Consider the following 57,671-nt stretch of genomic DNA (forward strand, 5'->3'; position numbering starts at 1 on the left):
TGCAGGAAGACGCCCTGAAGGACTTTATCGGCGGCGACAACAAGATGGCCGAGTGGGTGGTGCGCCAGCATGGCATTCCCCAGGCGATCTTCATCGACGACGGTTATATAAACCTCAAGGATCTGAGCAAAAAACTGCCCAAACAGTACATCAGCGAAACCTCGCCGGGGGTATTCCTGGCCAGGATACCGATCGTGGTCGGGCGCAAGGGCATCCTCGAAGTCGACAAACAGACCCAGGAACTGCGGCTGTCCCAGGAAGGCGGTTCGTTCCTGGTCAACGACGGCCAACTGTTTATCCGTGACACCAAGGTCACCGGTTGGCGCGAAGCCGAGAATGGCCCGGCGACCTTCCGCGCAGCCAAGGATTTCCGGCCGTTCCTGCTGGCCTGGGGCGGTACCGAAACCTATATCGTCAACAGCCGGATGGCCAGTTTCGGCTATGCCAACAGCAAGTCCTACGGTGTGAGTATTTCCCAGTACACGCCGAAGATGGCCCAGGTGCTCAAGCGCCCCGAGCCGACCGGCTGGATCATCGGCTCCGAGTTCTCGGACATGTGGTACGGCTTCTACTGCTACGAGACCCGCGACTTCGTGCTCAAGGGCAACACCTACCGCGACAACATCGTCTACGGCATCGACCCCCACGACCGTTCCCATGGGCTGATCATCGCCGACAACACCGTGCACGGGACCAAAAAGAAGCACGGCATCATCATTTCCCGGGAAGTGAACGACAGCTTCATCTTCAACAACCGCAGCTATGACAACCAGCTCTCGGGCCTGGTGATCGACCGTAACAGCGTCAACAACCTGGTCGCCTACAACCAGATCTACCAGAACCACTCCGACGGCATCACCCTCTACGAGAGCGCCGACAACCTGATCTACGCCAACAGAGTCATCGGCAACAAGCGCCACGGCATCCGGATCCGAAACAGCGTGAATATCCGCCTGTACGAGAACGTCGCCATGGCCAACGGCCTGACCGGGGTCTACGGCCACATCAAGGACCTGAGCGACACCGACCGCGACATCAAGCTCGATCCGTTCGACGCCGAGGTCTCGCTGATCGTGGTCGGTGGCGAACTGGCCGGCAACGGCAGCGGCCCGCTGTCCATCGACTCGCCCTTGAGTGTCGAGCTGTACCGGGTGTCGATGCTCGCCCCGACGAAAACCAGCGGCATCAGCTTCAGCGGGATTCTCGGCGATCGCCAGGATGAAATTCTCGACCTGCTGGTGCGCCAGCAGAAAGCCGTGCTGATCGACCCCGTCGAACGCCAGACACCCCTGCGGGATTGAGGACGACCTTTATGAACCCACATCTGATCAAACTGCTCGGCCTGTCCGGCCTTGCCGCGGCAATTTTCGCCGCCAGCGGCCCCCTCAAGGCCGAGGAAGCACAGGCGCCGAGCTTCAGCGCCGAGCCCTGCTGCAGCCTGTGCCCGGCAGCCCATGACGCGAAGAACTACACCACCCGCTACCAGCAGAACTTCACCACCCTGGTCCAGGCCCAGGGCGACTGGCTGTTCCGCACCCAGGAAGACCTGCGTACCGAGTTCGACACCAGCCCCGCCGGCTACCGGCGCCTGCAACAGCTGCACGATGCCTTCAAAAGCAAGGGCGTGGAGTTGGTGGTGGTCTACCAGCCGACCCGTGGCCTGGTGGATCGCAACAAACTGTTCCCGGCCGAGCGCGCCAAGTTCGACTACGAAAAAGCCCTGGGCAACTACCAGGCAATGCTCGGGCGCTTCGCCAGGATGGGCTACTTTGTCCCGGACCTGTCACCGCTGACCAACGAGCAGCAGGCCCACGACTTCTACTTCCGTGGCGACCAGCACTGGACCCCGTACGGCGCCGAGCGCACCGCGAAAATCGTCGCCGAGACGGTGAAGAAGATCCCGGGCTTCGCCGACATTCCCCATCGCGAATTCGAGACCAAGGTCTCCGGGCGCATGGGCAAGACCGGCACCCTGCACAACATGGCCGGCCAGCTCTGCGGCACCAGCTATGCGATCCAGTACATGGAACAGTTCAGCACCGAGCCCAAGGGCGAAGCGGCGGACGGCGACCTGTTCGGCGATGCCGGCAACCCGCAGATCACCCTGGTGGGCACCAGCCACAGCGGCAAGAACTACAACTTCGCCGGCTTCCTGCAACAGTACATCGGCGCCGACATCCTCAACGTCGCCTTCCCCGGTGGCGGCCTGGAGGGCTCGATGCTGCAGTACCTGGGCAGCGAGGCGTTCCAGAAGACCCCGCCGAAAGTGCTGATCTGGGAGTTCTCACCGCTGTATCGCCTGGACCAGGAAACCATCTACCGGCAAATGATGGCCCTGCTCGATAACGGCTGCGAAGGCAAGAACGCCGAGATGAGCGCCAGCACCACGGTCAAGACGGGCAAGAACGAACTGCTGGTCAACCGCAACAACCGCGACCTGCGCAACAGCGCGCACCAGGTCGATATCCGTTTCGCCGACACCTCGGTGAAAACCCTGCACGCGACCCTCTGGTACATGAACGGCCGCCACGAGGACATCAAGATCGACAAACCGCAAACTTCCGACACCGACGGACGTTTCGCCTTTGAACTGCGCACCGACGAAGACTGGGCCAATCAGAACCTGCTGGCTCTCGAAGTCCAGGGCCCGGAAGCCGGCGGCGCGCCACAGCAAGTCGAGGCGAAGATCTGCAAACGCAACGTATTCCCCAGCGCCGAGCCCCATGTGGCACAGGCCGGGCTATGAGGTGCCTACCGATGAAACTCCGCACACTGCTTGCTCCTTCGCTACTGGGCCTGGCGATCATCGCCGGCTCGGTCCAGGCTGCCGCGCCACTGCGTCCGCCCCAGGGTTACCTGGCCGCCATCGACAAGGTCAAGAGCGGCGCCAACAGCGACGGCTGTGACGCCATGCCGCCGCCCTACACCGGCTCGTTGCAGTTCCGCAGCAAATACGAGGGCTCCGACAAGGCTCGCTCGACCCTCAACGTGCAGTCGGAAAAAGCCTTCCGCGACACCACGTCCGACATCACCAGGATGGAACGCGGCACCAGCAAGCGGGTGATGCAGTTCATGCGTGACGGGCGCCCGGAGCAGTTGAGCTGCACCCTGAACTGGCTGACCGCCTGGGCCCAGGCCGACGCGTTGATGTCCAAGGATTTCAACCACACCGGCAAGTCCATGCGCAAATGGGCGCTGGGCAGCATGGCCTCGGCCTATATCCGCCTGAAGTTCTCCGACTCCCATCCGCTGGCGCCCCACCAGAAGGAAGCGCAACTGATCGAGGCCTGGTTCAGCAAGATGGCCGACCAGGTGGTCAGCGACTGGGACAACCTGCCGCTGGAAAAAACCAACAACCACTCCTACTGGGCGGCCTGGTCGGTGATGGCGACCGCGATCGCCACCGACCGTCGCGACCTGTTCGATTGGGCGGTGAAGGAATACAAGGTCGGGGCCAACCAGGTCGACCCGCAGGGTTTCCTGCCCAACGAACTCAAGCGCCAGCAACGGGCCTTGGCTTATCACAACTACGCGTTGCCGCCGCTGGCGATGATTGCCAGTTTTGCCCTGGCCAATGGCGTGGACCTGCGCCAGGAAAACAATGGTGCGCTCAAACGCCTGGGTGACCGGGTGCTGGCCGGGGTCAAGGACCCTGGGGAATTCCAGGCCAGGAACGGCAAGGAACAGGACATGACCGACCTCAAGGTCGATTCGAAATTCGCCTGGCTCGAACCGTACTGCACGCTCTACACCTGCGCGCCGGATGTGCTTGAACACAAACATGCGATGCAACCGTTCAAGACCTTCCGCCTGGGCGGCGACCTGACCAAGGTCTATGACCCGACGCACGAAAAGGGCAACAAAAACCCGTAACACCAGTCCTCCCACTCTCCTGTGGGAACGCAGCTTATGTGGGAGCGCAGCTTGCCCGCGAAGCTTTTGGCGTTCTTGAGGGCCCCTTCGCGGGCAAGCTCCGCTCCCACAGGGGCATGGGTTTCCACAGTGAGATGGGGGGAGGTTGGGATTGATTCAAATGTTGTAGAGCGCCCCCGATTACCACGGGGGGTTTGGGGGGGCTTTGGCCCTTGACCGTTGATCAAACAAGGAGAGCCCGGGATGGTCTTTTCATCCAATGTGTTCCTGTTCCTGTTCCTGCCGATCTTTCTCGGCCTGTACTACCTGAGCGGGCAACGCTATCGCAACCTGCTGTTGCTGATCGCCAGCTACGTGTTCTACGCCTGGTGGCGGGTCGACTTCCTGGCGCTGTTCGCCGGCGTCACCCTGTGGAACTACTGGATCGGCCTCAAGGTCGGCGCCGCCGGCGTGCGCAGCAAACCGGCACAACGCTGGCTGCTGCTCGGCGTGGCCGTCGACCTGGGCATCCTCGGCTACTTCAAGTACGCCAACTTCGGTGTCGACAACCTCAACGCGATCATGACCTCGTTCGGTCTCGAACCGTTCATCCTGACCCACGTGCTGCTGCCGATCGGGATCTCGTTCTACATCTTCGAGTCCATCAGCTACATCATCGACGTCTACCGTGGCGACACCCCGGCAACGCGCAATCTGATCGACTTCGCGGCCTTCGTGGCGATCTTCCCGCACCTGATCGCCGGCCCGGTGCTGCGCTTTCGCGACCTCGCCGAACAGTTCAACAACCGCACCCACACCCTCGACAAATTCTCCGAGGGCGCCACGCGGTTCATGCAGGGCTTTATCAAGAAGGTCTTTATCGCCGACACCCTGGCGGTGGTCGCCGACCATTGCTTCGCCCTGCAACACCCGAGCACCGGCGACGCCTGGCTCGGCGCCCTGGCCTACACCGCGCAGCTGTACTTCGACTTCTCCGGCTACAGCGACATGGCCATCGGCCTGGGCCTGATGATGGGCTTCCGCTTCATGGAGAACTTCAAACAGCCGTACATCAGCCAGTCGATCACCGAGTTCTGGCGGCGCTGGCATATCAGCCTGTCGACCTGGCTGCGCGACTACCTCTACATCACCCTGGGCGGCAACCGCAAAGGCACGCTGATCACCTACCGCAACCTGTTCCTGACCATGCTGCTCGGCGGCCTGTGGCACGGTGCCAACCTCACCTACATCGTCTGGGGCGCCTGGCACGGCCTGTGGCTGGCGATCGAAAAAGCCCTGGGCATCGACACCAACCCGCGCCGCTTCAACCCGATCCGCTGGGCCCTGACCTTCCTGCTGGTGATCATGGGCTGGGTGATTTTCCGCTCCGAAAACCTGCACGTCGCCGCGCGCATGTACGGCGCCATGTTCAGCTTCAGCGAGTGGTCACTGTCGGAACTCAACCGCGCCAGCCTCACCGGCCTGCAAGTGGCGACCCTGGTGCTGGCCTACGCAACCCTGGCGTTCTTCGGCCTGCGCGACTTTTACCGCAACCCGCCCGCCGCCAAAGCCAAGGCCAAACCCGCCGACGGCCCGGCCACCGCGCAACCCGGTCTGATCAAGGCCGTACCCGGTGAAGCAGCCGGCAGCATTCACCAACCCGGCTATAGCGTCGGGGTCGAGGCCGAGGTTCAACCGGCTTACTGGGTCGCCGACTGGCCGCGTTATGTGATGCGCAGCCTGGTGCTGCTGCTGTTCATCGCCTCGATTCTCAAACTCTCGGCGCAAAGCTTCTCGCCATTCCTTTATTTCCAGTTCTGAGGGAGCCGACCATGACCCGCTCATTCCGCATCCTCTACATCGCCCTGTTCCTCGCCACCTTGCTGGGGTTGGGGTTGTGGTCGCTACGCAGCTTTATCGGCTTCAGCACCAATGCCGACACCACACTACTTGACGGGCGCTGGACCAAGGCCGTCGAGACCCGCTACGACGGTGAATTCCCGATCAAGCGCCTGGGCACCAACCTCTGGGCCGCGCTGGACTTCAAGCTGTTCAACGAAGGCCGCCCCGGCGTGGTACTGGGCCGCGACCAGTGGCTCTACAGCGATGAGGAGTTCAACCCGGTTGCCGGCGAGCAGCAGAACCTGCAAGGCAACTACGCGCTGGTCGAAGGCGTGCGCCAGACCCTCAAGGCCAAGGGCGTGAAGCTGGTGCTGGCGATCGTTCCGGCCAAGGTCCGCCTGTACCCGGAACACCTGGGCGACGTGCGCCCGGCGAGCATCCACGCCAACCTCTACCAGAACTTCCATGCCCGGGCCGCCGCTGAGCGGATCCTTGCTCCCGACCTGCTGGGCCCGCTGCAACAGGCCAAGCAACAAGGCCAGCAAGTGTTCCTGCGCACCGACACCCACTGGACCCCGGACGGCGCGCAAATCGCCGCGACCCAACTGGCCGCCGCCATCGGCAAGCACGCCCCGCTCAGCGGCGAGCCGCAACGCTTTGTCACCGAAGCCGAAAAGACCGAGCAGCACAAGGGCGACCTGACCCTGTTCCTGCCGCTGGACCCGCTGTTCAGCAACCTGATGCCGCCCCAGGAGCCCCTGGAAAAACGCGCCACCCGCGTCGCTGACAATCAGCCAGCCGGCGGTGATGCGCTGTTCGCCGATAACGAAGTCCCGGTGGCGCTGATCGGCACCAGCTACAGCGCCAACCCGAACTGGAACTTCGTCGGCGCATTGAAACAGGCCCTGCACCGCGACGTGGTGAATTACGCCGAAGACGGCCACGGCCCGATCCTGCCGATGCTCGCCTACCTGGAAAGCGACGCCTTCAAAAACAGTCCGCCGCAGCTGCTGATCTGGGAATTCCCGGAGCGCTACCTGCCGGTCAACAACGAAATCGGCGATGCCGACCCCAAGTGGGTCGCGCAATTGAAAGCCACGGGGCTGCACCAACAGAACCTGGTCCGGAACACACCTAAATCCGAGTCGCCTGCACAGGCGCAAAACTGAAAGAGGTACTTACCATGACCTTCAACGCCACTCGTAAAAACACTCAACAGCGCGCGGTCAGAACCCTGGCCCTGGCCGCCGGCCTGAGCCTGTTGTCTTTGTCCGCCTGGGCCGGCGATGCCGCCCTGTATGGCCCGATTGCGCCGAAAGGCTCGAGCTTCGTACGCATCTACAACGCCAGCAACCAGGAGGTCAGCGCCAGCGTCGGCGCCACCGCGATCAATGACGTCGCGCCGCTGGCCAGCAGTGATTTCAGCTTTATGCCCGGTGGTGACTACAGCGCCAAGGTCGGCAGCCAGGCGCTGCCGCTGAAACTGGCCTCCGACCACTATTACACCCTGGTCAACAACGCCGGCGGCCAGCCGCAACTGATCGAAGAGCCGCCGTTCAAGAACAAGCAGAAGTCCCTGGTGCGGGTACAGAACCTGAGTGACAAGGCCCTGACCCTGAAGACCGCCGACGGCAAGACCGACGTGGTCCAGGCGGTGGCGGCCAAGGGCCGTGGCGAGCGCGAGATCAACCCGGTGAAAGTCAGCTTCGCCCTGTACGACGGCACGACCAAAGTCAGCGACCTCAAGCCGGTGGCCCTGGAGCGCGGTGAAGCGGCGGTGCTCTACGTCACCGGCAACGGCAGCAACCTGTCGCCGGTCTGGGTCAAGCGCCCGGTTTCGACGCGCTGACCGATTTACCAGGGATTCAGGTCACTCATACACCTATCAAGCCGGTTGAATTACCTGTGGCGAGGGGGCTTGCCCCCGCTGGAGCGCGAAGCGGTCCCAAAACCTGTGACCACGCACTATCAGGTAAATCGAGGCACCTGGTTTTACGACTGCTGCGCAGTCGAACGGGGGCAAGCCCCCTCGCCACAGTAGCTCTAACCCATAGACTGTTTAAAGGAGTAACACCATGATTCCAGTAATCCTCTCAGGTGGTAGCGGCTCACGTCTTTGGCCACTCTCGCGCAAGCAGTTTCCCAAGCAATTCCTCGCCCTCACCGGCAAGGAAACGCTGTTCCAGCAAACCCTGGAACGCCTGGTATTCGACGGCATGGAAAGCCCGATCGTGGTCTGCAACCTGGACCACCGTTTTATCGTCAACGAACAACTGAGCAACCGCCAGCTCAGCACCCAGCGCATCCTGATGGAGCCCTTCGGCCGCAACACCGCACCGGCCGTGGCCCTGACCGCGATGCTGCTGGTCAACGAAGGCCGCGACGAACTGATGCTGGTGCTCCCGGCCGACCACGTGCTCGACGACCAGAAAGCCCTGCAACGCGCCCTGGCCCAGGCCACCGTGGCCGCCGAGCGCGGTGAAATGGTGTTGTTCGGCGTGCCGGCGACCAAACCGGAAACCGGCTACGGCTACATCAAGTCGAGCAACGATGCGCTGCTGCCGGAAGGCGTCAGCCGGGTCTCGCAATTCGTCGAGAAACCCGATGAAAAACGCGCCACCGAGTTCGTCGAAGCCGGCGGTTACTTCTGGAACAGCGGCATGTTCCTGTTCCGTGCCAGCCGCTTCCTCGAAGAACTGAAAAAGCACGACCCGGACATCTACGACACCTGCCTGCTGACCCTGGAGCGCAGTACCCAGGACGGCGACAGCGTGACCCTCGACGAAGCCACCTTCGCCCAATGCCCGGACAACTCCATCGACTACGCGGTGATGGAAAAGACCCAGCGCGCCTGCGTGGTCCCGCTGAGCGCCGGCTGGAGCGACGTCGGCTGCTGGTCATCGTTGTGGGACGTACATGAGAAGGACGAAAACGGCAACGTCAGCAAAGGCGACGTGGTCATGCAGGACAGCCGCAACTGCATGATCCACGGCAACGGCAAGCTGGTCTCGGTGATCGGCCTGGATGACATCGTCGTGGTCGAAACCAAGGACGCGATGATGATCGCCCACAAGGACAAGGTCCAGGGCGTGAAACAGATGGTCAACACCCTCAACGCCCAGGGTCGCAGCGAAACCCAGAACCACTGCGAGGTCTACCGGCCCTGGGGTTCCTATGACTCGGTGGACATGGGCGGGCGCTTCCAGGTCAAGCATATCTCGGTCAAGCCGGGGGCCTGCCTGTCGTTGCAGATGCACCACCACCGCGCCGAACACTGGATCGTGGTCAGCGGCACCGCCGAAGTGACCTGCGACGACAACGTGTTCCTGCTCTGCGAGAACCAGTCCACCTACATCCCGATTGCCTCGGTGCACCGCCTGCGCAACCCGGGCAAGATCCCGCTGGAAATCATCGAAGTGCAGTCCGGCAGCTACCTGGGCGAAGACGATATCGAGCGCTTTGAAGATGTCTATGGGCGTTCGACGGCGGTTGAGCATGAGGTGAAAACCATCGTCCAGTAAACTACAGTGTTCCACTCACCCCCGCCCCGCTGGCTGCGTCCCCCCCTATCCGCAGCCAGGGAGGCGGGGGTGTTTTTTTTGCCTGCGCAATCGCAGGTTCGACGAAAGACAGAGATGGCTGATTCTTCATGCGGGCGTGCCGATAATTTGATGTTCAGCCTACGGCGGTTTATCCACAGGGCAGGGAGGCCTCATGACGTTGACGGTCGGCAACGGGCAACGGGCAACGGGCAACGGGCAACGCGCGCCTATCGAACGGGCGAACAGATGTACATCCCCCAGACCTTGTCGTACTTTCCCTATCAGCCCAGCTCCGAGGTTTTCCATGATTGGGTGTGGGAGACCAAGGTCAGCCATGAATGAGATGCTGAGCAAGATCCAAGCCGGCGGCACGCTGCTCACCCCCCTTTCGTCACGACGGCGAGCGGTTCGAAATGGGTGGTCACTCATCCCAACGTGGTGCTGAACATCATCCCGGATGCCGCCAAGACGGTGCTGATCACCTTTTACAAGACGTGATTGTGTCGGCTATCAGCCGGGATAGGACATCTTCAGAATCGAGACCACCTACTGTCAGAAATGACAGGGCCGATAAATGGTCATGACAAGCCTGCAGCCCTATATCGCAACCAGCCAAAGGGGTGCCTGGATCAACTGCCAGCTGCACCAGATGTAGTGTCGCGGCGTTTTCCTATGGTTTGCCTATCAGGGCTATAGCGCGAAGTCGTACAGCGCTCAACTCTGCCGCGGATACCTTGCCCTTGAGCTCTGCCTTTCGGAAGCTGAACAGAGCATATCCCGACAGTCCCAGACGATAGCCTGAATCCGTGGCGAACTGTTACCGACAAGGGTCAAGAAAAAAACGACCCGCCCATTGCCCCGTCACGCCCCTCCAAACCATCCATAACCCATTGAATCCATGAAAGAACCACCATTAAAACGATGATCATGCAGATCCCGACTACAATAATGGCACTTTGACACCCGTTATTATTGACAGGTTACATTGGATCACATTTGAAGTTGAATACCTCCCAACACTGAAACAGGGCGGCAGGGTATCAAGCATGAAAAGGACGAGCTCGGTCATCGAGATAAAAACTCGACAAGCGTTCAGGGCGGAGCTGGGCAGCCTGGAGGTACCACTCATCCGTCCGCGACCGGCCGTGGTGCTGGTCTACAGCCGCCACTGTCCATCGTGCGAGCGGCTCAAACCCCTGCTTGAAGCCCTGGCTACGGGCCCCTACCAGGAACGGGTGGCGTTTTATCAGATCAGTTACCCGATCTTCAAACTGTTCCAGCCGCAGATCACGATCGAGTACGTCCCGGCCTTGTTCTTCCTCGATGCCCATGGCACCCAGAGCCATATGTACGGCACGCAAAAAGACGAGGTGAAGAAGGGCCTCGACACGCTCATTTTTGTCTCGAGCGGGGTATTCTCGGAGATCTTCGACTCCCAAGCCCACTGAGGACGTGCCATGCCCGTTGCCCTGATCACCGGATGTTCCAGCGGCATCGGCCGTGCCTTGGCGGATGTGTTCAAACAGGCGGGGTATGAGGTCTGGGCCTCGGCCCGCCGGGCCGAGGATGTGGCGGTGCTGGCCGGCGCCGGCTTCACCGCGGTAAAGCTCGACGTGAATGATGGCGAGGCCCTGCGATTGTTGGGCGAACGCATCAACCAGCAGAGCGGCGGCCTCGACGTGCTGATCAACAATGCCGGCTACGGCGCCATGGGACCGCTGCTCGATGGCGGCGTCGAGGCCATGCGCCGGCAGTTCGAAACCAATGTCTTTTCCATCGTCGGGGTGACCCGGGCGATGCTCCCGGTGCTGCGCCGCAGCCGAGGATTGGTGGTGAATATCGGCAGCGTGTCCGGGGTGCTGGTGACGCCGTTCGCCGGGGCCTATTGCGCCTCCAAGGCGGCGGTGCATGCCTTGAGCGATGCCTTGCGCATGGAGCTGGCGCCGTTCGGGATCCGAGTGATGGAAGTGCAGCCCGGAGCCATCGATACCGCCTTTGCCAAGAACGCCGGGCATGAAGCCGAACAGCTGCTTGCCGAACACTCGCCCTGGTGGCCGTTGCGTGAAGGGATTCGTGCGCGGGCCAATGCCTCGCAGAACAATCCGACGCCCGCCGCCAGCGTGGCCGCCGACTTGCTCAAGGCTGCGCAACAAGCCCGGCCGCCACGCCTGTTGCGCCTGGGCAATGGCTCTCGGGCACTGCCATTGATCGCCTGGTTGTTGCCCAAGGGTATGCTGGAAAAAGTGCTGATGAAGCGGTTTGGCTTGAACGCACATCTGTAACAAGCGGCCGGCAAGCAATGCCATTGACTTAAGCCTGAACACCTACTTTGTGAGAGCCGTGCCTGTGTGGGAGCGGTGCTTGCCCGCGAAGAACGATGACGCGGTGTACCTGAAAAACCGCAGCGCTCCCTTCGCGGGCAAGCACCGCTCCCACACATGATCTTGCGCTGTTGAACTTGTACATTTTCAAGGGAACACGATTGCGCTCAGGCGTGGTCCTTCATGAAGTCGATAAACACCCGGACCTTCAACGGCAGGTGCCGGGTGTCCGGGTACAGCGCGTAGATCCCCTGTTCGACAAAGCGGTAGTCGTTCAACAGACGGCACAGGCGCCCCGTCTCCAGGTCTTCGCGCACCAGCCAATCCGGCAGGATCGCCACGCCCTGCCCCGCCAGGGCAAAGCCACGCAGCACCGAGGAATTGTCGGCGACGATGCGTGACTGCTCGGCGCCGGGCCGAAAGAAAAACTGTTCGCCACTCGTCACATGGGTCAGGCCAAGATCACCCAAGCGTCGATGCACCAGGCTCTGCACCTGCTGCAAGTCCTCGAACGTGCGCGGCTCGCCGCCGGGCAGCCCGGCGACAAACGCCGGTGAAGCCACGGCAAAGATCTTGAAGGTGCTGAGCTGCGTTGCCCGGTGGCTGGAGTCGGAGACCTGGCCGAGACGGATCGCCACGTCGAACCCCTCCGAGATCAGGTCGGCGTGGGTCGAGGAGGTCAGCAGATGCACCTTCAACTCCGGGTGGATCTGCCGGAACAGCTCCAGCGCCGGCACCACCTTGGCCAGCGCATATTCCACCGTGGTGGTGATTCGTAGCGTGCCGCGCAGTTGCGTATGCTCCGAGCGCGCTTCATCAATGGCCAGCCGGGCCTGTTCCAGCATGCTCAGGCAACGCCCATAAAAACGCTCGCCGGCTTCGGTCAGGGCCAGGCGCCGAGTGTTGCGGGTCAACAGGGTTACGCCGAGTTCGGCTTCCAGGCGCTTGAGGGTGAAGCTGACCACGGCGCGGGTCTGCCCTAGCAATTCGGCGGCGGCGGTCAACGAACCCGCCTCGACCACGGTCTTGAAAGTCTCGAAACGATCCAGGCTGACCATGAGCCCTCGCCTCCATTGTCAAAATAATTTTGACAAACTAGCAGCCAAATCGCGGTTTCCCAAACAACGGCGGCGACCTAACCTGTCGCTACAAGGAGAATCCGCATGAACGATAAAGCGCTGTACCTCAATGAAGTGATCGAAACCCTTACAGCCATCGAACAGTGGTTTTCCGGAGGCATGGCGGACAACGCGCTGGAGTCGTTGCTGGCGCGGTTCTCGGAGACCTTTTCCATGGTCACGCCCACTGGCAGACAACTGGACAAAGCGGGGTTGGGCGAATTGTTCAGCAGTGCGGGCGGACACCGACCGGGTTGTGTCATTACCCTCGGAGAGCTTGAAGTGATTGCATTGCATGAAGCCGGTGCCGTAGTTCGTTATCGCGAATGGCAGGCTGATGACACCGGTACGCCTACCGATCGGCTGGCCACGGCGGTGTTTGAAAAACAGCCGGGTGGACAGGTGCTATGGCGGCATTTGCACGAGACCTTCACTCAGGCCTGAAAGACGAACCTTGCATCTGTCTTGCGGACGCCATCGCCGGCAAGCCGGCTCCCACGCAGGTTGGTGTTTCAGGCCTGACTGAGCATTGTCAGTTCGTGACGACGCCAGGTCGCTCATCCAACACCGAATCCACCCAGCGCTGAGCCAGCTCGATCAGGTGCACAACCCCCATCGCCACCTGACGGTTGGAACCGGTCTGGTTGTCGGCGTGTTCATAGGCCGTGGCCGCTGCCGATTGCAGGACGGAGTAGGCATTGACGAGGGCGTCTTCTCGGCTTTTGGGGTCGGGGAGACGGTAAAGCGATGAGTTGACGGCAGAAGATTTCGGACGCTGATGTGGCCCCAGGTCGTAATGCGCGAAAGCACGGTCGGCGGCTTGGGGGTCGATGGTTTCGGTGCTGGTTGAAAGCGGCGGGTTGGGGGTGATCTTGAACATGGAATCGGTACTCCTGATCTGCTTGAAGGAGCCGTCACCATTGCTGCTAAACAAGAGGGTGGCAGCCGTACGCAGGTTAGCAGACCGGTGATCAGGAAAACCGGCGCACCGAAGTGCCCTGCGCACGACCACCATAAAACGGAGGCTGAAAAAAAGCGCCTCGTAGAAGGTGGCGCTGTGCGCCTGATCACATTGGGCTGCTAAACCCGATCACTGATGTGCAGTGACAGACCAAAGCCTAGTCGCGCAATCAGGCACAAACAAGCGCCCGGGATTTTCTAGGAAATTTCACTCAAGGGAAAGCGAGTTGTCTTGCTGGCCGAGCTTGCCTCGAAGCTTTTGGCGCTCTTGAGGGCGCTTTCGCGGGCGAGCCCGGCTCCTACAGGGTTGTGTCGTACACAAAGTGGGTGAACGACTGAAAACTGTAGGAGCAGGGCATGGTCCGGGCGGCGTTCCGACGAAGCTTTAAGCGATTTTCAGGCCCCCGCCGGCTTGACAATCACCGTGCACGTAATCCCCGCCGCCAACAGCACCCCGTCCGGCACCTGATCGATATGAATCCGCACCGGCACCCGCTGGGCCAGGCGCACCCAGTTGAAGGTCGGATTCACATCGGCGATCAGCTCGCGGCTCTCCGGGTTATCACGGTCATAGATCCCCCGCGAGATACTCTCCACATGCCCCTTGAGCACTTCCCCGCTCATCAATTGCATCTCGGCCGGATCCCCCACCTTCAAATGCGGCAACTTGGTCTCTTCAAAGAACCCATAAACCCAGAACGAGTTCATATCCACCACCGCCATCTTCGCCTCGCCGATCCGCGCATAGTCGCCGCGATGCACATTGAGGTTGGTGACATAACCATCCACCGCCGCCCGCACTTCGGTGCGCGCCAGGTTCAACTGCGCCGCCTCCAACTGCGCCTGGGCCTGCTGGTAATCAGCCAGGGCCGCGTCGGCGGTGTTGCTGGCGTCATCGCGGCTTTCCTTGGAGATCACCAGGTTATCCAGGTCCGCGCGGCGGTGGGCGTTGAGCTTGCGCATCTCCCAGGTGGCCTTGCGCGAGTCCACCAGCGACTGCGCCTGCTTGACCGCGATGCGGTAGTGCTCGGGATCGATACGCATCAGCAGGTCGCCCCGCTTCACCACCTGGTTGTCACGCACCGGCACCTCCACCACTTCGCCGGTGACATCCGCCGCGACGTTGATGATGTCGGCGCGCACCCGGCCGTCACGGGTCCAGGGGGTTTCCATGTATTGCACCCAGAGGAACCGGCCGATGCCGATCGCAAGGGCCAGGACCAGCAAGGTGGCGATCAGGCTGAAAAGCTTTTTCATCAGGTCGTTCTCAACGGTAGACAGTGAGCGCCAAGGCGCCGAACAAGCAGCAGAACAGGCTCAGGCGCAGCAACGCCGGGTGCCAGAAGAAGCGGTACAGGTCATGGCTGGCGATAAAGCGGTCCAGCGCCCAGCCCAGCCCCGCCGCGATCAAAAACATCAGGGTCATGGTCGGCATGTACACGCCATGGAAGGCCACTTCACGGGGCATGGGGATTTCCTTGTGGACGGCCCAGGTCGGCCAGCGGTGATTGCGGGTCCAGCAACGAGGTGCGGATAAAGTGCAGGTAGCTTTGCACCCGGCGCAGGGCCGAGGTGTCGAAGTGCCGGGCAAAGGGTTCGTCGGTGGCCTGGACCCGGCTGATGGCATGGTCCACCGCCACCAGCCCACGCTCCAGGTTGCTCGCGTTGGGCTGGATGAACAGGCGCACCAGCGCCCGGCCCATGACCCGGATCGACTGGCGCCACGGCTGCGACTCGGCATACGCCGGGTGCACCGGCAAGATCGCCTGCTCCTTGCGCAGTTCGATAATCGCGTGGCCGACTTCCAGCACCACGAACATCCAGCGCAACAGCTGGCTCTGCACTTTCGGCTGCCCGGCGGCCAGGCCGTAGGCCTGGTGCAGCAGGTCGCGGGTGCCGCTTTCGAAGGTCGAACCAAGGCCCTTGAGTTTGCCGCTGATGGCGAACACCACCTGTTCGCGCAGGTCCTGCTCCAAGCGCCGCCACAGCCAGCGGCTGTTGGGTGGCAGGATGATCGCCCCGGCCGCCGCGCAGACCAGCATGCCTAGGACCATGCCGATGTAGTCGTTGATAAAGCTGTAGGGGTTGTAGATGGTCAGGTTGTCCGGCACCGAACCGATACTGAAGAAGATCAACAGGCCCAGGCCGATACCGGCATACCGCGGCCGCGAAGCGAGAAAGGCACCGAGCACGATCACCGGCGCGAGCATCAGGCAGAGCAGCGGGAAGCCGTCGATCCGGGGAAACACGAAGAACATCTCGACAAAGCCGATCACCGCGCCGAGCAGGGTGCCGCAGGCCATCTGGAAGGCCATGCGCTTGGGGTTCGGCGTGGCGGCGGAAAGCCCCACGGTGGCGGCCGAGACCAGGGTCATGGTCACCCCGCTCGGCCAGGCGGTCGCCACCCAATAGCTGCCGAGCACGATCAGGATGAACGCGGCGCGAATCCCCGAGGCCGAGGCGGCGAGCCAGTTGGTTTTCGGCACATAGGGTTCGTCCCACTGTTCGCGCTCGTGGTGGTGATCGGCCAGGGACGCGTGGGTCAGCGCGTAGCTGTGCAGTTCCTCGACAAAGCGATAGAGCAGCTCGTAAGCGGTGTGAAAATCCAGCAGGTCGGCTTCGCTCGGCTCACTTTGCTGGAAACTCGCCCGCAGGCTACGCACCCGCTCCGGCAAGCCCTGCTTGTAATCAGCCAGGCGGATCGCCAGACGCTGGGCGTCGGCGTCGGTCAGGGCCCGCCCGGCAAAGTCGTCGAGCAGTTCGCCTAGGCTCGGAAAGCCCGGTTCGATGGCCGCCAGCACTTCGACCCGGCCCCGGCTGCGCAGGCGCTCAAGTAACTGGTGCAAGGCGTTGAAGCGGGTGGTCAGGGTCATGAATTCGCTGTTCAGGCGGTTCAGCCGACCATTGCGCCGACGCATGTGCGGGTCTTCGAACACGGTGACGCTGCGCAACCCCTCAAGGCCTACCGCCTGGGCGATAAAGCCGACGTTGGCGGCTTCGAAGGCGGTCTGCGGATGGCTGCCGCGCAAACCGGCGCTGACAAACCCGGCGAACACCCCGAAGCGCTGGTAGAGCGCATTACGCATGGCGGCACTGGAGGTTTGCGGCAGGATCGCGGCGCTGACCAGGGTCGAGCAGAGAATCCCCAGGGAAATTTCCAGCACCCGCCACACCGCCGCCATAAAGGCCCCTTCCGGATGGGCCAGGGCCGGCAGGCCGACCATCGCGGCGGTGTAGCCGGCGAGGACAAAACCGTAGGCGCGAAAGTTGCGGTTGCGTTGCGCGCCGGCCGAGCAGAGGCCAACCCAGATCGCCAGCGCGCCGAGGAACAGTTCGGTGTACTGGGCGAACAGGGCGATCAGCGCCACCATCACCGTGGAACCGGCCAGGGTGCCGAGGAAGCGATAGAAGCTCTTGGCGAACACGTGGCCGCTCTGCGGCTGCATGACGATAAACACGGTGATCATCGCGGTGCGCGGCTGCGGCAATTCCAGGCGCATGGCCAGCCACAGGGTGAGGAACGCGGCGGCCAGGACCTTGAAGATATAGATCCAGGTCACGCCGTCGCTACGGGCCCAGTCGAAGAAACCACGACGCCATTCCAGGGAGTACAGCCAGCGCACCGGGGCGGGCAAGGGAGTCATGACGCGGTTCTCAGTGATCGAAGGCGGCCAGCACGGCCGGAGGTTTGTTCGCGACGGTGCGGCTCTCGGCCGGTACGTCGTTGCCCGCGCCCAGCCCGCCACCCAGTTCGGTGATGAGTTCGGCATGGGCACTCAGGCGCGCAGCCTGGACCTGCTGCTCGATCTGCTGCTGGTGAAACAGCAGGGTCTGGGCATTGAGCACATTGAGGTAGTCGGTCAGGCCACGCTGGTAGGCGATCATCGCGATGTCGTAGGTTTTCTGCGCCGAGGCCACGGACTCGGCGGCGAACACCTGCTGTTTGTCCAGGGACTCGCGGCGGATCAACTGGTCGGAAATACCCTTGAGGGCATTGACCAGGGTCTGGTTGTATTTCGCCACGGCGAGGTCATAACCCGCCGCCGCTTCGCCCAGTTCGGCGCGCAGGCGGCCGCCATCGAAGATCGGCAGGGACAGCGCCGGGCCGACGCCGTAGTTGAATTTCTTGCCGGTGAGAAACGCCAGCAGGCCGCCGCCAGTGGCCATGTAGCCGAGGTTGCCGACCAGGTCGACGTTGGGATAGAAGCCGGCGTGGGCGACATCGATGCCACGGGCCTGGGCCGCCACTTGCCAGCGGCTGGCGACCACGTCCGGGCGCTGGCCGAGCAGTTGCGCGGGCAGTGCCGAGGGCAGTTTCAAGGCCGTGTGCAGGGACAGCGCCGGCCGTTGCAGGCGCGCGCCCTCGCCCGGGCCGACGCCGGCCAGGGCCGCCAGCTGGTTGCGGCTCAGGGCGATCTCCTCGTCCAGCGCGTCGATCTGGCGATGGGTTTCCGGCAGCGGCGTCTCGGCCTGGCTGACTTCGAAATGGGTGCCGAGGCCGCCGTTCAGGCGTTTTTGCGCCAGGTCGAGAATCTGCATCTGCTGTTTGAGAGTGGCTTCGACGATATCGCGCTCGGCGTAGTGCAAGGACAGCTGGATGTAGGCGCGCACGATGCTGTTCTGCAATTCTAGGCGGGCCTGGCGGGCTTCGGCGACGCTCATATGGGCCAGGTCGACGGCCCGTTCGCTGGCGTTGCTTTCGCGGCCCCAGAGGTCCAGGGAATAGCTCAGGCCCAGGGCGGCGTTGTTGTCCCAGGTGGTGGTGCTCGCCAACTCGCCGGGGCCGTAGAATTGGTCGTTGGCCCAGTTATGCCGTTTGAGCGCGGCGTCGCCCTTGATCTGCACGGACTCGGCGGACTCGGCCAGGCCGGCCAGGGCCCGGGCCTGGCGCACGCGGGCGGCGGCCATGGCCAGGCTCGGGCTGCCTTGCACGGCGCGTTCGATCCATTGGTCCAGTTGACGGTCACCGTAGGCCCGCCACCACTGCGCAACCGGCCAGTGCGCGTCGCGCTCGGCGCTCTGGATCGCCTGGTCGGTAAGCAAGGTGTTCGCCGCAAGGGTCTGGCCCTGTGGGGCAATACCTCCGGTTCCGATGCAGCCGCTGATAGCCAAGGATAAAGCCCAAACACTGAGAGTCTTCAGCTCTCTGCTGATGCGACGCGGCACTGCTGCAAATTCCTGGGGTAGGGAGAAAAGCGGTTTCCTGTGGGCACGGCGTCGGGCACAACACTGTCCTGTAGGAGCAGGGCTTGTCCGCGAAGGCGTCCATGAGAACGCTAAAAGCTTCGCGGGCAAGTCCTGCTCCTACAGTTATGAGGTGTTATTGGGAGCAGAGGTGCACACAGGTCGGGGCAATTCTAGAGGGCAGCCTGTCAGGCGATAAGATGGCCTTTCTGTGAAGCTTTGTTACCGTTAACGCGATAATCCCTTGGTCGTATGCCCAACACCCCGTTACTTCGTGTCACAATTTACCGTCACCCCAGAGAGCACTCCATGGACACCTTGCAAAATATGCGCGCTTTCAGTTGCGTGGCCGAAGCCGGCAGCTTCACCGCCGCCGCCGTGCAACTGGACACCACGACGGCCAACGTCTCGCGCGCGGTCTCGGCTCTTGAGGCCCACTTGCAAACCCGCCTGCTCAACCGTACCACCCGGCGCATCGCCCTGACCGAAGCCGGCAAGCGTTACCTGCTGCGTTGCGGGCAGATCCTGGCCTATGTCGAGGAAGCCGAAGCCGAGGCCAGCGACGCCCATGCGCGGCCGGCCGGGCAGTTGAAAGTGCACTCGATGACCGGGGTCGGCCAGCATTTCGTGATCGATGCGATTGCCCGTTATCGCAAGACCCATCCCGATGTGACCTTCGACCTGACCCTGGCCAACCGGGTGCCGGACCTGCTCGACGAGGGCTATGACGTGTCCATCGTGTTGGCCAGCGAGTTACCGGACTCGGGGTTTGTTTCGCAGCGCCTGGGGATTACTTACAGCATCGTCTGTGCCTCGCCGGCCTATGTGAAGGCCAACGGCTGCGCGCAGCGCCCCAGTGACCTGCTCAACCATGCCTGCCTGCGCCTGGTGAGCCCGGTGATCGCCCTGGACCGCTGGGCCTTCGACGGGCCGGATGGGCAGGAGGCGGTGAACATTGCGACGTCGCCGTTCCTGGTCAACTCCGCCGATGCGATGAAAGCGGCGATCATCAGCGGCATGGGCGTCGGCGTGTTGCCGGTGTATGCGGCGATCGAGGGCCTGCGCAATGGCAGCCTGGTGCGGATGATGCCCAGCTACCGCTCGCAGGAGTTGAATGTGTATGCGATCTATCCGTCGCGCCAGTATCTGGATGCGAAGATCAAGACCTGGGTCGAGTACCTGCGCGGCTCCTTGCCGGAAATCCTGGCCGCCCATCAGGCCGAGTTGGCGGCGTATGAGCTGAAAAGCGTGCGTATCGCCAACTGAGATCATCAGCGCCTGCCAGGCCGCCGTCGCCGGCAAGCCAGCTCCCACAGGGATTGGTGCGCGACGATAGTATTGTGTTGAAACACCGGCTCAATGTGGGAGCGGAGCTTGCCCGCGAAGCTTTTGGCGTCCTTGAAGGCCTCTTCGCGGGCAAGCTCCGCTCCCACAAGGTTTTGTGACGCCACGGAAATACAATCCAGCGCACAACTCCGGCGAAAAATGATAGCGTGCTTTGCATTCCCGCCGTTCGATGAGCCCTGCGATGAAAAAAACCGTACTCGCCTTCAGCCGCGTCACCCCCGCCATGGTCGAACAGCTGCGCCAGGATTTCGAGGTGATTGTCCCGGATCCCAAGCTCGGTGATCTCAACGCCCAGTTCGACGCCGCCCTGCCCCATGCCCACGGCCTGATCGGCGTCGGCCGCAAGCTCGGACGCGCCCAGCTGGAAAACGCCGCCAAGCTCGAAGTGGTCTCCAGCGTCTCGGTCGGCTACGACAACTATGACGTGGCCTACTTCAATGAACGCGGGATCATGCTCACCAACACCCCCGATGTGCTCACCGAAAGCACCGCCGACCTCGGCTTCGCCCTGCTGATGAGCAGCGCCCGCCGGGTCGCCGAGCTGGATGCCTGGACCAAGGCCGGGGAGTGGAAGGCCAGCGTCGGCCCGGCCCTGTTCGGTGGTGACGTACACGGCAAGACCCTGGGCATCGTCGGCATGGGCAATATCGGCGCGGCCGTGGCCCGTCGTGGCCATCTCGGCTTCAACATGCCGATTCTCTACAGCGGCAACAGCCGCAAGCCGGAACTCGAACAACAACTTGGCGCGCAGTTGCGCAGTCTCGACGCCCTGCTCGCCGAAGCCGACTTCGTGGTGCTGGTGGTGCCGTTGAGCGACAAGACCCGCCACCTGATCAGCCAGCGCGAACTGGGCTTGATGAAGCCGGACGCAATCCTGATCAATATCTCCCGCGGCCCGGTGGTGGACGAACCGGCACTGATCCAGGCCCTGCAAAACGGCACCATCCGTGGCGCCGGGCTGGACGTCTACGAGAAGGAACCCCTGGCCGAGTCGCCGTTGTTCCAACTGAAGAACGCCGTGACCCTGCCGCATATCGGCTCGGCCACCCACGAAACCCGTGAAGCCATGGCCAACCGCGCGCTGGCCAACCTGCGCAGCGCCCTGCTCGGCGAGCGGCCGCGCGACCTGGTCAACCCCCAGGTCTGGAAGGGCTAGGCGAGCACGGGGCCGGGCTAATCCCGCTCGGCCCCGATATTGGCCTGCGCGCGCCGGACCAGGACCTGCCGCGTAGCCATTCGTCACGCCTCGCTCAAGTGCCGCCGGCGCCACGTCACCCTGGCACAGCAGCAGCGGCTCAAGAGCAGCGTAGGCACGAATAGCGCCTTCAGGATCCGGTACGTTCTGCCGGAGCATCCATCGGCCAAGGGCTGTTCAGGCACTCCCGAGCGCTGACACGCCCTCTTTGCCCAGGGCTTTGACGGTCCAGTGGGTAAGCCAGACGGAACGCCGGCGGTTGTACTGGAACTGGTTCAAACGGGACCGCCAGAGGTGGCGATACTCACTGTCTTCAGGGCGTTTGTCGAATGCCCAGAGATGCCCGAAGACCCGTTGAAAATCACCCTCATGAGCACGGATGAGAAAGTCGCTCCAGCTGTCATTGGCCACCAGATAACCTATCAATGGCGGAGTCGCGGCATTGGCCCGCTCCTCGGCGGGCTCCGGCGGCAATTCATCCGGCAACACCTCGGGTGGCTCTTGCGGTATTTCCTCGGGCAGTTCCTCGATCATGCCCTCCAGCAACACCTCCAGCAGGTTCTCGGGTGATTGACCGGGTGATCCATCAGGCAATGCCTGGGGGAGTTCCTCGCGCAGAACCTGAGCCTTGATGTTGGCCGCCTGCTGCTTGCTGACATGAACCGGACTGGCGGTAAACAGCCCGTTGAACTGGTCAGGCAATGCCAGTTCTTCGGCCAGGGCATCGTAATAGCCGCGATACCAGAAGAGCGATCGTACCGGGTGCTTCGCGCCGACCGCCACCGTCAGGGCGCTCAGGCGGAACTGCCCCCTGAGCAGCTTCAGCAAACGGTACTGCACCGCCTCCTGGTCCGTCAGCCGCAACGCCTCCTGGCAATCCACGCTCAGCTCCAGCCGATTGAAAATCTGGTAGCTGCTCAGGCCCACGGCACGCCCGCGCCCTTCCAGGCGGAACAACTCCTCGCACAGCAGCAAATCCTCGGACGCGGCCTTGAGCAGCCGCCATACCCGTGCACTCAGATCGCTGCGCACGCCCTGATATTCGGCATCGAAAAACGTCGGCGGGGCACTCATGCGATCCAGCAGAAGGAAAAACACATCCGCATTGGGCCGGTCCCTGACACGCTGCCACTGGGCGCTCCTTTCCGCGGTTTTTTCGGCGCCGCCGGCCCAGCGGTCGATCCCGAACAACGACGACAGGCGCAGGTTGCCAAGGCCGAACACCACATCATGGTGCTCCGCGCTCTGGCGATAATGCAGGACCGCCGTCAGCGCCTGCGGCGACAACGGATTGCCCGACAGGTCCATGCCGCGACAGAGTTGATCGTGCCCCGCAAACAGTTCCGCCGGCAGCCCACGGATCGCATTCTCGCGCAGTTCCACCCGCACCAGGTCTCTCAGGGCCAGCAGTCCCGGCGGCCAATGATCGATGCCGGTACGGCAGAGGCGCAGTACCTGCAACGAGAGCATCGCGCCAAAGTCAGGCAGTACCCCCAGCGGGTTGCCATTGAGATTCAGCCGCTGCAACCTGGTCAGCCCAGCCAGTTCCCGCGCGGTGCCTTCGATCAGTTTCAAGCGATTGTTTTCCAGTGACAGTTCCTCCAGGGCCTGCAACGCTCCTACCGCGTTCGGCAGGCTGCCCAGCCCGTTACCGTCCATGCGCAAGGTGCTCAGGCCGGTGAAATTTCTCAGGAAGCTGCTCAGATAGCGGGCATTGCCCAGGCCCATGTCGTTCATCGACAGCAGGGTGACGTGGCTGAAATCGGCGCTCAGGTCCGGCAGGTCCTCGACTTCCAGGCCATCCAGGACCAGCACATAGCGCAGCGGCCCCAGCTCCTGGGCAATGCTCTGGCGGCGCCAACAGCGCCTGAGGCGCCGCGCGACTTTGCGCCGGCGTTCAACCCGGGTATCGCCGAATGGCAAATCCTCCACGTCTTCGAGCTGCGGCGCCAACTGCCAACGGGCCAGGTCATCCTTCAACTGGCGGTATTCACCGTGCAACCGTTCGACCGCCCTGGCGCGCGCTGCCGAAGTCCCGCCGAGGCTTGCCAGGATCTCGGCGACTTGCGCATCGGAACAACCTCGATAGAGTTTTTTCAACTGTCTGAACTGCCCCGGCGGGTACAACCCCGGCCTTGCCCGCCCGCTCATCGGGTACCCCAGCGCACCACTTTGCAGGCGCATCAGGCGTTGTGGTTGCCGGCTCCAGGGCAGCACCGGGGGCTGTCCGAGCAGTTGCCGGATGCGGTTGCGATCACCCGACACGCTCTGGAACATCACCCGTTTCAAATCCATCTCGACATCATTGCTGCTATGGAGCAGGTTCAGGGTCGTGCGTTTCAACTGCGGCAAGGCCTTGAGCACTGTCGAAAACGGATCTTCATCCGCCGCTGCCAGGCTGCGCAGCCCGGCGCTATCCGCCTCGAACGGCTCATAGCCCCGGTCCGTCTTGACCAGGACCCGACGCACGCCGGCCGAAAAATCACCCACGCTGGCAATCAAGGGACCGCCCGCGGTCTCGCGACGCAACTCGATCCAGAGGCCTTTCGACCAACCGGGCAAGCGCTCGAGCAATTGCAATAACAGAATGTCACTCGCATCGCTGCGTAGCGTGGACAGAAACAGGCTCTCGTACACCCGGCAGACCTCGACTTCCGCGCTCAGGTAGCGCGCTTCCTGGGCCAGGGCCAGAGGTACGCGTTTGTAGTCACGCATCAGCTGGCGCTGGGACGAGTCCGCCTGTTCGATCAAGTCCTGCGCCATGTCGACGCTCAGTAGCGGGAACTGCTGGCGGATAAACGTCGCCTGGAGATCGGTGCCGGGGTCGCAGTCGCCGACCTCCGACCACGGACTGTCCATCTGCGCCTGCCTGAAGCGGCGGGTCACTTCGCTCAACAGCGGCGCGCAGCGCCGGTTTTCGAACAACAGCCGGCCCGGCAGCGTGTCGTCGAGACCGCTGATCGCCAGGACCTGGCGGGCCACGGTATCGGACAAAGCATTGGCGCCGGGTTCGAGCCGACGAAATGCCCGGAGCCCGTCCCAAGCCAGTGGTTCCTCGAATTCATGCCACCAGCCACCCTGGCCGTTGTGCTCCAGCAGAGGCGCATAGGCGCCCTTGAGCGTCGGGTGGCAAATCCGCCACTCGGCGAATCGCAGGTCCTGTTCGACCTGATAGAAGCGCTGGTCCAACTGCACGAAGATCCGTCGGTCCTGCACATACAACCCCGGTGGATCGAGCTCCCGGTAGCCCTCGGAGACCGGCGGGCAGCGATACAGCTCAAGCGCCAGGCCGACACTGCCGTCGGAGCGCCGCTGTGCCCCCATATATGCGCCGATGGCATTGCGCAACGCCTGCCCGTCAGACACCGAGGCCATGCCCAACAAGCCCTGCTCTTGAGTGGAAAGAGAGGCGGCGAAAGCCCGATAAAAACTCTCGGTGGACGACAGATCGAGGCTTGGCTGCCGCCGGCTATCGAGTGCCGTATAGATCCCTTTGCCGTAGCGACGCAACGGCAGGTCCCGCGGGTCGGCGAGAAAGGTCTGGTCACCTTCGATCCACTTCAGGGCCCGACCCAGGCGTTCACGCACAAAACCCACGGCGATGGCCTGCAACCAGACGTCCGTGTCCTCCTGAAACCAGCGGCTCTGATAGATCCCATCCAGGGCCCGTCCCAAGCTGCTGAGCTGCTGCGTGCGGCCCAGGGCATAACGCAGGCGCTGCGGCAGCCGATGAGTGTCCAGCAGGGCCTGGCACTGGCTCGACGGCAAGGGATTGTCGCGCAGGAACTGCGCCAGCCTGGTCAGCGACAGCTGCGGATAGAGCAGGCGAATCCTCACCAGTACCGCCGGCACGCCGGACCTGAACACGGGCAGGTAGGCCCCCACCTCGGGCCCGAAGGCGTTGTTGCTGACATCGATCTTGATCCGCCCCGCATGGGTACCGAGGGCTTCGAACAACGGCCCCGAGCGCTCCCTGGCCAAGGCATTGAGCAGGTGCCGCAGCGTCTTGCCCCTGACCCGCCGCACCTGCGGATCGGTACCGCTGCACAGCACCGAGTCGCTGGGCAGCAGCCCAAGAATCAACGCCAGTACCCCAGGGTCATAACCGCTCGCCAGCGCTGTCGACGGTTCATCCGTGGCCGGTGACTGCTCGACAAAACCGCCATCCGCCAGGCGCCGGATACTCACCGAACGGGCGTACAAGCCCAGGCGCTGGCGCCGGCCATAGGCCTCCTGCAGTTCACCGTCCGCGCCGTGGACCTTCAGGCAGAGGTCCGTCGGCCAGTCGTGCAACTCCGGTAACAGGGCAAACAATGCCCGCTGGGCACACGGCGAGAGCAGCGCCTGCTCCTGGTCGGTGGCCCTGAGTTCGGCAATCCCCTGATCGACCTCGAAGCGTTCCAGTGCCTCGACCAACGAGGCATGCGGCGTGCCCCCCGACCAGACCTGCTCCAGATGCTCGCGGGACACGCCGCTGATATCGAGGATCCGCTGGGCCTGCTCCGCACTGGCGCCCTTGAGCGCGATCATCCGCGCCAGCAAGCGGGCATCCGAGAGTTGCCGGCTGTCATCCAGGGCCACCGACCAACGCCGGGAAGACCGGTCATAGGTCATCGGCGGGTGGAATTGCCCCGTGTCGGGATGGGTCGCCCGATAGCCCTTGAGGTCCTTGTCATACTCAAGCTCGACGGTCAGGTCCTGTCCTCGCTCCTTGACCTGACCATACAACTTAGCGCCCAGGGGGCTCAGCCCCTTTTCGTCGAATACCGAGCCCAGCTCGACGCTCTTGCGCGCGTAGGGCAGCAGCGTCGGCTGCCACAGCTTGCTGGCGCCATCCGCCAGTTGCACCCGGCGGTATTTGTCCAGGCGCTTGAACTCACTGCCGATGCGGCGGTAGGCCAGGCGCCCGGCGTACCCATGCAGGCCGGCCAGCAGCAACATATTGGCGATTTCCAGACCCGCCTGCAGCAGCGGCTCGGGACGCCCCTCGCCGGCGCCCTCCGCGCCCTCGACCAGCTCCAGCGCCAGGTGCCCGGCCATCGCCGCCATCACCATCCGCCCGATACTGCCCAGACCGCCCGGCACCGGCGTCAGCAACAGATCGAGCAGTTGGTGCATGAGGCTGACGATGCCTTCCTTGACCGCGCGCAGGTCCTGCTGGCTCTTGGGCACGGCAATCGCTTCGGTGTTGAGGCGAAAACGCCAGGTGTAAAAGCGGCTCAGCACGTCTTCCGGACGCCCTCCGGCGGGGTGGTAGGCGAAACTCAGGTCGTCCAGGGTCTGGTTCGGAAACACCCAATGGAACACTTCGTAGAGCTTGTCGGCCAACCCATTGAGGTCGGTGGGTTTGTGCTCGGGTTCAATCAGTTGCCAGAGTCTGCTCTGCTGCTCGAAGGCCAGTGAGGAGATCAGCCAACCGAGGGCCTCGCGCGCGTTGTCGGTCTTGAGCTGGGCCTTGAGCTCCTGCTCGAAGGCCGCCAGCGAGGGGTGATGACGCAACACCCCGCCAGGGCGTTCGGCACAGTAGCTGTACAGGCCGGACTCACCGGAAACCCGCAGGATCAACGCCGGCAGATAAATGCCGCTGAGGTCGAACGACTTCAGCGAGAACAGGCGCAGGACCGCCTCCTCGAGGGTGAACTCCACGCGGGCCATGAGCCGACCGAGACTTTGCGGCAGCTTGATCGCCACCTGTTCGACCTTCAACAGGGACGGCCCGCGCTCCAGCGCATCGCGCAACGAGTCGAACAGACTTCGGCTCAGCCGGGTGTTGGCCGCGGTTCTCGCGGCGTCGTAGAGGTTGAAGCGAAACATCTCGCGCACATAGGCCGCGATCAGCCGGGGCAGTAACGCCGTGGGTCGCAGGGCGATCTCGACCCGCTGCCGCAAGTCCGCCCCCAGGTTCAGGTCGCGGACGATCTGGATGAAGTTGTCCACATCGATCAGACTGCCCTGGTTGATATCCTCCTCGCCGGTGCCGTGGCTGATCCAGCGCCGCTTCATTTCGGGCAAGTCGAAAAAGGCGAAGTTCAGGCAGGCGGCCTGCCACAGGGACAAGGTCGCCACATCCACCGCTATCCCCGCCCCGGCATCCAGTGAGCGTTTGTGCGGCGCCGCCCGGCGTTTTTTGCCGGACTCCACGGCGTAGGCGGTATGCAGGTAGGTGGTACGCGGGTCCAGGTCCCGGCCACAGTCCTGCTTGATACGCGTGCGCAGCGCCAACAGGCCGGCCTGTTCGAATGCTTCGACAAACCCCTTGCTCTCGGCATCCAGCGCGCCTTTGGCGGCGACCAGCGCACGAAACAGGCTCAGGTAGCTGCGCTGCTCCATTTCCTGCAACGGGTGCATGGCATCCTTGAACAGGTCGGTGAGATGGTCGAGGACCTGTTGTCGGGCCCAACTCTCGCGGGAATGCAGGAGAGCGGATTGCTGCGCGATGAACGCGCTGATCTGTGGGTCGAGGTCCGGAACGGACGCCACAGGAGTCGATGGGACGGGCTGCGATGGTGCTTCGGCTGGGTTCATGCTGGCTCCTTGGCAAGCGTTGAAAGCATCAGCCTAAGCCGCCGGGGCGGAGCCTCGGCGCTAGTTAAGTATCGCCAACCCGCTACGGACCATGGCGGCACGCGACCGGCCGATCAGGTGACGCCACTCAAGGCATTCAGGGTGAGCGTGTCGATCCGGGAGTCGCGCTCCTGGACGGACAATGACTGGGTCTCTTGCTCGTAGGCCAGATACAGGAACCGGCACCAGAACGGCTGGGATTTCAGATAGCGGTGCAGGCCGTTCGCCTCCGGCGGCAGCGCTTCCATCTCTCGAACATAGTTGACCATCGCTTCAAGCTGGCTCTGGTCGAGTTGCACCCGCTCCGGGTAGAACCGCTCGTTGCACAGGTCGGGCAGTTCCAGGCGCTCGCCCAGCTGTTCCCAATAGGCCCGGTAGATCGCCGGATCGATGGTCTTGTCCCAGAACATCAGCAGGCGAAACTTGCCCTTCAACAAGCGCAGTATTCGGGCCCTGGCGGCAGATTTTTCGACCAGCGCAAGTGCCTGGTGGCAGAGTACCGCGAACTCGATTTCATTGAAGATCCGCAACCTCTCCATCCCCTGCGCCGCTGCCGTGCGTTGCAGGAGGAACAGTTGCCGGCACAAGTCCGCACTGTCGGCCGCCGCCTCCATGATCCGCCAGACACGTTGCGTCAGGTTCCTGCGCGCACTGGAGAACTGCGGCTCATAGAACGTCGCCAGGGCACTCAGGCTTTCCAGGTACGCGAAGAATCCGCCAGCGTGCGGCTCGTCCCTGACGCATTGCCAGCATTCATTCTGACGCGTGCTCCGGTCCGCGGCCGCGCCCCAGGCCTCGATGCCGACGGGTGCGGAAAGCTCGGCCGAGGTGAGCCCGAAGGTAATACCCGCTGCCTTTTTTTCCCGCGTATACACCGACAGTTTGGTCACGGTGTCCGGCAGCAGCGGATTGCCTTCCAGGTTGACACCGCGGTTGAGCTGCAGCGGGGCCAACTGCACGGAATCGGGTACCTGCTGGATGCGGTTATGCGACAGGTCCAGGACCACCAGGTGCTTGAGGAAGAGCACACCCGAAGGCCAGGCATCGATCGCGGTCCGGCTCAGGTCCAGCGACTGCAAGTCCGTCAGGGCGGCAAAGTCGGGGAGCAGCTTCAGCGGGTTACCGCGCAAGTTCAGGTATTTCAATTGCCGCAGTCCCGCCAGCTGCAAGGCCCCCGCCGCCGTCAGGGTAATATGATTGCCCTCCAGGTCGAGCTCTTGCAGGCCGTGCATCTCACCGATTTGATGGGGCAGGCGCTTCAGACCGGCGCCATACAGGCGCAGATGCTGCAAAGCCGGAAAGGCCCGCAGGAAAGCGCTCAGATAACTGATATCGAGGTTCATGTCACGAATCAACAACTGGGTCACGTGTGTGAACGGCACGCTGAGGATCGGCATCTGCTCGACGGAAAAGCCTTCGAGCAACAACACACCGCCCAGCACATTACGACTTTCCCAGCGCCAGCAACGGCGGATCCTGGAGGCCATTGCCTTGCGCATCCTGAGCGCCAGGTTGCGATCCTTGCCCTCGATTTGCGGGACATCGAGCCAGACTTCCAGGTCGCTGCGCAACCTGAGGTAGTCGTGCTCCAGAGCCTCGACCGCAACCCGTTGCTCCGCGCTCGTGCGCCCCAACGACTGGAGCATGTCGAACAGCTCCTGGTTGGTCGCGCCGCGAAAGAGTCTTTTCAGCGTGCCGAACAACTCCACCGTCGGCAGACCCGGGCCGCGACCGCTCAGCTCGATCCCGAGCTGACCGCTGCGCTGGCGCACCAGGCGCCGTGGCAAGGCGGCCCAGGCATGGGCCGGGCGCAGGCCGAGGCGACGGCGCAGTTCCCCACGCTGGCGAATCGCCTGTTCGAAGAGCAGGCTTTTCAACTGGGCTCTTGAATCCTGGACGGCCCCCCTGGGCAGGCGCGCGGGCAAATCCTGGATCACCCGTGACAGGGCCAGGAGCAGGTCGCTTTGCAGCGTCCCCCGGCGGGAGATCTGCTCGCCCTCGACCATGAACGCCTCATAACCGTCCACGGTCTTCACCACCACCCGCCGTTTGCCGAGCTCGGCGCTGCCACTGCTGTCCAACAGGGGGCCGTCGATTGCCGCTTCGCGCAGTTCAACGCGCGCCTGGCTTGGCCAGCCCGGCAATTGCTTGAGCAACGGCAACAGGAACCGGTCGCTCTGGGCATTGCCCAGCGCGTCGGGACTCAGGCCGATAAGGACCCGGCTCAGGATCGCTTCCTCACGCCACCAGCGGGCTTCTTCGGCCAGCGCCAGCGGGATACGCCCGGTCTGGCGGATCAGCCTGCGTTGCCAGGCTTCGCTGTGTGCCAGGATCTCGTCGGCCACACCGCCCGGCAGGTCGGGGAAAGCCCGTTCGAGCGAACTCGTCAAAGGCTCCCCGACCCTGGCCCGCTGCCTGGACAGACCGTCGGCCAATATCCGCCTGACTCGCCGGGCGTCACTCTCCAGGCCTCGTAGCAACGCACCGACCCACTGATCTTCGGACAACTCGGGGGTGACGGCCAGCCACAGGCGATCGGCCTCGCCGAGCGCCGTGAGTGCTGTTTTAAATAGCGCGGGCAACGCCTTCGCACGCCAGCTCAGCGCGTCGAGGTGCTGTTCGATATCCAGGCAGTCCCTGAAGTGCTGCATGACGGCGGTCAGCAAAGCCGGAGGCCGCCGATTGCAAAAAATCGTCTGCCGCAGCAGGTTGTCGGGCGTCGCGCTGATGCTCAGTATCTGCCGGACCACGGGCTCGGCAAATGACTCGGCTTGCCCGCCCAGGCGACGAAACGCGGTCAGGCCATCCCAGCTCAGCGGATTTTCGAACTCATGCCACCAGGCACTCGCGCCGTTATGCTCCAGGCTCGGCGTGTAGGCCCCCGGCAGATCGCCGGGGTTGATCCGCCAGTCCTCCGGCAATCCGCTGCTTTCAATCCGATACAGGCCCCCCTCGAGCATCAAGTAAGTGTTGCTGTCCTGCCGATAGCGGCCGGCCTCATCGGGCACCAGGGTCGCAGCCAGGGTGAGCGTCTCCTGGCAACGCTTGATCGGCAGGCGGATACGGCCGTCCCGGGTCCGTCGCTGTTCCAGCACGGCGGCGACCCGCTTGCGCAAGGCCTTGACGTCAGTAGCATCGGCCACGCCCAGCCGGCTCAGTTCGGGGGGCTTGAACAGCCCCGCCAACGCCCGATAGAAGTCGTCATGGGTCGCACTCGTGCGTACCTGCGGACACAGGCTCAGACCCAATTGCTCTTGCACCAGCAACTCGCCGGCCAGTTGTAGCCAGGTATCCGTATCGCGATTGGCGGCCCGGCGGTGATAGATCCCGTCCAGCACCCGGCCCAGGCGGGTCAAGCCTTGCGCATCGGCCAGGGCGCGAGCCTGTTCGCCAGGCAGTTCGGCACTCGCCAGGAAGCGCTCGCGTTGTCGCGAATCCAGCGGCATACGCCGCAGATGCTCGGCGATCCGCGCCAGCGACACTGCCGGGTACAGCCCCTGGAGCTTGAGCACCAGCGGCGGCAGGGACGGCGCGATCAGTGACAAGTAATGCCGGGCCGGCGCCCGCGAGGTCGAGCGGGCCAGGCCATCATGGACGCTGAGCATCTCGAACAACGCGGGCCGCTCGAGCCGGGCCAGGGCCTTGATCTGCTGCCTTATGCTCTTGTTCCACTGACGCCGGACAAAGGGCTCGAAGCGGCCCTTGAGTGGACAGTCGTCGGGCAACAGGCTGAGGATCAGTGCCTGCACCCCCTCTTCATGGGCGAGCACATCAGCAATCGGCTGCGGGTCGGCGAGGTGCTCGACATAACCGCCCTCCTCCAGCCGTCGAATCGCCACCTTGTACTCGAAGTCCGCCGGTTGCGCCTTTCGACCATGAACCTCCAGCAACTCGCCCTCGGGCCCGTGGATAAACAGCCCGACCGTTTCCGGCCAATCGGGCAGCCGTGGTAGCAGACAGAACAGCACACGCTCGGCCTCCACCGGCAAACTCAGTCGCGCATCGCTGCTGGCGATCAGCGCGTCGAGGCCGGCGTCGATCTGCCGGCGCCGCACGGCCTCGACCAGGGACGCCGGTGGCAAGCCACCCGCCCAGAGCGTCTGGAGCGCCTGGCGGTCGATGCCGCTGATGTGCAACAGCACCTCGGCCTCTTCGCCAGTTCCCTGGCCGATCATCCGCGCCAACCAGCCGGCATCGCTCAGGCCAGCACTGTCATCCAGGTCCGCCAGCCAGTGCCGCGCCTGCGGGTCATAGAGCATCGGTGGACGAAATCCCGCCGCGTCGGGCCTGACCGCCACATAACGCTTGAGCGCGGCATCGTATTCCAAGCGGATCTGCAGCGAACAGTCGCGCTCGCGCACCTCGCCGAACAGCAGACCGCCCTCTTCGAAAAGCCCCCGCTCATCCGCGACAAAGCGCTCCGCCAGTCCCGTGACGGAGACGGCATAGCCGCTCAGGTCGATCTTCCAGAGCGGCTCCGTCCCTGGGCCCTGGGTCACCTTGCGCCAACGCCCGATTTCCAGAGACAACGCCTGGAAACGCCGCTCCACGGCGCGCCCCGCAGCCCCCAGCAGGCTCCCGCTCAGGATCATCGTGCCGAGACTGGCCAGGGCCTGGCCCAGCGCCTTCGGCCGGCCCTGGAAAGTCGCCAGGATACCGTCGGCCAACTCCAGCCCCATTTGCGCGAACATCAGCGTCGCCACCACCCGCCCCAGGACCCCGAAGCCACCCGGAACCGGCAACATCAGGACATTGAGCAACAGGTGCATGACGGCGAGAACGCCCCCCTTGACGGCTTGCAGATCGTGCTCGGTCTTGGACGCCGCGATCGCCTGGGTATTCAAGCGAAACCGCCAGGCGTAGAACTCCGCCAAGGCCTGGCCGGGGCTGAAATCGGTACTCGTCTTGCCATACTCGAAGATCAGCTCGTCGATGCCCTCCCCCGACCAGAACCACTCGTAGACGTCGGCAAAAGTCGAGGTCCAGGTGACCGTCCTGGGCTTGCGGTGCGCCTGGATCCAGTGCCAGAACTGATGCTGCTGCTTGAACGCCAATGACGAGATCAACCAGTGGAGTCGCTTGTGCGCGCTGTCTTTTTGCAATTGCGCCTTGAAATCCTCTTCGAACGCCGCTCTTGAGCGGTGATAGCGCAAGGCTCCCTCCGGACGGTCGACACAGTAGCTGTAGAGCCCCTGGTGCCCGACGACCTCGAAGATCAGCAGCGGCAGGTAAATGACTTGCAGGGGCTCATGCTCGATATCGAAGAGGTGCAGCAGTTCGCTCTCGATGGATTCCAGTACCCGGTCCAGGCGGACCTTCAGACCACCGGGCAAACGCAACGCGACATAACTGCCCTTGAGCCGGGGACGGACCGTCGACAGCTCGTCCCTGAGGGTGACAAAGGCGCTGTAGCTCAGGCCCGTGGTGGCCGACTGGCGGACCGAGTCATACACGCCGAAGCCGATCTCGGCCCCGGTGAAGGCCTGCATGGACCGATCCAGCGGCCCGTCGGCGCGCATCGCCCGCTCGACATGGGGCTTGAGCGCGGCCCCCAGATTGAGCTCGCGGACGATCTCGACAAATTGCTCGGTCGAGAGCAGCCAGCGTCGATCGTTGATATCGACCTTCTTGTCGAAGGAAATCCAGCGCCGCTTGAGGTTGGCGTAGTGGGTGTCGGAAAAGGCGAAGTTCAGGCACGCGGCCTGCCACAGAGTCATGGTCGAGACGGTCAGCGTGCCGATCCGCCGCTCGAAGCTCTCCACCTCGCCCTTGGGTGGGGGAACCTGCGCCTGCGCGTCGATCACGGTATGCAGATAGGTAGTGTGCGGGTCGAGGTCCAGGCCCGAGACCTGTTTCAGACGTTCGCGCAGCGCTGCCAGGCCGGCGGCCTCGAAGGCAGAGACAACCTTTTCGCTCTCCTCGTCGAGTGCCGACCTGGCCGTCATCAGTAGGCGGTAGCGCCCCAGCCAACTGCGCTGTTCGGCTTCATGCAACGGTCCCATGGCCGCCTTGAACGAGATTGCCAGTTGCTCGACGACCTGCTGCCGCGCCCAGCTCTGCTCGCTGTGCAGCAGCTCCGCGTCGCGCCGCAGAAAAGCCGACAACAAGGGGTCGTCGACCTCGGCGGGGTCTGGCGACGGGGCTTCGTCAGCGCTGTCGATATCCGTACTCTGTTCAACCGATCGGTTCATGGCATGGCCTTCCTGATACGCCGTGGAAAGCGTCAGGTTATCCAGCCATTGATCCGCGACTGATCTATATAGATGTGGCGTGCCTTTTGCCTGACGCCGCTCAGGCCACCCTGGCGGGTATCGGCCGCGCTGCTGTCCCCGGTTTGCGGAACACCAGGACGTTGCCCGCCATCACCGCCACCAGCCCGAGCAGGGCCGGCGCACTCCAGTGATAACCCTCGGCATAGGCCGAGACATTCAACGCCACCAGCGGAAACAGCACCGTGCAGTAGGCGGCGCGTTCCGGGCCCATGCGCCCGACCAGGGTCAGGTAAGCGGTGAAGCCGATCACCGAGCCCGGAATCACCAGGTACAGCAGCGAGCCGATATACCGCGTGTTCCATTCCATGGCGAAGGGGATGCCCTGGACCAGGCAGTAGGCGGCGAGCATCGTCGCACCGTAGAGCATGCCCCAGGCGTTGGTGGTCAGGGGCTTGAGCCCGGCCTTCTGTTGCAGGCTGGAGAGCAGGTTGCCGGCCGAAAAGCACATCGTGCCGAGCAAGGCCAGCCCCAGGCCCAGCAGCGTGTGCGGGCCGGCGGTGTGCCCGGAGAGTTCCGGCCAGAACAACAGGCCCAGGCCGAGCAGACCGAGGGCCCCACCCATCAGCACATTACGGGCAATTTTCTGCTTGAAGAACACCCGGGCGTTCAGGGCATTCCACAAGGTCGCGGTGGAAAACACCACCGCCACCAAACCGCTGGGCACCCACTGGCTGGCCGTGAGGAAACACATGAAATTCAGGCAGAACAGGCACAGGCCCTGGGCCAGGCAGATCAGGTGACCGCGGCGGTTCATCGGTTGCAGGCGGCGGCTGAGCAGCAGCAGGACGAACAGCACCAGCGCCGCCAGGCCGAAGCGATAGACGATGGAGACCGGAATCGCCACCACCCCCAGCTGCAGTTTCAGGGCGATCCAGGTGGTGCCCCAGATCAATACGGTCAGCAGGTACAGAAACAGGTTCATGAGGCGGACTCCGGAAGACAGGCCCCAGTGTCGACGGGTTGGCGGGGCTCGCGCTTGCAAAAACTTGCGCTTTTGTCGGCGCCGGGCTGTCAGGGCCCGGTCTAGGGAGTAGGATGCAAAGCGTTGGAGAACTGACCATGCCCGCACTGGATACCCTGCAAGTCTTTCAAGCGCTGAGCCGCTCACCCAATTCGCGCCTGGAACACAGCGCGCAGCTCGGTGACGGCCTGGCCGCGGCCTTGTGGAGCAACCACCACGACGCCCAGGACTATGAGGCGCCCGGTCACCACACCCTGTCCTGCTATATCGCCGGCGGCACCGGGACCTTTCGCCGTGATCGCCCGGACACCAAGGGCGGCCCGGACAAGCTCTGCATCCTGCCCGCCGAGCACCAGTCCGGTTGGGTGATCAATGGCAGTATCCGCCTGGCTCACTTGTACTTCAGTGCGCAACAGTTCGCGGTCGGTTGCGTGACGCTGCTGGACCGCGAGCCGCGTGAGTTGCAATTGCAGGAACATACCTTTCTCGACGATCCGCAACAGGCCCGGCGTTTTCGCCAACTGATCGGCCTGAACTGGGACGAACCGGGGGAGCGCCTGCTCAGTAGCAGCCTGGCCCACGAGTTGCTCGGCCATACCTTGCTCAATCAGGTGGGCATGCGCCAGGGCTTGCGCTTGAAAGGCGGCTTGGCGGCGCATCAGCGGCGCTTGCTGGTGGAGTACATCGACAGCCGCCTGGACCAACCGTTGAGCCTGGGCGAGTTGGCCGGGTTGTGCGCGCTATCGGAATATCACTTTGCGCGGATGTTTCGTACCAGCTTCGGCCTGCCACCCCATCAGTATGTGCTGGCACGGCGCCTGGAGCGGGCGCGGGTGCTGCTGCGAGGCACTGTGCAGCCCCTTGGCGAGGTTGCCCTGGCGTGCGGATTTGCCAGTGCCAGTCATTTCGCCAACCGCTTCCGCCAGGTCCTGGGCGCCACGCCCGGCGAATACCGGCAAGCCTTCACCCACTAAAGCCAGGCCCCCCCCCTGTGGCTACCCCACTCCTATGGCTACCCCACTCCTCTGGCTACCCCACTCCTCTGGCTACCCCACTCCCGTGGCTACACCACTCCTGTGGGAGCGGAGCTTGCCCGCGAAGAGGCCCTTGAGACCGCCAAAAACTTCGCGGGCAAGCTCCGCTCCCACAAGTTATGCGGTGCTTTCAATAGCCTGTTTTCTCAGTCGGACTTGTTGGCCAAGGCCATCACCACCTGGTCCTCCACCGCTTTGACTTGCCGCCCCCCGACCAGGTAATTGTTGCTCAGCATGGCGAATACCAACGGCCGCCCATCACGGCTGGTGACATAACCGGCCAACGACGACACACCGCCCATGCTGCCGGTCTTGGCATGCAGGTTGTTCGCCGCCGCCGTGCCGCGCAGGCGTTTGCGCAAGGTGCCACCGATCATCCGCTCGGGATTGCCGGCAACCGGCAGCGCCGCATACCAGGCCTGGAACCAGGGCCGACCCCGCGCCGCCAGCAGCAAATCGCTGAGGGTCCGCGCCGACACCTGGTTACGCCGTGACAAACCGGAACCATCGAACTGCAGCAACTCCGTCGACGCCACCCCGTGCCCCTGCAGGAACCCGTTGACCGCCGCCACACCCGCCGCCGCAGTGCCCGCATGCGCGGTCTTGCGCCCCATGGACTTGAGCAGGATCTCCGCCATATTGTTGTTCGACAACTTGAGCAGCGGCGGCATCAACTCCGCGAGGACCGGCGACTGGTGCTCGACCAGCGGCTGGGCCGCAGCCGGCGTAGCGACGCCGAGCACACTGCCGCCTTCCACCGCGATCCCCTGCTGGAGCAAGGCGGTACGGAACAGATCAGCCACCAATCCAGTCGGTTCCCAGACACTGACCTGGGCAATGCGCTCCGCGCCCTTGGGCAACGCGCCGTCGATGCGCAGCAGGTTGCCGCCATGGACCCGACTGACCACCAGCGGACCACCGCGGCCCGTCCTGGCCCGGTTGAGCACGTTCATATAACGGTTGGCCGGCGTGAAGCTGACCCGCACCGGCTGATGGGCCGAGCTACCGGCATGCACATTCACCAGGATCGAACCGACATCCAGGTCGGCGTTCGGCGACACGCTCAGCGCGGAAATCTGCGCCGCGAAGTACTGCTGCTCGTCATCGCTGGACCAATCGACCCCCAGCCGTTCATGGTCGAAGGCGGTGTCATCGAGGATCAGGCGTCCGCGCACCCGCGTGATGCCTTTGCGCGCCAGCCCGGCCGCCAGGGCCTGGTAGTCTTCCTGGCGCATCGTCGGGTCACCTGTGCCGCGCAGGTACAGATCGCCGTTCAGCACCGTGCCCTGTTGCCCCCCCGTGCTCAGCAGGGTCGTGGAAAAACGATAATCGGCGCCCAGCACTTCCATGGCCGCCGCCGTGGTCACCAGTTTGAGGCTGGAAGCCGGAATCAGGCGGAATTGCGGGTTGTATTCGCACACCAGTTTGCCGGTGTTCGCCTCGCGCACCACCAGCGAGGTCATCGCACCCTGCAACGCCGGAGCGCGCAGGACGCTGTCGAGCCCGGCGCAAAAGGCCGAGCGTGGCAACGGCAATGGCAACTGCGCCGCTTGCAGAACCACCGCCCGGACCGGCTCGGGAGCCTTCGGTGCCTTGCTGGAGCAGGCCGCCAACAGTGCGCATAACGCCAATGCGACGCCCTTGCCCATGAAACCCTGTACCGAATTCATCTTGCGCCTCGAACTCAACCAATAAATACACAATAGCCTCTGCCTGCGGCAGCGGCTGATCCACTCAGGAGGCACGTAAGAACAAGGTACTTATCGAGTCAACGGGGAAGGGAATTATGCGGCAAGCCCGGCCCCGGAATCCATGTGCAAGCGACAGGTTTCCAGGGACAGGCTGTGTAGCTCAGGGCGCCAGGGTGGTGACGGAAAAGCTGTTGGCGTGAAACAGCGGATCGGCCTTGGCTTCGCCCTTGGCGGTCGCCGGCAGGGTGAAGTCCATGGCCGGCAGGTAGACCTTGCGGCTCAGCGGGTCGAACGCCATGTTGTAGGCCATCGGCAAGGTGCTGACGCTGCCCAGTACACGGTAGTGATCGACATCCGTCTGTTCGACCAGCGTCAGGTTGGCGTCCAAGCCGCTGGGGATGATCAACCGATGTTGCCCGGCATCCCAGGCCAGCGCATTGACGTCCCGGGTGATCGGCAGGCTGGCCTTGACCGCGCCGCTCTCCAGGTCGGCGACGATCAGCCGTGGCTGCTTGCCGCGACAGGCGACGAACAGCCGCTGTCCCGGCTGGTCCAGGGCCAGGGCGCTGGGTTTCGGGCAGCCCTCGAAGGTCCAGCGATCGAGCACTTCGAAAGTGCTGGCGGAAAACCGCGCCACCTTGCCCTCGTCACGCATCGGCAGGAAGAAACTGCCATCGCCCTTGACCAGCAGCGGGTCGATTTTCTTCACGTCCAGTTCGTGGGCGGCGGTGATCTTTTCCTGTTTCGGATCGAAGACAAACAGCGTCGAACGATCCGCCCGCCGGCCGCTGACGACAATCACCTGGCCGCTGCGCGGCTCGTACACCGCGCTGTTGAGATTGCTCTGGGCCACCGCAATACGTTTGAGCCACTTGAGGCTCGACAGCTCGACCACACCGAGGCTGCCATCGGTGTTGAGCACGAACAGGCGATTGCGTTCGGGCACGAACACCACGGCATTGGCACCCTGCGAATGCTCGGTGGTTTTCACCAGGCGTTGTTTCGCCACGTCGAACACGCTCAGGCCGTTTTCCCGCCGGGCCAGAAACAGGTAGGGCCGGGTCGGGTCGAGGGCGGCGAAGCCCCAACTGTCGCCGGAGCCGGGCAAGCGGACCTGATGCTCACGCTGGTACAGGCGCCCGTCATCGGCTGCCGCCGCCAGGCCGGCCGCGCCCAGGGTCAGGACCAACAAAACCGCACTGAGTCTTTTCATCAGAACTCCAGGGTGCTGGAAACCGACACCTGCCGCGCATCGCCCATGGACACGAAGAGCTGGCTGACCGCCGAGGTGTAGTAGACCTTGTTGAACAGGTTCTTCACGTTGAGCTGGAACTTGACCTTCTGTCCCTCGACCCGGGTATCGTAGGTGGCGAAGGCATCGGCCACGGTGTAGCCCGGCAGATCGAAGGTGTTGGCCGCATCGCCGCTGCGATGACCGACATAGCGCGCCCCGGCACCGGCACGCAGCTTGTCGCCACCGCCCATGATCGAACCGAAGTCGTAGACCGCCGACAGGGAACCGGCGTTCTTCGCCACGTTCTGCAGGCGGTTGCCCTGGTAGTTGGCGTCCTGGGTGACCTGGGCATCGGTGTAGGCGTAACTGCCGATCAGGCTCCAGCGCTCGCTCAGTTGACCGCTGGCATCCAGTTCCAGGCCGCGCGAGCGGACCTGGCCGGCAATACTGTACTGGGTAGTCAGGCCGTCGGCGATGGACACCAGCACATTGCGCTTATGGATATCGAAGATCGCCGCCGTAGCGGTGATGCGCCCGGGAATATCCAGCTTGGTGCCGATTTCCCAGGCCTTGGACTGTTCCGGTTCAAGCGAGCCGTCGAGCACCAGGCGGGTAGTGCTGGTCAGCGCCAATGGGGCGATGGTGGAGTTGGGCTTGAAGGATTCGGTGTAGCTGCCATAGAACGACAGCTCGTCGCTGTAGCGATATACCAGGCCGGCGCGTGGCACGAACTTCTCGCCGTTGCCGTTGGTGTTGACCTGGAACGGCCGGCCCTTGCCCGCGTATTGGTCGTACATCTGGAAGCGGCCGCCGGCCACCAGGATCCACTGGTCGTTGAGGTGGATCGAGTCCTGGGCAAACAACGAGTCGCTGCGCAGCAGGTCGGTCTGGTCGCTGTCCTTGGCGCTGACGGTGGAGCCCGGGACTTCGCGGCCATAGACCGGGTCCAGGTAGTTGAAGGTGGTCAACGGACTCTGGCGGATCAGGTTGGAGCGGTAGATCTTGCGGTACTCGTCGTCGACACCGAACACCAGGTCATGCTGCATGCCGGCCACATCGACCTTGCCGTCGAGGCTGGCGGTGGTGAAGCGATCAGTGGTCAGCGCGCCCTGGGTGCCATCCATGCTGCGCACTAGGGTGCCGTTGGCCGGGTTGACCGAGACCACCCGGACCTGGCTGGCATCGTAGGTTTCGCGGTTCCAGCTATAGCCGAAGTGGGCCTTCCAGTTGTCGTTCAGATCGTGGTCGGCTTCGAAATGGACCAGGTCCGAACGTCCTTCCATATTGTTGAACGGCTCATCCAGCCGGCGATCCTTGGGAATCGCCAACGGATGGTTGGTCCGCGGATCGATGGCCGTGCCACGGTCGAACGGAGTCAGGAACTCGCGGTGCTCATAGGACAGCAGCAGCTTGGTGGTCTCGCCGAACCAGGCCAGGGAGGGAGCGATCAGGGTCTCGCGATGGGCACCGAAGTTGCGCCAGTAATCTTCGTCTTCACGATCCAGGACCATGCGGTAGGCCAACCCGGAATCACCGAGGGCACCGGTGCTGTCGAGGCTGGCGCCGCTGCCATTCTTGCCGGAGCCGTAGGTCGAGCCGCGCAGGGTCACGGCGTTGTACTGCTCCAGCTGCGGTTTCTTGCTGACCAGGTTGACCACGCCGCCCGGGTCCTGGATACCGTAGAGCAAGGAGGCCGGGCCCTTGAGCACTTCGACCCGCTCGGTGCTGGCGTTCAGCGCACGGCCCTGCACCAGCGGCATGCCGTCCTGCATGATCGAACCATTGCGGTTGTCGCCGAAGCCGCGAATCATCACCGCGTCCTGGGTGCCGCCGAGGGTGTTGGCCTGGGTGATGCCGCTGATGTTGTTCAGCGCATCATCAAGGTTGCGCGGGGTCTGGTCACGCAGGACCTGGGACGAGACCACATTGATGCTCTGCGGGATTTCCTGCAGCGAGGCGCTGGAACGGGACACCGAGGTGACCTGTGGCGGCTGGTAGCTGGTGGCGGAGGCCTGCGGGTTGCCGTTGATGGTGGTGGCGCCGAGGTTCAGGGCGCCCTGGGTCGGCACGGGTTCGAGAGCCAGGGTGTGGTCGTCGGTGCGGCGGAAGGTGAGGCCGGAATTGCTCAGCAGCCGCTGCATCGCCTGCTCGGCGCTCATCTGCCCGTTGAGCGCCGGGGCTTGTTGGTCATAGGCGGCCTCATCGGTGTAGACCACGCTCAGGCCGGTGACCCGGCTGAAGTCGCTCAGGGCCCGGGGCAGCGGCTTGGCGGCGATGGCGAAGTTGAACTGCGCGCTGTGCTGCGCCGCGGACTCGGCCGCCAGGGCCACGCCCAGGGGCAGCAACGCCAGCCCCGAGACCGCCAGCGCCGATGCGCCGAACCACCGCTTGAGCGAACTGCCTGTCACTGCTTTTGCCCTGGACTTCATATGTGCCTGACCCGTACGTAGAGAACCCATTAATGCGAATGAATCGCACTTTCAAGCACTACACGGATGGGCTGCCGGGTTACCTCACTTTTATTTTGAAAATATTTTGCCGGGATCAACGCAATACGATGACCCGGCCCAACAGGTTGTGCTGTTCGAACCCCAGAACGCCTTGCAGCGAATCGAGCACCGCCCGCGGATCCTTGTTCGCAAAGCTGCCGCTGATCCGTCGTGCCGCCAGGCTGTCGTTGAACACCAGGATTCGTCCCGGGTAGTAGCGACCCAGGTCCTCGACCACCTCGGCCAGGGTGGCTTTCGAATAGTTCAGCCAGCCCTGGCGCCAGGCCAACAGTTGGGCGCTGTCCACCGGATGCAGCGGCTGCGCCGCACCGTCGGCATAGGCCAGTTGCTGGTTGGTGCCGAGAATCTGTTGTGGCGCCCGCGCGCTCGCCCGCACCCCGACCCGCCCGGACAACACCGTCACCCGCGCACCACCCGGTTGCAAACGCACCTCGAACTGCGTGCCGAGCACCCGCGCCTCGCCGCCCTGGGCATCCACCACAAAGGGCTCACCGGTATGACTCACCTGGAAAAACGCCGCGCCGCGACGCAACCGGACATGCCGTTGGCCCGCGCTGAAATCCACGGAGATCGCGCTGTCGGTATCCAGGGTGACTTCGGAACGGTCGGCCAGGGTCAGCGTGCGCACCTGTCCCGGCACCGAGACATAGTCGGCGCCGAGGTCGTCAAGCCAACGTCGAGGCTCGAAACCCAGGCCCATGGACATCATCATCAGCAGCAGGCAGGCGGCCATGGCCAGGCCCGCCGACCAGCGCCAGCGCAGCGCCGGCTTGGGTCGGTCCATGGCCGCGAGCAACGCTTGCAAGGCCGCAGCCTCCTCCCTGGCCAGGGTGCTCGCCGGCACTTCGCTCAGTTCCCAGAGCACCTGGGCCTGGGTATAGGCCTCGACATGGGCCGGGTCGGCTTGCAGCCAGAGGCTGAAACGCGCCTGATCGCCCCGGCTCGGCTGATCGTGCAACAGGCTGAGCCAGGCCAGGGCGACCTGTTCCTGGGCGGGCGTCACGGCGACGCCGGAAGAATGGATCACGATGCTTTCCCTGGCAGACGTGTGGTCGACGGTTCTCTATGTGTTGCGCAGGGCTCTCGCAGACTGGCCTTGCAAGCTTCGAGGGCCCGCATCATGTGTTTTTCCACGGCACTTTGCGAGAGGCCCACGGCCTTGGCGATCTCAGCGTACTTGCGGCCGTGGATCCGGTTGAGCAGGAAAATCTGCCGGGTGCGCTCCGGCAGGCTGCGCAGGGCCGCCTCGACATGCCGCAGGTCGTTACCGGCCGCCAGGGCCGCCTCGGGCTCGAGGCACTGGTTATCCTGCTGCTCGGGCAGCCAGCCTTCGTTGACTCGCACGCGCGCACCCTCGCTGCGCAAGTGGTCGATGGCTATGTTGCCGGCGCAACGCAACAGGTAGGTGCTCAGTTCCTCCACCTGCACCAGCGGCCGGCGCCAGAAACGCAGGAACAGGTCCTGGACCAGGTCCGCCGCCGTCGCGCGACAACCGACCCGGCGACTGACCAGCGCCTCCATCTGCGAACGCTGGGACAGGAACACTTGCAGGAAATCCGCGCGACCGGCGTGCAACTCGGTCCCCTCGGTATCCGGGTTCTCGGGGGGGCGCATGGCCAGGTTCATCACGACACTCCCAGCAACAGTCAGCCGCCGAGCAGCAGCGAGCCAGCGGAAAGGATGCCAATATTAATGATAAAAATTCTCATACGCAAAGACATCCGACGATCTGCGGAGATACGAGGACATCCGGGACTGGTCATCCGAACGGCTAACCAGGGTGAAACACCAGGGTGGATCAGGCGGGTTCCGGACTGATCGTTGAACGGGGGCCCAAACGAAAACGGGCCTGCAGATGCAGGCCCGTCGTGGTCAGCGTCGAGGATCAGCCATTAGCGGCCAGTCGCACACGTTCTTTCTCTTCGAACTCCTCTTCCAGCAGCGCGTCTCCCAGGTCGCGGCGCTCGCCCACAGTGGCGGTCGCGCGTTTGGCTTGCAGTTTGCCGAACAGATGCTCCAGTGCATGTTCCAGTTTGGTGGCCGCGCCATCGATCGCCTGTTCCAGCGTATCGGCTTTATGGGTGACCGAAATCGGTTGATGGCCTTTTGGCCGCGCTTCCATCTGACAGCGCATATCGTGGGGACCGGGCTTGTCGCCGTTCTCGTCCGCCAGGTGAACTTCGACCCGTGTCAGGTCTTCTTCATAACGTTCGAGCGCGTTCTCGACGCTCGTCCGGACCCATTCCTCCAGTCGAATGCTGCTTTGAATATGGTTATCACTATTGACTTGGATTTGCATAGTTATTCCCTTATTTCAGCTAGCTAGTAAGAGACTCGTCGGCAGCGTCTGAAGGCGTGCTGAACATGACCTCTTGATGACAGAGTTGGGCAGTTGGAAAAACAATTCAAGCCCTTTGAAAAGATAAATAATTATCCGACGAAATAGCCGGACAAGCCCGTAAAGCGCTGTTAATGTCGGGAGTTGGGTCGCATCGCTTTCCTGTCATCTCCTGCAACAATCTCCCTGGAAAAGTCCCCCCGCAAAGTCGGCGCAAAAGTCTTGCTGCGCCAGACATCCTTGCCCGGCGCTCGCCCCCATCAGGCCTGGCGCAACCCCGGCAACACCTTGCGCTCGCGGGTGTAGCTCAACACGAAATGTGCCACCAGGCCGAAGATCAATCCCCAGAACGCCGCCGCCAGCCCCAGGTAGCTCATGCCCGAAGCGGTCACCAGGAAGGTGATCAACGCCGCCTCCCGCTGTTTCTCCTCGGCCATGGCTCCCGTGAGCCCGGCACTGATCGCGCCGAACAGCGCCAGCCCGGCCAGGGACGCGATCAGTTCCTTGGGCAAGGCGCCGAACACCGAGGCCAGGGTCGCGCCGAAGGTGCCCATCAGAATGTAGAAAACCCCGCAGGCGATGCCGGCGATATAGCGCTTGTCGCGGTTTTCGTGAGCCTCGCGACCGGTGCAGATCGCCGCCGTGATCGCCGCCAGATTGAGACCATGGGCGCCGAACGGCGCCAGCAACACCGCGCCCACGGCGGTCAGCGAGATCATCGGTCGGGCCGGCTGGGGATAACCGGCCGTGCGCAGCACCGCCATGCCCGGCACGTGCTGGCCGGTCAGGGTCACCAGGGCCAGCGGCAGGCCGATATTGACGATCGCGTGCCAGCTCCACTCGGGCGCGGTGAAGATCGGATGCGCCACCGCCACGGTGATCGCCCCCTGATTCAACTCGCCCATCAGCGCGGCGAAGCCACAACCGACGATCAACACCGACAGAATCGCGTAGCGCGGCGAGCAGCGCTTGCACACCAGGTAGACGGCGATCATCGACAACACCAGCGCCGGTTGCAGGCGGATCGAGGTGAACAGCTCGGCGCCGAAGCGAAACAGGATCCCCGCCAGCATCGCCGCGGCAATCGCCTTGGGCAGGCGGCTCATCAACTTGTCGAAGGCTCCCGACAGCCCCACCGCCAGGATGATCAGCGACGCTACCACATAGGCCCCGATGGCCTCGGCGAACGACACCGTCGGCAGCAGCGACACCAGCAGCGCCGCGCCAGGCGTCGACCAGGCGGTAATCACCGGGATCCGCAGGCGCCAGCTCAACAGCAGGCCGGTGACGCCGCTGCCGATGGAAATCGCCCAGATCCACGACGCCACCTGCTCGCTGGACAGATGCGCCTGGGACGCCGCCTGGAACACGATGATCAACGGGCCGGCGTAGGAAATGACCACGGCGATAAAGCCGGCGATCACCGCGGACAACGAAAAATCCTTTCTGAGGCTACTCATGAGCGTCGATACCTGAGCGTGGGAGGCTTTGATTCGATTGAATCGATTTATGTGCATATAACCGCAAAAATTGATTCGATTCAATAGAATCAATTTGGCTTGCAGACCCTGTGATAAGCTTGCCGGCACTTTTCAGGATCGGTAGCCATCAAGCATGTGGGTTCCTCGGCTCAGCGACTTCAACCAACCGGTGTACCTCTCCATCGCCGACGCGCTGGCGCGGGATATCGCCAGCGGTATGCTGAAAGCCGGCAGCCGCCTGCCGACCCTGCGTGAACTGGCCCAGGCGCTGGACGTCACGCCTGGTACCATCAGCCGCGCCTACAGCGAGGCCCAGCGGCGCAAGCTGGTGCAAGGCGAAGTCGGTCGCGGCACCTATGTGCTGGAACAGGGCGCGCCGACGCCGACCCGACAACAGCCCCCGGTGCTGCTGGCACCGGGGCCGAGCGACCTGCTCGACCTGTCGATCATCAAGCCCCACGGCGAGCCGCTCGAACACGAGTTGCGCGATGCCCTGGTGAACATGGCCAACGACGCGGATTTCGCCCGCGCCCTGGACTACGCCCCCGACGGCGGTCACCCGGCCCACCGGGAAGCCGGCGCGCAGTGGTTGCGCCAGTCGCTGCCCGATGCGCAATGGCACCAGGTGGTGATCACCGCCGGCGCGCAACATGGGCTGATGGTCGCCATGAGTGCCCTGAGCAACAGCGGTGACCTGGTGCTCTGCGAAGCCCTTTGCTACCCGGGCATCATTTCCCTGGCCCATGGCCTGGAGCGGCGCCTCGGCGGCGTGGAAATGGACGAGGAAGGGATCATTCCCGAGGCCCTGCGCGAGCGTTGCCGGCGGGAAAAACCGGCACTCCTGATCTGTGTCGCCACCTGCCAGAACCCGACCACGGCAATCATGTCAGCCGCGCGCCGAGCACAGATCGCGGCGATTGCCGAAGAATTCGATTTCGTCATTATCGACGACGATATCTACGGTTTCCTCGCCAATGACCCGTCGATCAAGCCATTGTCCAGCTACGCCCCGGAGCGCTCGGTGTACCTCACCAGCCTGTCGAAATCGGTGATGCCGGCGCTGCGCATCGGTTACCTGTACAGCCCGCCGAAACTGCTGTCGCGCCTGACCTCAATGGTGCGCAGCAGCATCTGGATGCCCTCGCCGCTGACCGCGCAACTGGCGAGCATGATGCTCAGCGAAGGCCTGGATACCCGACTGGTAACGGTCCAGCGCGCCGAAGCGGCCGCGCGCCAGGCCATCGCTGCGGAAGTCTTTCGCGGCTTGCAGATCACCACCCAGCCCCACAGTTATCATCTATGGCTGACCTTGCCCGAGCCCTGGAGCGGCGATGAGTTCACCTTGCTGGCGCGGGCCAACGGCGTGCTGGTGCTCAGCGGCACGCAGTTCCAGGCCGAACGCCTGGGGCATACCCGCAGCGTGCGGATCGTGCTGATGTCACCCACCAGCCGCGACGAACTGCGCTTTGCCCTGACCAAGCTGGCCAGCCTGATCGACGCCGACCCGCGCCGTTTCTACTGAACGGTCGTTTACTCGGCACAAGCCTTGCACCGGTAGATTCGTCAATACGGCACCCATGCAGTATCGATGCAGTTGTGCCCCGACATGAGGTCAGGGCGCCTGACCTGCCGCCGGTCCGGAAGCGACGAACCAATCCGGCCCGCGAGCAGTCAATGAATGCAGGTTCCGATCAGAGTGGTGACACACATGGATAACCCCTTTCAGTTGATCAACGAGGCTTTCCAACCCGAATACCGGGTCAACCTCAGCCTTCAGGGACTCGACGGCGACATCATGCTGACCCTGTCCAATGCCAGCGGGATAGTGGCCAAGCGGATGATCAGCGCCGAACAGCGCAATGATCCGCGGCGCCTGAAACGCCTGATCCAGAGCGTGCAGTTCGGTATCGCCATCGAGCAGGGGCACAGTGCGCTGGATATTCTCACGGCCATGACCGACAGCGACAGCCTCAAGCTGGCGACCCTCCCCGCACCGGTCTGGAGCGGTGCCGGCCATCATGTCGGGCGTCCGGCCACACCGACCGGCCGGGTGCTGACCCTGCCGCTTCGTTAAGCAGCCGCTACAGCAACTGCAACCCATTGGGGCGCGCGCCGGGAAAAACGCTCTGAAGTTGCGCAGTGGACAACCCCCAGGTGCGGCCCAACAGGCCGCCCAGCAGATCGCGGTAGTTGTTCAGCACCGGATAATCGCGGTTCTGCAACAGGCTGCCCGGCGCCACTGCCACTTGCTCGCCGGCGATACGCCCACCGTGCACGCCGCCGCCCAGCACCCAGTAGACCGTGCCATGGCCATGATCGGTGCCACGATTGCCGTTCTCGCGGAAGGTGCGGCCAAATTCCGAGACCACCACCACGGTGGTGTCTTTCCACTGATCGCCCATGGCCTCGGCAAAGGCCGCCAGGCCCTGGCCCAGGTTCGCCAGGTTGTTGGAGAGCGGTCCCTGGGCGCCGCCCTGGTTGACGTGGGTGTCCCAGCCACCAACATCGACGAAACCAAGCCGATACTGATCGCGCATCAGGGTGGCGATGCGCCGGGTTTCTGCGGCGAAGTTCTGCGCCGTCTGCGCACCACGGCCGGCCCTGGTCATTTCGTCCTGCAGGTCCTTCGACACTTGCTGGCGCAGTTGCAGACCGTCGGTCACCGGCGCGGCCAGCGTCGTGCCCTTGTACATCGAGGCGAGGATCGCGGACTGGCGCTCGTCGAACACCGGTTTCGAAACCCCGCGCAACGACAGGTTGGGAATATCCCGGCCGCCCTGGAAACTCAGCGGCAAGGCATCGGTAAAGGCAATCGGCGCGCTGCCGGGCACGGCGCCGGCCAGACGGGCGAGAAAGCCCGAACCATAGTGGCCGTGCTGCTCGCCGGCCAGGCCGGCCTCGATATTGTCCTGGGTTTCGAAGTGGCTGCGCGACAGGTCGTCGGTACCGGCAAAGGGCACGAAGGCGAGCTGCTTGCGTTGCCAGAGCGGGTAGAGCGAATCGCGCAACAGCGGGTTGAGGCCCCAATGGCCGTCGAGGGCGATGGCGCTGTTGGGGTTGTGCGGATCGGGCCGGGCAATCGCCAGGCTCGGCCGCGAGGCGTAGTAGAAATCGCTGGCATAGGGCACCAGCAGGTTGTTGCAGTCATAGCCGCCACGCAGGAACACCATCAGAAAGCGCGGTGCCGACGCGGGAGCGGCAAACAGCTTGCCGGAGAACGACAAGGTCGGCAGAGTCGCGGCGGCGACCGCTGAAGCGACCAGAAAGTCTCGACGATTCATCACTGCACCTTCCTTGAAGAGCACGGCGTTAACGGTTGTTGAAGTCCGGTGAAGACAACAGGAAGGTGTTCCATTCCTGGGGCGAGGTGGCCTGATTCAGCGCGGCGGTGGTGGCGGCCGACAGATGTGGACCAATGGCCTCGTAATACAACGGCGTGGTGATCATGGGAAAACCGCCCTGGGCCTTGTCACTGCCTTCGGGGGTAAACAGCTTGTTGTAGCCCGAGCCGATGGAGCGGGCGATTTCGAAACGCTTCGACATCTGCCCGGAGCTGGCCCAACCGGCGGCGTCCAGCGGCCAGCCGTCCGGGGTCTGCCGGCCGAATACCGGTTCACCCAGTTGATTGAGCCAGTTGAGCATCGGCCGCGGATTGGCGATGGGCTTGCCGTCGTAGGCCAGGCGTACCGCCGAGACCACGAACTGGGTCGGGTCCTTGAATTTTTTCCCGGCACTTTGCAGCAGTTCCGGCGACTCGAAGAGTGTGCGCAGCACCTGGGCGATATCGCCATCGCTGCGCTGGAAGGTCACGCTCATACGGTCCACCAGGGCTTGAGGCGGCTGGTCGGCGACAAAGTATTGCGCCAGTTTGCGCGAGATAAACTGCGCACAGGCTTTCTGCCGGGTGATCAGGTTGAGCGCCCGGGTGATCTCATCGAAGCCGCTGCCCTGGATCCGTTCGCCCAGCAGCACCTTGTCGGAGAAGTCGTGGCGATTGGGGTTGAACTGGAACATCCCGTCATTCACCACCAACGGCGCCACCCGCGGTCCGAACTTCTGCACCCGACCATCCAGCGGCCTCACCCCGGCGCCGGTGAGGATCAGCGCCAACTGCTGGACATCCTGCTGGGTGTAGCCGGAGCCGACCCCCAGGGTGTGCAGTTCCATCAGCTCACGGGCGTAGTTTTCGTTGACCTTGCCCCTGGCGTTCTGGGCATTGTCGAGAAACTCCAGCATGGCCGGGCTCTTGAGGGTTGCCAGCAGCAGGTCCTTGAACTTGCCCAGGGCATGTGGGCGGATCACCTGCTCTTCGTAGTCCGCCGCCATAAGGCGTACCGCGCCCTTGCCGGCAAACACGCTGAAGTGATTGAGCCAGAAGCCGACCATCTGCTCCTTGAGCTGGTTGCCGCCATAGACGGCTCGCAACAGGGTGATTTGCCGGGCCTGGTCGGCGGCGTCATTGAGCTGTTGCTGCTGGGATTTTCTCGCTTCGACCTTGGCGTCGCCGTCCGGCATCGACTGCAGTTGCTCCTGGCCCTGTTTGAAGGCGAGCAAGGTGGCCTGCAACGGTTGCGCGAGGATCGGGAATGCCCGCAATTGCGCGTCGATGCCCGGCGGCAACGGATCACGAATACGGTCGGCCAGTTGCGCCTCCAGCAAGCCGTTACGGCCCATGGCGCGAAAGCGCGCGACGTTCGCCGCATCCAGATCGTAACCGTCGCGCCGCAGCCAGGCCGAATCGGCGGGACTCAACGGCGCGACAGGCGCCGCCACGGCAACGCCGGGAAGGCCCGCCACCAGGAACACCGACAACCCCAGACAACGTAGAACAGCACCCGGTACTGGCATATCAAGAGGCTTCCAAAGGTGAGAGCGACAGCAATCCTTTCATCCCCAGTGTCTGTCGAACTGGCTGTACCAATGCTGACAAATGCGCATTCAGTTCTATCCTGCCTGAGGCTTGTGACAAGCGGCTCTTGCGCCGAAAAAGACGGTGTCGGGTTCAGGAACCGGACAGATACATACTGTTACAACAAGCGTAGCCGGTGATAAAACACCGCAACGATCCGTTCGCCAGGCATGTGCCGTGGGCGGACCACTCCGAGGAGGCAACATGTTTTTACGTTACGCAGCACTTGCAGCGGTAGTCATGGCGGCTTCCGGTTGCGTACAGGAGCGCGTGGTTCACGACCGCCAGGTGGTGGTCGAACGGCCGGCGCCGCAATACGTGGAAGTGGTGGCGCCGCAACCGCCACCGCAGGAAGTCATCGAAGTGGAGCCCGCCTATCGCCCCGGCTTCGTCTGGGCGCGGGGATACTGGCATTGGGACGGACGGCGCTATGTGGCGATGCACGGTCATTGGGAACCGGTGCGCCAGGGTTATCGCTATGTACACCCGCACTGGGAGCGGCATAACGATGGCTGGCATCTGCGCGCCGGGGTCTGGGTCAACTGATCAGCGACCGCCTGTAAGCGCGAGCACACTCGTGCTTACAGGCGTGATCGCCTGACGGCGTCTTTCAAAGATCACCCTTCTCCACTTCCGGATGCTCGCTGGAGCCCTCGCCGGTCTTGCGCTGCGGATGCTCGATCTTCACCGACGGGAACTGCGATGAGGCATAGCGCACCACCAGGATCGCCAGCGCCAGCAGCAGGATCGCCCCGGACAGGTAAACCACGCCCATGTCCGGCGGATTATGGTGCGACACATTGGAGATCAGCAGCCGGGTCAGCGCGGTGATCGCCACGTAGATCAGGAAGCGCACCGGCATGTGGTTGGTCTTGAAGTAGATCCCCACCATCGCCCCCAACTCGAGGTAGATGAACAACAGCAGGATGTCGTCGATCTTCAGATGACCCTCTTCGATCATCATCAAAAACTCCATCACCGCCGCCCAGGCCGTGACTCCGCCAATGGCGAACAGCGCCAGGTAATGAAACGACTCGACGAACAGGTTGCCCAGGGACTCGGCCACCTGATGCACGTTTTGTCGCAGGTTCTCGGCCCAATTGATTTTCACGGTGCAGGTTCCTTGGTTCGGCTTTATCGGAGGATGCGGGTAGAAGATGACTATTGTCCCTGCATGCAGAAAAAAGGCCAGAGACAGCAATAAAATGCAGGCAATGTGTCTCGGCAGACCCCGCGCTGGTGTGCGTGTCGACGCCCGCGATGCAGACGCGATGGCGCACCTGACAAAACGCGAAACAGGTCTACATTAAAAAGCCACTACCCAAACCCTGGGGATTCGCTTATGCTTTTAGCTGTATATAAATACAGTAATTGCAAAACACAACTATCGTGAAGGCATGTGAGGTGGTGAATGGCCGTCGAAGTGGTATACCGCAGCAGCCGAGATCTGGAGCGTTTGTTCATGGATAAAGCCGAAGCTGACCGTCATGACAAAATGCTCGAATTGGCCGAGCTGTTGGCCGAAGTCCTGCAAAAAGCCGTGCCCTCGCTGAGCGAGCAGCAGGTGGAGGAAGCCGGCATCTACATGGCGAAAAACCGTGATGTATTCGCCCGGGCGTTCAAGAGCCAGCCGGACGCGCTGAGCGAATTGCTCTCGCCCCCGGCTCCCGCCGAATAAGGCACCTCACCGGTAAAGCAGGCGCTCCGCCAGTTCGTCGGCCACTCGCGCCGGCGAGCGCTTTTCCGCCTGGGCATGGGCAAAGACTTCCGTCAGGCGGGAACCGATTCGGGACAAATGGGCGGTGATGGTCGACAGTTCCTCGCCCTGATGCCTGAGGGCGACATAGATCAATCCCCCCGAACTGATCACGTAGTCGGGGGCATAAAGAATCCCGCGTTTTTCCAACTGATCGGCGACGCTGATATGGGTCAGCTGGGTGCTGGCCGAACCCGCCACTGCCGCGCAACGCAGCTGCGCCACGCTCTGGCTGGTAAGCACATTACCTACGCTGCAGGGGGCAAGAATGTCACACGGCGTACTGAGCAAGGCTTCACAGGCGATCGGATGCGCACCCAATTGTTCCATGGCCAGTTGCACCTTGCCCGGGTCGGTATCGCTGACCAGCAATTCCGCTCCCGCCGCATGCAACTGCTCGGCCAGGGCATAACCGACATTGCCCAACCCTTGCACCGCCACCCGCAACCCTTCCAGATTGTCGCTGCCCAGCCGCGCCATGGCGGTGGTGCGAATCCCGGCGAACACGCCCATGGCCGCGTGCGGCGACGGGTCGCCGGCGCTGGTGGTGCTGGTGACGTGCTGGGTGTATTGGGCGATGCAATCCATATCGACCGTGGAGGTCCCACTGTCGATGGCGGTGATATAGCGCCCGTCGAGCTGCTCGATACAACGACCAAAGGCTTCGAACAGGGCGGCGCGGCTTTCCACATGGGGAGGACGAATGATCACCGCCTTGCCACCACCCACCGACAACCCCGCAAGCGCAGCCTTGTAGCTCATGCCCTGGGCCAGGCGAATGGCATCGACCATGGCACTTTCATCATTGGGATAGGCCAGGTAACGGCACCCCCCCAGCGCCGGCCCGAGCCGACGATTGTGGATGGCGATCACCGCCTTCAACCCGGTGACCGGATCGACACTGAGGTGCAGCGACTCAAGACGAGTGCTTTGCATGAGAGCGAACATCGAGAGGCCCCCTGGATACTACCTGTAGCGAGTATAGGCTTCGTGGGAAAGCTTGCAGAAGCAAGCAGGAATAAGCCTTCGGCGTTTGCTGGCTTTGCGACATAACCCGCAAGCGCTGCAAGAGACTGGACGAAAGCCCGTCGCGGGGCTAAAACAGAGACTCTGCCGGAGATCTCGATGAACCCCCGCCAAGCGTTTTTCGCCTGCCTGCAACGCACCCCGCCCGCCGTGTTCGAAGCCGCCGTGTGGATGGCCGCCGAACATGACGCGCAGGTCCTGCCCGAATCCGTGCTGCGGGATTTCCGCGACCTGCGACAACGAGTCAGCGCCGGCCTGCCGATGCTGCCGGTCAGCGAGTTGGGCCAGCCACTGTTGCGGCGGCTGAACGATCTGGGGTTCCAGCAGGATGAGTTCACCCCGCTACGGCCTCACGCGGCATTGCTCGACAAGGTCTTGCAGCGCCGCCGCGGGCAGCCGCTGGCGCTGGCGTTGATCGCCCTGGAACTGGCCCGGCAGCTGGAGATTCCATTGGTGGGGGTGAATTTCCCCGGGCATTTCCTGCTGCGGGTGCCGGGGGCCGACCATCTGCTCGACCCGTGCGGCGGACGACGTCTTTATCCCAATGACTGCCGTGAGCTGCTGACCCGCCAGTATGGTCCGAGCACAGTGCTGAAGGCCGAACATATGCACACGGCCACACCAGTACAGATGCTCCAGCGCCTGTCGCGCAACCTGCGGCAATTGCACCAGGCCAACGACGACTTCCTCGGCGCCCTGGTGGATGCCGAACGGGTCCTGGAACTGGGCCAGGCCAATGCCGGCGACTACCTGGCCCGCGCCAGCCTGTACCAGCGCCTCGATTGCCCGCGGGCCGAACGCCATGACCTGGAACGGGCACTGTTGCTCAGCGAAGACCCGCTCCAGCGACTACGGCTGACGGAGCGACTGGGGCAATTGCCACCGAATGCAGTGGTGCATTAGGCCATTGCGAGAAGATCCGCTTCGCTCGCATCGTGAACTCAGCAAACCTTTATGGTGAGACGCCTATCTTCCTGTGGGAGCGGAGCTTGCCCGCGAAGCTTTTAGCGGCATCAGGGGCCCCTTCGCGGGCAAGCTCCGCTCCCACAAGATGTTCAGTGTGTCTTACAAAGGGGTATCCGGCTGGTTGGCCGGGTGCGCCTTGATAAACGCCGGGTGCTGCTCCGCCAGCGCCGCCACCCGGCGAATACGCGGATACGCCTCCAGTGACACCTTGAAACGCTGCGCCGCATACAGTTGCGGAATCAGGTATACATCCGCCAATCCCGGCTCCTTGCCAAAGCAATAACCGACCTCGCCAATCAACTGCTCCACCGCCGCCAGCCCCTGGCTGACCCAGTGGCCGATCCACTCCTGCACCTGGGCATCGTCATGCCCCCACTGGCGCAGCAGGTTGGTGGTGCCGGAGTTGTGCAACGGATGAATATCGCAACCGATCAGCGCCGCCACCGCTCGCTCGCGGGCACGGGTCAGCAGGTCCGAGGCCAGCAGCGGCGGCTGTGGATAACGCTCTTCGAGAAACTCGATGATCGCCGGTGACTGCGTCAGCACATCGCCAGCGTCCGTACGCAAGGCCGGCACCCGCCCCTGTGGGTTGACCGCCAGATATGCCGCCTGGCGCTGCTCGCCACCGCCCGGGGCGATCAGGTTGATCGGCAGCGCGTGGTAATCCAGGCCCTTGAGGGCCAGGGCGATCCGCACGCGGTAGGACGAGGTCGAACGGTAGTAGGTGTAAAGTTCCATGGTCCTCTCCTCTCAGCGTGCCGGAACAATCTTGCCGCGGCATTCGCCGAAGCCAATCGAAGCAAAACCTTCACGGCGGCAACGCGCTCGCAGGATGATTTCATCACCGTCCTCAAGAAACTTGCGCACTTCACCCGAGGCCAGTTCCACGGCTTTCTTGCCGCCTTCGGTGATCTCCAGCAGGCTGCCGAACTGCCCGGCTTCAGGCCCGGACAAGGTGCCCGAGCCGAACAGGTCGCCAGCCTGCAACTGGCAGCCGTTGACGCTGTGGTGGGCAACCAGTTGCGCCACCGTCCAGTACATATGCCGGGTGTTGCTCAGGGTCAGGCGCTGGGCCGGCAGGTTCTGCTCGCGCATGGCCTCGGTCAGCAGCAGCACTTCCAGTTCGATATCGAAAGCACCACCCTGCTGATCGCGCGTGTCGAACAGGTACGGCAATGGCTGCGGATCGCCTTGCGGACGCGCCGGCTGGGCCTGGCGGAACGGTGCCAGGGCCTCGGCCGTCACCACCCAGGGCGAGACGCTGGTAATAAAGCTCTTGGACAGGAACGGCCCCAGCGGCTGGTATTCCCAGGCCTGGATATCCCGCGCCGACCAGTCGTTGAGCAGGCAGAAACCGGCGATATGCTCGGCAGCATCGCCAATGGCAATCGACTCGCCCAGGGTATTGCCCGGGCCGATCCAGATGCCCAGCTCCAGTTCGTAGTCCAGCCGTGCGCAGGGGCCGAAGGTCGGCTCGGTCTGGCCCGCGGGCAGGGTCTGGCCCTTGGGCCGCCGTACCTCGGCGCCGGACGGGCGCACGGTCGACGCCCGGCCGTGATAACCGATGGGCACGTACTTGTAGTTGGGCAGCAGCGGGTTGTCGGGACGGAACAGCTTGCCGACATTCTGCGCATGCTCGATGCCGACGTAAAAGTCGGTGTAATCACCGATCCTGGCCGGCAGGTGCATCTGGCAATCGGCGGCCAGGTGCAGCAGCTTCGCGCCTTGGGCTTCGATCTTGCCGCGCAGGCTGCTGCCTTCGCCGAGCAGTTCCAGCAGGCGCGCGCGCAAGGCCACGCGGGCCGCGGAACCGAGTTCGAAAAAGGCATTCAACTGGCCGCCACGGGTTGCTTCGACCGCGACCTTGGCCTCGCCGTCGAACAAGCCAAGTTCCAGCGCCGCTTCCAGGTCGAAGATCTGCTCGCCAATCGCCACGCCACTGCGCGGGGTCGAGCCCTGGTGGCTGAACACCCCCAGCGGCAGGTTCTGCAGCGGGAAATCGGTATGTCCGTTGGCGGACGCAACCCAACTGCGAAGGATGGTTGGCAGACTCATGGGTTATCTCCGATTCGGGTTGAAAGTGACGGGCAAGGTGGCCCAGCAGTTATCGTAGTTGCTTTGCAGCTGCGGGCAGTCAAGGGCGAAACGGCTCGGACGTAGCACCTGGCTGGTCTCGAACATGAAGGCCATGGTGTTGTCGATCTTGCTCGGCGCCAGCTCGGCGGCAATCGCCCGGGTGCAGGTTTCACCGTCCGGGCCGTGGGCGCTCATGCAGCTGTGCAGCGACGCGCCGCCAGGCAGGAAGCCTTCGGCCTTGGCGTCGTAGGCGCCCACGATCAGGCCCATGAACTCGTTCATCAGGTTGCGATGGAACCACGGCGGACGGAAGGTGTTCTCGGCCACCATCCAGCGCGGCGGGAAGATCACGAAGTCGAGGTTGGCCATGCCCGGCACGCTGGTGGGTGATGTCAGCACGGTGAAAATCGACGGGTCCGGGTGATCGAAGCTGACCGTGCCAAGGGTGTTGAAACGGCGCAGGTCGTATTTGTACGGCACATTGTTGCCGTGCCAGGCGACCACATTGAGCGGCGAATGATCGAGCTCGCAGCCCCAGAGTTCGCCGAGGAATTTCTGCACCAGGGTGGTCGGTTGCCGCAGGTCTTCGTAATGGGCGACCGGGGCCAGGAAGTCCCGCGGGTTGGCCAGGCCGTTGCTGCCGATCGGCCCGAGGTCCGGCAGGCGCAGTGGCGCGCCATGGTTTTCGGCGAGGTAGCCACGGGCCTGCGAATCGAGCAGTTCGATGCGGAATTTCAAGCCACGGGGCAGGACCGCGATTTCCAGCGGTTCGATCTCCAGCACGCCCAGCTCGGTGACGAGGCGCAGCCGCCCCTGTTCCGGGACCAGCAGCCATTCACCGTCGGCATTGAAGAACACCCGCTCCATGGAGCGGTTGGCGCGGTAGCTGTAGAGGCTGATGCCGGCCGGTTTGTCCGCCGCAGAGTTGGCCGCCATGCTCACCAGGCCGTCGAGGAAATCCGTGGGCTCGCCCGGGATCTCCAGCGGGTTCCAGCGCAGGCGATTGGGGGTCACCGAACCCAGCGGCCCGCCAGCCAACTGCCGCTCCAGCTTGACGAACGCCGGGTGCCGGGCCGACGGCTGGATGCGATACATCCAGGTGCGCCGTGCTTCGCTGCGGGTCATGGTGAAGGCCGTACCGGAAAACAGCTCGGCATACAGGCCATACGGCGCTTTCTGTGGGGAGTTCTGACCAACCGGCAGTGCGCCGGGCAGGGCCTCGCTGCTGAATTCGTTACCGAAGCCGGACTGATAGGCCAGCACCGTGGAATCGGGGTTCATGGAGCCTCCTGGAGGGAGTGGACCTGGGGCTGCCTGCTGATTCGAAGAGCGTGCAGCACGGGTCGGTTTATTTTTATGGGGACGAAATTATGCATTACGTAACTTGATTATGCAGAACGTAATTTGATTGACGGTGCCCGTCAAGCTATAAAGACGCCCATTCGTCCCGGGATTACATTGCCTCCATGGAAAAGCCGCGCCCTACCAGCGA

Annotated in this window: 42 protein-coding genes (2 of these 42 cut by a window edge); 19 read left to right on the forward strand and 23 right to left on the reverse strand. The window is 63.4% G+C overall.

The window, feature by feature from the left end:
* The 9 genes from algG to M5B99_RS09150 form a co-directional block, all read left to right on the forward strand.
* Nucleotides 1–1,301 carry the 3' portion of a mannuronan 5-epimerase AlgG gene (gene algG / locus M5B99_RS09110; protein ID WP_248803714.1) on the forward strand. It extends 316 nt beyond the left edge of the window, so only the last 1,301 of its 1,617 coding nucleotides appear in the window; its start codon lies off the left edge, out of view; its stop codon occupies nucleotides 1,299–1,301.
* 11 nt (nucleotides 1,302–1,312) lie between these two features.
* Nucleotides 1,313–2,746, forward strand: a complete 1,434-nt coding sequence (locus M5B99_RS09115; protein ID WP_248803715.1) for an alginate O-acetyltransferase — start codon at nucleotides 1,313–1,315, stop codon at nucleotides 2,744–2,746.
* 11 nt (nucleotides 2,747–2,757) lie between these two features.
* Nucleotides 2,758–3,873, forward strand: coding sequence for a mannuronate-specific alginate lyase (locus M5B99_RS09120; protein WP_248803716.1), 1,116 nt, complete (start codon nucleotides 2,758–2,760; stop codon nucleotides 3,871–3,873).
* A gap of 243 nt (nucleotides 3,874–4,116) precedes the next feature.
* Nucleotides 4,117–5,673, forward strand: coding sequence for an MBOAT family O-acyltransferase (locus M5B99_RS09125; protein WP_248803717.1), 1,557 nt, complete (start codon nucleotides 4,117–4,119; stop codon nucleotides 5,671–5,673).
* 11 nt (nucleotides 5,674–5,684) lie between these two features.
* Nucleotides 5,685–6,863 (forward strand): alginate O-acetyltransferase, encoded by a 1,179-nt coding sequence (locus M5B99_RS09130; protein ID WP_248803718.1) that lies wholly within the window; start codon nucleotides 5,685–5,687, stop codon nucleotides 6,861–6,863.
* A gap of 14 nt (nucleotides 6,864–6,877) precedes the next feature.
* Nucleotides 6,878–7,543, forward strand: coding sequence for an alginate O-acetyltransferase AlgF (locus M5B99_RS09135; RefSeq protein ID WP_248803719.1), 666 nt, complete (start codon nucleotides 6,878–6,880; stop codon nucleotides 7,541–7,543).
* 226 nt (nucleotides 7,544–7,769) lie between these two features.
* Nucleotides 7,770–9,215, forward strand: a complete 1,446-nt coding sequence (locus M5B99_RS09140; protein WP_248803720.1) for a mannose-1-phosphate guanylyltransferase/mannose-6-phosphate isomerase — start codon at nucleotides 7,770–7,772, stop codon at nucleotides 9,213–9,215.
* A gap of 1,067 nt (nucleotides 9,216–10,282) precedes the next feature.
* A complete protein-coding gene (locus M5B99_RS09145) occupies nucleotides 10,283–10,684 on the forward strand; it encodes a thioredoxin domain-containing protein (protein WP_248803721.1) in 402 nt (133 codons plus the stop codon).
* Nucleotides 10,685–10,693: 9 nt separating this feature from the next.
* Nucleotides 10,694–11,518 carry an SDR family oxidoreductase gene (locus tag M5B99_RS09150; RefSeq protein ID WP_248803722.1) on the forward strand — a complete coding sequence of 275 codons (825 nt, stop codon included), beginning with the start codon at nucleotides 10,694–10,696 and terminating at the stop codon, nucleotides 11,516–11,518.
* 206 nt (nucleotides 11,519–11,724) lie between these two features.
* Here M5B99_RS09150 and M5B99_RS09155 read toward each other — a convergent pair whose 3' ends face one another.
* Nucleotides 11,725–12,615 carry a LysR family transcriptional regulator gene (locus M5B99_RS09155; RefSeq protein ID WP_248803723.1) on the reverse strand — a complete coding sequence of 297 codons (891 nt, stop codon included), beginning with the start codon at nucleotides 12,613–12,615 and terminating at the stop codon, nucleotides 11,725–11,727.
* Nucleotides 12,616–12,720: 105 nt separating this feature from the next.
* Here M5B99_RS09155 and M5B99_RS09160 point away from each other — a divergent pair, with 105 nt between their 5' ends.
* On the forward strand, nucleotides 12,721–13,119 hold the full coding sequence (locus M5B99_RS09160; RefSeq protein ID WP_248803724.1) for a DUF4440 domain-containing protein: 399 nt from the start codon (nucleotides 12,721–12,723) through the stop codon (nucleotides 13,117–13,119).
* 88 nt (nucleotides 13,120–13,207) lie between these two features.
* Here M5B99_RS09160 and M5B99_RS09165 read toward each other — a convergent pair whose 3' ends face one another.
* From M5B99_RS09165 to M5B99_RS09185, 5 genes are all read right to left on the reverse strand, one after another.
* Nucleotides 13,208–13,555, reverse strand: a complete 348-nt coding sequence (locus M5B99_RS09165; protein ID WP_248803725.1) for a DUF6124 family protein — start codon at nucleotides 13,553–13,555, stop codon at nucleotides 13,208–13,210.
* Between the two features lie 476 nt (nucleotides 13,556–14,031).
* The gene (locus M5B99_RS09170) at nucleotides 14,032–14,892 is read right to left on the reverse strand and encodes an HlyD family secretion protein (RefSeq protein WP_248803726.1); all 861 of its coding nucleotides are present in this window, start codon (nucleotides 14,890–14,892) and stop codon (nucleotides 14,032–14,034) included.
* Nucleotides 14,893–14,902: 10 nt separating this feature from the next.
* Nucleotides 14,903–15,103, reverse strand: coding sequence for a DUF1656 domain-containing protein (locus tag M5B99_RS09175; protein WP_191485610.1), 201 nt, complete (start codon nucleotides 15,101–15,103; stop codon nucleotides 14,903–14,905).
* Complete coding sequence (locus tag M5B99_RS09180; protein WP_248803727.1) at nucleotides 15,093–17,279, reverse strand: FUSC family protein; 2,187 nt, start codon at nucleotides 17,277–17,279, stop codon at nucleotides 15,093–15,095. The genes M5B99_RS09175 and M5B99_RS09180 overlap by 11 nt, the downstream gene beginning before the upstream one ends.
* Nucleotides 17,280–17,289: 10 nt before the next feature.
* Nucleotides 17,290–18,801 carry an efflux transporter outer membrane subunit gene (locus M5B99_RS09185; protein ID WP_248803728.1) on the reverse strand — a complete coding sequence of 504 codons (1,512 nt, stop codon included), beginning with the start codon at nucleotides 18,799–18,801 and terminating at the stop codon, nucleotides 17,290–17,292.
* 327 nt (nucleotides 18,802–19,128) lie between these two features.
* Here M5B99_RS09185 and M5B99_RS09190 point away from each other — a divergent pair, with 327 nt between their 5' ends.
* Nucleotides 19,129–20,085, forward strand: a complete 957-nt coding sequence (locus M5B99_RS09190) for a LysR family transcriptional regulator (protein ID WP_248803729.1) — start codon at nucleotides 19,129–19,131, stop codon at nucleotides 20,083–20,085.
* 262 nt (nucleotides 20,086–20,347) lie between these two features.
* Complete coding sequence (locus tag M5B99_RS09195; RefSeq protein ID WP_248803730.1) at nucleotides 20,348–21,322, forward strand: 2-hydroxyacid dehydrogenase; 975 nt, start codon at nucleotides 20,348–20,350, stop codon at nucleotides 21,320–21,322.
* A 216-nt stretch (nucleotides 21,323–21,538) separates the two neighbouring features.
* Here the strand turns inward: M5B99_RS09195 and M5B99_RS09200 are convergent, their stop codons facing one another.
* The 3 genes from M5B99_RS09200 to M5B99_RS09210 all read right to left on the reverse strand — a co-directional run bounded on the left by M5B99_RS09200 (nucleotide 21,539) and on the right by M5B99_RS09210 (nucleotide 35,119).
* Nucleotides 21,539–27,886 (reverse strand): NEL-type E3 ubiquitin ligase domain-containing protein, encoded by a 6,348-nt coding sequence (locus M5B99_RS09200; RefSeq protein ID WP_248803731.1) that lies wholly within the window; start codon nucleotides 27,884–27,886, stop codon nucleotides 21,539–21,541.
* A gap of 113 nt (nucleotides 27,887–27,999) precedes the next feature.
* Nucleotides 28,000–34,116, reverse strand: coding sequence for an NEL-type E3 ubiquitin ligase domain-containing protein (locus M5B99_RS09205; RefSeq protein WP_248803732.1), 6,117 nt, complete (start codon nucleotides 34,114–34,116; stop codon nucleotides 28,000–28,002).
* A 100-nt stretch (nucleotides 34,117–34,216) separates the two neighbouring features.
* Nucleotides 34,217–35,119: a DMT family transporter gene (locus M5B99_RS09210; protein WP_248803733.1), complete on the reverse strand. Its 903-nt coding sequence runs from the start codon at nucleotides 35,117–35,119 to the stop codon at nucleotides 34,217–34,219.
* A gap of 137 nt (nucleotides 35,120–35,256) precedes the next feature.
* On the opposite strand from M5B99_RS09210, the gene M5B99_RS09215 reads away from it, so the two are divergent.
* Nucleotides 35,257–36,132, forward strand: coding sequence for an AraC family transcriptional regulator (locus tag M5B99_RS09215; RefSeq protein ID WP_248803734.1), 876 nt, complete (start codon nucleotides 35,257–35,259; stop codon nucleotides 36,130–36,132).
* A gap of 206 nt (nucleotides 36,133–36,338) precedes the next feature.
* On the opposite strand, the gene dacB is transcribed toward M5B99_RS09215, so the two are convergent.
* The 7 genes from dacB to M5B99_RS09250 all read right to left on the reverse strand — a co-directional run bounded on the left by dacB (nucleotide 36,339) and on the right by M5B99_RS09250 (nucleotide 45,425).
* Nucleotides 36,339–37,862: a D-alanyl-D-alanine carboxypeptidase/D-alanyl-D-alanine-endopeptidase gene (dacB, locus tag M5B99_RS09220; RefSeq protein ID WP_248803735.1), complete on the reverse strand. Its 1,524-nt coding sequence runs from the start codon at nucleotides 37,860–37,862 to the stop codon at nucleotides 36,339–36,341.
* 181 nt (nucleotides 37,863–38,043) lie between these two features.
* Complete coding sequence (locus M5B99_RS09225; protein WP_248803736.1) at nucleotides 38,044–39,096, reverse strand: hypothetical protein; 1,053 nt, start codon at nucleotides 39,094–39,096, stop codon at nucleotides 38,044–38,046.
* A complete protein-coding gene (locus M5B99_RS09230; RefSeq protein WP_248803737.1) occupies nucleotides 39,096–41,546 on the reverse strand; it encodes a TonB-dependent siderophore receptor in 2,451 nt (816 codons plus the stop codon). The genes M5B99_RS09225 and M5B99_RS09230 overlap by 1 nt, the downstream gene beginning before the upstream one ends.
* Nucleotides 41,547–41,661: 115 nt before the next feature.
* A complete protein-coding gene (locus M5B99_RS09235; protein WP_248803759.1) occupies nucleotides 41,662–42,651 on the reverse strand; it encodes a FecR family protein in 990 nt (329 codons plus the stop codon).
* Complete coding sequence (locus M5B99_RS09240) at nucleotides 42,651–43,241, reverse strand: RNA polymerase sigma factor (RefSeq protein ID WP_248803760.1); 591 nt, start codon at nucleotides 43,239–43,241, stop codon at nucleotides 42,651–42,653. The genes M5B99_RS09235 and M5B99_RS09240 overlap by 1 nt, the downstream gene beginning before the upstream one ends.
* A 271-nt stretch (nucleotides 43,242–43,512) precedes the next feature.
* On the reverse strand, nucleotides 43,513–43,926 hold the full coding sequence (locus M5B99_RS09245) for an HPF/RaiA family ribosome-associated protein (protein WP_248803738.1): 414 nt from the start codon (nucleotides 43,924–43,926) through the stop codon (nucleotides 43,513–43,515).
* Between the two features lie 299 nt (nucleotides 43,927–44,225).
* Complete coding sequence (locus M5B99_RS09250) at nucleotides 44,226–45,425, reverse strand: benzoate/H(+) symporter BenE family transporter (protein ID WP_248803739.1); 1,200 nt, start codon at nucleotides 45,423–45,425, stop codon at nucleotides 44,226–44,228.
* Between the two features lie 154 nt (nucleotides 45,426–45,579).
* Between M5B99_RS09250 and M5B99_RS09255 the strand changes: the two genes are divergently transcribed.
* Complete coding sequence (locus tag M5B99_RS09255; RefSeq protein WP_248803740.1) at nucleotides 45,580–46,968, forward strand: PLP-dependent aminotransferase family protein; 1,389 nt, start codon at nucleotides 45,580–45,582, stop codon at nucleotides 46,966–46,968.
* A 186-nt stretch (nucleotides 46,969–47,154) separates the two neighbouring features.
* Nucleotides 47,155–47,520 (forward strand): DUF3509 domain-containing protein, encoded by a 366-nt coding sequence (locus M5B99_RS09260; RefSeq protein WP_248803741.1) that lies wholly within the window; start codon nucleotides 47,155–47,157, stop codon nucleotides 47,518–47,520.
* 7 nt (nucleotides 47,521–47,527) lie between these two features.
* On the opposite strand, the gene M5B99_RS09265 is transcribed toward M5B99_RS09260, so the two are convergent.
* Nucleotides 47,528–48,727 (reverse strand): DUF1501 domain-containing protein, encoded by a 1,200-nt coding sequence (locus tag M5B99_RS09265; protein WP_248803742.1) that lies wholly within the window; start codon nucleotides 48,725–48,727, stop codon nucleotides 47,528–47,530.
* Nucleotides 48,728–48,755: 28 nt separating this feature from the next.
* A complete protein-coding gene (locus tag M5B99_RS09270; RefSeq protein ID WP_248803743.1) occupies nucleotides 48,756–50,294 on the reverse strand; it encodes a DUF1800 domain-containing protein in 1,539 nt (512 codons plus the stop codon).
* 265 nt (nucleotides 50,295–50,559) lie between these two features.
* On the opposite strand from M5B99_RS09270, the gene M5B99_RS09275 reads away from it, so the two are divergent.
* Nucleotides 50,560–50,901 carry a hypothetical protein gene (locus M5B99_RS09275; RefSeq protein ID WP_248803744.1) on the forward strand — a complete coding sequence of 114 codons (342 nt, stop codon included), beginning with the start codon at nucleotides 50,560–50,562 and terminating at the stop codon, nucleotides 50,899–50,901.
* A 64-nt stretch (nucleotides 50,902–50,965) separates the two neighbouring features.
* Here the strand turns inward: M5B99_RS09275 and M5B99_RS09280 are convergent, their stop codons facing one another.
* Nucleotides 50,966–51,466, reverse strand: coding sequence for a phosphate-starvation-inducible protein PsiE (locus tag M5B99_RS09280; protein WP_248803745.1), 501 nt, complete (start codon nucleotides 51,464–51,466; stop codon nucleotides 50,966–50,968).
* Between the two features lie 300 nt (nucleotides 51,467–51,766).
* Here M5B99_RS09280 and M5B99_RS09285 point away from each other — a divergent pair, with 300 nt between their 5' ends.
* Entirely contained in the window at nucleotides 51,767–52,033 is a 267-nt protein-coding gene (locus M5B99_RS09285) for a YebG family protein (RefSeq protein ID WP_248803746.1), read from the forward strand.
* 6 nt (nucleotides 52,034–52,039) lie between these two features.
* On the opposite strand, the gene M5B99_RS09290 is transcribed toward M5B99_RS09285, so the two are convergent.
* Complete coding sequence (locus tag M5B99_RS09290; RefSeq protein ID WP_248803747.1) at nucleotides 52,040–53,059, reverse strand: Leu/Phe/Val dehydrogenase; 1,020 nt, start codon at nucleotides 53,057–53,059, stop codon at nucleotides 52,040–52,042.
* Between the two features lie 177 nt (nucleotides 53,060–53,236).
* On the opposite strand from M5B99_RS09290, the gene M5B99_RS09295 reads away from it, so the two are divergent.
* Nucleotides 53,237–54,040, forward strand: a complete 804-nt coding sequence (locus M5B99_RS09295) for a SirB1 family protein (protein ID WP_248803748.1) — start codon at nucleotides 53,237–53,239, stop codon at nucleotides 54,038–54,040.
* A 162-nt stretch (nucleotides 54,041–54,202) separates the two neighbouring features.
* Here M5B99_RS09295 and maiA read toward each other — a convergent pair whose 3' ends face one another.
* Genes maiA through hmgA form a run of 3 tightly spaced genes read right to left on the reverse strand, consistent with a single transcriptional unit; the run spans nucleotide 54,203 to nucleotide 57,460 of the window.
* The gene (gene maiA, locus M5B99_RS09300) at nucleotides 54,203–54,841 is read right to left on the reverse strand and encodes a maleylacetoacetate isomerase (protein ID WP_248803749.1); all 639 of its coding nucleotides are present in this window, start codon (nucleotides 54,839–54,841) and stop codon (nucleotides 54,203–54,205) included.
* A 12-nt stretch (nucleotides 54,842–54,853) separates the two neighbouring features.
* On the reverse strand, nucleotides 54,854–56,158 hold the full coding sequence (fahA, locus tag M5B99_RS09305) for a fumarylacetoacetase (protein WP_248803750.1): 1,305 nt from the start codon (nucleotides 56,156–56,158) through the stop codon (nucleotides 54,854–54,856).
* 3 nt (nucleotides 56,159–56,161) lie between these two features.
* On the reverse strand, nucleotides 56,162–57,460 hold the full coding sequence (hmgA, locus tag M5B99_RS09310) for a homogentisate 1,2-dioxygenase (RefSeq protein ID WP_248803751.1): 1,299 nt from the start codon (nucleotides 57,458–57,460) through the stop codon (nucleotides 56,162–56,164).
* 185 nt (nucleotides 57,461–57,645) lie between these two features.
* Here hmgA and M5B99_RS09315 point away from each other — a divergent pair, with 185 nt between their 5' ends.
* A protein-coding gene (locus M5B99_RS09315) for an IclR family transcriptional regulator (RefSeq protein WP_248803752.1) crosses the window boundary here: on the forward strand, nucleotides 57,646–57,671 show its 5' end (the start). It continues 772 nt past the right edge of the window; the window shows 26 of its 798 coding nt (coding positions 1–26); its start codon is at nucleotides 57,646–57,648; its stop codon lies off the right edge, out of view.

The sequence above is a fragment of the Pseudomonas sp. MWU13-2100 genome, from assembly GCF_023242365.1.
In the GTDB taxonomy this organism is placed as follows: domain Bacteria; phylum Pseudomonadota; class Gammaproteobacteria; order Pseudomonadales; family Pseudomonadaceae; genus Aquipseudomonas.

Excerpts from the sequence above, each read along its gene's own strand:
- M5B99_RS09115 (WP_248803715.1), top strand. The coding sequence starts at position 1,313 with ATGAACCCACATCTGATCAAACTGCTCGGCCTGTCCGGCCTTGCCGCG.
- M5B99_RS09120 (WP_248803716.1), top strand. The coding sequence starts at position 2,758 with ATGAAACTCCGCACACTGCTTGCTCCTTCGCTACTGGGCCTGGCGATC.
- M5B99_RS09125 (WP_248803717.1), top strand. The coding sequence starts at position 4,117 with ATGGTCTTTTCATCCAATGTGTTCCTGTTCCTGTTCCTGCCGATCTTT.
- M5B99_RS09130 (WP_248803718.1), top strand. The coding sequence starts at position 5,685 with ATGACCCGCTCATTCCGCATCCTCTACATCGCCCTGTTCCTCGCCACC.
- M5B99_RS09135 (WP_248803719.1), top strand. The coding sequence starts at position 6,878 with ATGACCTTCAACGCCACTCGTAAAAACACTCAACAGCGCGCGGTCAGA.
- M5B99_RS09140 (WP_248803720.1), top strand. The coding sequence starts at position 7,770 with ATGATTCCAGTAATCCTCTCAGGTGGTAGCGGCTCACGTCTTTGGCCA.
- M5B99_RS09145 (WP_248803721.1), top strand. The coding sequence starts at position 10,283 with ATGAAAAGGACGAGCTCGGTCATCGAGATAAAAACTCGACAAGCGTTC.
- M5B99_RS09150 (WP_248803722.1), top strand. The coding sequence starts at position 10,694 with ATGCCCGTTGCCCTGATCACCGGATGTTCCAGCGGCATCGGCCGTGCC.
- M5B99_RS09155 (WP_248803723.1), bottom strand. The coding sequence starts at position 12,615 with ATGGTCAGCCTGGATCGTTTCGAGACTTTCAAGACCGTGGTCGAGGCG.
- M5B99_RS09160 (WP_248803724.1), top strand. The coding sequence starts at position 12,721 with ATGAACGATAAAGCGCTGTACCTCAATGAAGTGATCGAAACCCTTACA.
- M5B99_RS09165 (WP_248803725.1), bottom strand. The coding sequence starts at position 13,555 with ATGTTCAAGATCACCCCCAACCCGCCGCTTTCAACCAGCACCGAAACC.
- M5B99_RS09170 (WP_248803726.1), bottom strand. The coding sequence starts at position 14,892 with ATGAAAAAGCTTTTCAGCCTGATCGCCACCTTGCTGGTCCTGGCCCTT.
- M5B99_RS09175 (WP_191485610.1), bottom strand. The coding sequence starts at position 15,103 with ATGCCCCGTGAAGTGGCCTTCCATGGCGTGTACATGCCGACCATGACC.
- M5B99_RS09180 (WP_248803727.1), bottom strand. The coding sequence starts at position 17,279 with ATGACTCCCTTGCCCGCCCCGGTGCGCTGGCTGTACTCCCTGGAATGG.
- M5B99_RS09190 (WP_248803729.1), top strand. The coding sequence starts at position 19,129 with ATGGACACCTTGCAAAATATGCGCGCTTTCAGTTGCGTGGCCGAAGCC.
- M5B99_RS09195 (WP_248803730.1), top strand. The coding sequence starts at position 20,348 with ATGAAAAAAACCGTACTCGCCTTCAGCCGCGTCACCCCCGCCATGGTC.
- M5B99_RS09200 (WP_248803731.1), bottom strand. The coding sequence starts at position 27,886 with ATGAACCCAGCCGAAGCACCATCGCAGCCCGTCCCATCGACTCCTGTG.
- M5B99_RS09205 (WP_248803732.1), bottom strand. The coding sequence starts at position 34,116 with ATGAACCGATCGGTTGAACAGAGTACGGATATCGACAGCGCTGACGAA.
- M5B99_RS09210 (WP_248803733.1), bottom strand. The coding sequence starts at position 35,119 with ATGAACCTGTTTCTGTACCTGCTGACCGTATTGATCTGGGGCACCACC.
- M5B99_RS09215 (WP_248803734.1), top strand. The coding sequence starts at position 35,257 with ATGCCCGCACTGGATACCCTGCAAGTCTTTCAAGCGCTGAGCCGCTCA.
- dacB (WP_248803735.1), bottom strand. The coding sequence starts at position 37,862 with ATGAATTCGGTACAGGGTTTCATGGGCAAGGGCGTCGCATTGGCGTTA.
- M5B99_RS09225 (WP_248803736.1), bottom strand. The coding sequence starts at position 39,096 with ATGAAAAGACTCAGTGCGGTTTTGTTGGTCCTGACCCTGGGCGCGGCC.
- M5B99_RS09230 (WP_248803737.1), bottom strand. The coding sequence starts at position 41,546 with ATGAAGTCCAGGGCAAAAGCAGTGACAGGCAGTTCGCTCAAGCGGTGG.
- M5B99_RS09240 (WP_248803760.1), bottom strand. The coding sequence starts at position 43,241 with ATGCGCCCCCCCGAGAACCCGGATACCGAGGGGACCGAGTTGCACGCC.
- M5B99_RS09245 (WP_248803738.1), bottom strand. The coding sequence starts at position 43,926 with ATGCAAATCCAAGTCAATAGTGATAACCATATTCAAAGCAGCATTCGA.
- M5B99_RS09250 (WP_248803739.1), bottom strand. The coding sequence starts at position 45,425 with ATGAGTAGCCTCAGAAAGGATTTTTCGTTGTCCGCGGTGATCGCCGGC.
- M5B99_RS09255 (WP_248803740.1), top strand. The coding sequence starts at position 45,580 with ATGTGGGTTCCTCGGCTCAGCGACTTCAACCAACCGGTGTACCTCTCC.
- M5B99_RS09260 (WP_248803741.1), top strand. The coding sequence starts at position 47,155 with ATGGATAACCCCTTTCAGTTGATCAACGAGGCTTTCCAACCCGAATAC.
- M5B99_RS09265 (WP_248803742.1), bottom strand. The coding sequence starts at position 48,727 with ATGAATCGTCGAGACTTTCTGGTCGCTTCAGCGGTCGCCGCCGCGACT.
- M5B99_RS09270 (WP_248803743.1), bottom strand. The coding sequence starts at position 50,294 with ATGCCAGTACCGGGTGCTGTTCTACGTTGTCTGGGGTTGTCGGTGTTC.
- M5B99_RS09275 (WP_248803744.1), top strand. The coding sequence starts at position 50,560 with ATGTTTTTACGTTACGCAGCACTTGCAGCGGTAGTCATGGCGGCTTCC.
- M5B99_RS09285 (WP_248803746.1), top strand. The coding sequence starts at position 51,767 with ATGGCCGTCGAAGTGGTATACCGCAGCAGCCGAGATCTGGAGCGTTTG.
- M5B99_RS09290 (WP_248803747.1), bottom strand. The coding sequence starts at position 53,059 with ATGTTCGCTCTCATGCAAAGCACTCGTCTTGAGTCGCTGCACCTCAGT.
- M5B99_RS09295 (WP_248803748.1), top strand. The coding sequence starts at position 53,237 with ATGAACCCCCGCCAAGCGTTTTTCGCCTGCCTGCAACGCACCCCGCCC.
- maiA (WP_248803749.1), bottom strand. The coding sequence starts at position 54,841 with ATGGAACTTTACACCTACTACCGTTCGACCTCGTCCTACCGCGTGCGG.
- fahA (WP_248803750.1), bottom strand. The coding sequence starts at position 56,158 with ATGAGTCTGCCAACCATCCTTCGCAGTTGGGTTGCGTCCGCCAACGGA.
- hmgA (WP_248803751.1), bottom strand. The coding sequence starts at position 57,460 with ATGAACCCCGATTCCACGGTGCTGGCCTATCAGTCCGGCTTCGGTAAC.